This window comes from Helicobacter canis (assembly GCF_008693005.1).
In the GTDB taxonomy this organism is placed as follows: Bacteria; Campylobacterota; Campylobacteria; order Campylobacterales; family Helicobacteraceae; genus Helicobacter_B; species Helicobacter_B canis.
Window position 1 is genome coordinate 230,687 of record NZ_VXKE01000021.1, and the last position, 57,671, is coordinate 288,357.

At 45.2% G+C, this 57,671-nt stretch carries 53 protein-coding genes, 2 tRNA genes and 1 pseudogene (2 of these 56 running past the window's edge); 31 read left to right on the plus strand and 25 right to left on the minus strand.

Translation table 11 applies throughout. The features are described 5' to 3' along the window. Together F4V45_RS08135 and F4V45_RS08140 are read right to left on the minus strand one after the other, a co-directional pair. Window positions 1-115: the start of a hypothetical protein gene (locus tag F4V45_RS08135; protein WP_150337831.1), read on the minus strand. 602 nt of this gene lie to the left of the window's left edge; the window shows 115 of its 717 coding nt (coding positions 1-115); its start codon is at window positions 113-115; the stop codon falls past the left edge of the window. Between the two features lie 58 nt (window positions 116-173). Continuing rightward, window positions 174-1,538 (minus strand): adenosylmethionine--8-amino-7-oxononanoate transaminase, encoded by a 1,365-nt coding sequence (locus F4V45_RS08140; protein ID WP_150337832.1) that lies wholly within the window; start codon window positions 1,536-1,538, stop codon window positions 174-176. 63 nt (window positions 1,539-1,601) lie between these two features. On the opposite strand from F4V45_RS08140, the gene F4V45_RS08145 reads away from it, so the two are divergent. Both F4V45_RS08145 and F4V45_RS08150 read left to right on the plus strand, forming a co-directional pair. Beyond that, window positions 1,602-2,960 carry an aminotransferase class I/II-fold pyridoxal phosphate-dependent enzyme gene (locus F4V45_RS08145; protein WP_150337833.1) on the plus strand — a complete coding sequence of 453 codons (1,359 nt, stop codon included), beginning with the start codon at window positions 1,602-1,604 and terminating at the stop codon, window positions 2,958-2,960. Beyond that, window positions 2,941-4,503: a pimeloyl-ACP methyl esterase BioG family protein gene (locus F4V45_RS08150; protein WP_170235216.1), complete on the plus strand. Its 1,563-nt coding sequence runs from the start codon at window positions 2,941-2,943 to the stop codon at window positions 4,501-4,503. Before F4V45_RS08145 ends, F4V45_RS08150 begins: the two co-directional genes overlap by 20 nt. Here the strand turns inward: F4V45_RS08150 and gltX are convergent. Beyond that, on the minus strand, window positions 4,500-5,912 hold the full coding sequence (gltX, locus tag F4V45_RS08155; RefSeq protein WP_150337835.1) for a glutamate--tRNA ligase: 1,413 nt from the start codon (window positions 5,910-5,912) through the stop codon (window positions 4,500-4,502). The genes F4V45_RS08150 and gltX overlap by 4 nt on opposite strands. 85 nt (window positions 5,913-5,997) lie before the next feature. On the opposite strand from gltX, the gene F4V45_RS08160 reads away from it, so the two are divergent. Together F4V45_RS08160 and F4V45_RS08165 are read left to right on the plus strand one after the other, a co-directional pair. After that, the gene (locus F4V45_RS08160; RefSeq protein WP_023930661.1) at window positions 5,998-6,612 is read left to right on the plus strand and encodes a trimeric intracellular cation channel family protein; all 615 of its coding nucleotides are present in this window, start codon (window positions 5,998-6,000) and stop codon (window positions 6,610-6,612) included. Between the two features lie 25 nt (window positions 6,613-6,637). Beyond that, window positions 6,638-7,477 (plus strand): 3'-5' exonuclease, encoded by an 840-nt coding sequence (locus F4V45_RS08165; protein ID WP_246145304.1) that lies wholly within the window; start codon window positions 6,638-6,640, stop codon window positions 7,475-7,477. On the opposite strand, the gene tilS is transcribed toward F4V45_RS08165, so the two are convergent. The 16 genes and pseudogenes from tilS to F4V45_RS08245 all read right to left on the minus strand — a co-directional run bounded on the left by tilS (window position 7,458) and on the right by F4V45_RS08245 (window position 20,937). Continuing rightward, entirely contained in the window at window positions 7,458-8,558 is a 1,101-nt protein-coding gene (gene tilS / locus F4V45_RS09825; RefSeq protein WP_246145305.1) for a tRNA lysidine(34) synthetase TilS, read from the minus strand. The two genes, F4V45_RS08165 and tilS, sit on opposite strands and share 20 nt — an antisense overlap. A gap of 73 nt (window positions 8,559-8,631) precedes the next feature. Then, window positions 8,632-8,718, minus strand: a tRNA-Leu gene (locus F4V45_RS08175). A 4-nt stretch (window positions 8,719-8,722) separates the two neighbouring features. Continuing rightward, a tRNA-Leu gene (locus tag F4V45_RS08180) sits at window positions 8,723-8,807 on the minus strand. 23 nt (window positions 8,808-8,830) lie between these two features. Next, window positions 8,831-9,196, minus strand: coding sequence for a F0F1 ATP synthase subunit C (locus F4V45_RS08185; RefSeq protein ID WP_023930664.1), 366 nt, complete (start codon window positions 9,194-9,196; stop codon window positions 8,831-8,833). A 109-nt stretch (window positions 9,197-9,305) separates the two neighbouring features. Then, window positions 9,306-11,357 carry a polyribonucleotide nucleotidyltransferase gene (locus tag F4V45_RS08190; RefSeq protein WP_150337836.1) on the minus strand — a complete coding sequence of 684 codons (2,052 nt, stop codon included), beginning with the start codon at window positions 11,355-11,357 and terminating at the stop codon, window positions 9,306-9,308. Beyond that, complete coding sequence (locus F4V45_RS08195; RefSeq protein ID WP_150337837.1) at window positions 11,357-12,052, minus strand: phosphoribosyltransferase; 696 nt, start codon at window positions 12,050-12,052, stop codon at window positions 11,357-11,359. The genes F4V45_RS08190 and F4V45_RS08195 overlap by 1 nt, the downstream gene beginning before the upstream one ends. A gap of 263 nt (window positions 12,053-12,315) precedes the next feature. Further along, window positions 12,316-12,918: pseudogene (locus tag F4V45_RS08200) on the minus strand (1-acylglycerol-3-phosphate O-acyltransferase); the annotation flags it as partial. Further along, window positions 12,908-14,140, minus strand: a complete 1,233-nt coding sequence (locus tag F4V45_RS08205; RefSeq protein WP_150337839.1) for a hypothetical protein — start codon at window positions 14,138-14,140, stop codon at window positions 12,908-12,910. The pseudogene F4V45_RS08200 and the gene F4V45_RS08205, both read right to left, overlap by 11 nt. A gap of 1 nt (window position 14,141) precedes the next feature. Continuing rightward, the gene (gene purQ, locus F4V45_RS08210) at window positions 14,142-14,867 is read right to left on the minus strand and encodes a phosphoribosylformylglycinamidine synthase subunit PurQ (protein ID WP_150337840.1); all 726 of its coding nucleotides are present in this window, start codon (window positions 14,865-14,867) and stop codon (window positions 14,142-14,144) included. Beyond that, window positions 14,864-15,109 carry a phosphoribosylformylglycinamidine synthase subunit PurS gene (purS, locus tag F4V45_RS08215; protein ID WP_150337841.1) on the minus strand — a complete coding sequence of 82 codons (246 nt, stop codon included), beginning with the start codon at window positions 15,107-15,109 and terminating at the stop codon, window positions 14,864-14,866. The genes purQ and purS overlap by 4 nt, the downstream gene beginning before the upstream one ends. Before the next feature lie 10 nt (window positions 15,110-15,119). Continuing rightward, window positions 15,120-15,836, minus strand: coding sequence for a phosphoribosylaminoimidazolesuccinocarboxamide synthase (purC, locus tag F4V45_RS08220; protein WP_023930673.1), 717 nt, complete (start codon window positions 15,834-15,836; stop codon window positions 15,120-15,122). Window positions 15,837-15,867: 31 nt separating this feature from the next. Further along, window positions 15,868-17,220 (minus strand): S41 family peptidase, encoded by a 1,353-nt coding sequence (locus F4V45_RS08225; protein ID WP_150337842.1) that lies wholly within the window; start codon window positions 17,218-17,220, stop codon window positions 15,868-15,870. Window positions 17,221-17,385: 165 nt separating this feature from the next. Beyond that, a complete protein-coding gene (locus F4V45_RS08230) occupies window positions 17,386-17,700 on the minus strand; it encodes a thioredoxin family protein (RefSeq protein WP_150337843.1) in 315 nt (104 codons plus the stop codon). 54 nt (window positions 17,701-17,754) lie between these two features. Beyond that, entirely contained in the window at window positions 17,755-18,819 is a 1,065-nt protein-coding gene (locus F4V45_RS08235; RefSeq protein ID WP_150337844.1) for an ATP-binding protein, read from the minus strand. After that, a complete protein-coding gene (locus F4V45_RS08240; RefSeq protein ID WP_150337845.1) occupies window positions 18,816-19,382 on the minus strand; it encodes a hypothetical protein in 567 nt (188 codons plus the stop codon). Before F4V45_RS08240 ends, F4V45_RS08235 begins: the two co-directional genes overlap by 4 nt. 97 nt (window positions 19,383-19,479) lie before the next feature. Continuing rightward, entirely contained in the window at window positions 19,480-20,937 is a 1,458-nt protein-coding gene (locus F4V45_RS08245) for a COG3014 family protein (protein WP_150337846.1), read from the minus strand. Between the two features lie 164 nt (window positions 20,938-21,101). Between F4V45_RS08245 and typA the strand changes: the two genes are divergently transcribed. From typA to pgp3, 7 genes are read left to right on the plus strand one after another with little or no spacing between them, the layout of a single operon-like run. Next, window positions 21,102-22,907, plus strand: coding sequence for a translational GTPase TypA (gene typA / locus F4V45_RS08250; RefSeq protein ID WP_023930683.1), 1,806 nt, complete (start codon window positions 21,102-21,104; stop codon window positions 22,905-22,907). Between the two features lie 34 nt (window positions 22,908-22,941). Continuing rightward, on the plus strand, window positions 22,942-23,577 hold the full coding sequence (locus F4V45_RS08255; protein ID WP_150337847.1) for an NAD(P)H-dependent oxidoreductase: 636 nt from the start codon (window positions 22,942-22,944) through the stop codon (window positions 23,575-23,577). Between the two features lie 21 nt (window positions 23,578-23,598). Beyond that, window positions 23,599-25,974, plus strand: a complete 2,376-nt coding sequence (locus F4V45_RS08260; protein WP_150337914.1) for a ribonucleoside-diphosphate reductase subunit alpha — start codon at window positions 23,599-23,601, stop codon at window positions 25,972-25,974. Window positions 25,975-25,986: 12 nt separating this feature from the next. Further along, window positions 25,987-26,493 carry a 5-(carboxyamino)imidazole ribonucleotide mutase gene (gene purE / locus F4V45_RS08265; RefSeq protein WP_150337848.1) on the plus strand — a complete coding sequence of 169 codons (507 nt, stop codon included), beginning with the start codon at window positions 25,987-25,989 and terminating at the stop codon, window positions 26,491-26,493. Window positions 26,494-26,495: 2 nt separating this feature from the next. Continuing rightward, window positions 26,496-26,984 carry a DUF3972 domain-containing protein gene (locus F4V45_RS08270; RefSeq protein ID WP_150337849.1) on the plus strand — a complete coding sequence of 163 codons (489 nt, stop codon included), beginning with the start codon at window positions 26,496-26,498 and terminating at the stop codon, window positions 26,982-26,984. Next, complete coding sequence (locus F4V45_RS08275) at window positions 26,984-27,832, plus strand: damage-control phosphatase ARMT1 family protein (RefSeq protein WP_342779765.1); 849 nt, start codon at window positions 26,984-26,986, stop codon at window positions 27,830-27,832. Before F4V45_RS08270 ends, F4V45_RS08275 begins: the two co-directional genes overlap by 1 nt. A gap of 11 nt (window positions 27,833-27,843) precedes the next feature. Further along, window positions 27,844-28,668, plus strand: coding sequence for a peptidoglycan metallopeptidase Pgp3 (gene pgp3, locus F4V45_RS08280; protein WP_150337851.1), 825 nt, complete (start codon window positions 27,844-27,846; stop codon window positions 28,666-28,668). A 71-nt stretch (window positions 28,669-28,739) separates the two neighbouring features. On the opposite strand, the gene F4V45_RS08285 is transcribed toward pgp3, so the two are convergent. Further along, window positions 28,740-29,489, minus strand: a complete 750-nt coding sequence (locus tag F4V45_RS08285; protein WP_150337852.1) for a hypothetical protein — start codon at window positions 29,487-29,489, stop codon at window positions 28,740-28,742. Between the two features lie 124 nt (window positions 29,490-29,613). Between F4V45_RS08285 and hisD the strand changes: the two genes are divergently transcribed. From hisD to hemC, 8 genes are read left to right on the plus strand one after another with little or no spacing between them, the layout of a single operon-like run. Beyond that, window positions 29,614-30,948: a histidinol dehydrogenase gene (gene hisD / locus F4V45_RS08290; protein WP_407925335.1), complete on the plus strand. Its 1,335-nt coding sequence runs from the start codon at window positions 29,614-29,616 to the stop codon at window positions 30,946-30,948. A 40-nt stretch (window positions 30,949-30,988) separates the two neighbouring features. After that, entirely contained in the window at window positions 30,989-31,252 is a 264-nt protein-coding gene (locus F4V45_RS08295) for a DUF2018 family protein (protein ID WP_023930693.1), read from the plus strand. Between the two features lie 2 nt (window positions 31,253-31,254). Continuing rightward, window positions 31,255-31,665, plus strand: a complete 411-nt coding sequence (locus tag F4V45_RS08300) for a hypothetical protein (RefSeq protein ID WP_150337853.1) — start codon at window positions 31,255-31,257, stop codon at window positions 31,663-31,665. 17 nt (window positions 31,666-31,682) lie between these two features. Then, window positions 31,683-32,627: a polyprenyl synthetase family protein gene (locus tag F4V45_RS08305; RefSeq protein ID WP_150337854.1), complete on the plus strand. Its 945-nt coding sequence runs from the start codon at window positions 31,683-31,685 to the stop codon at window positions 32,625-32,627. Continuing rightward, window positions 32,627-34,000, plus strand: coding sequence for a glutamyl-tRNA reductase (gene hemA / locus F4V45_RS08310; protein WP_150337855.1), 1,374 nt, complete (start codon window positions 32,627-32,629; stop codon window positions 33,998-34,000). Before F4V45_RS08305 ends, hemA begins: the two co-directional genes overlap by 1 nt. A 9-nt stretch (window positions 34,001-34,009) precedes the next feature. After that, complete coding sequence (proS, locus tag F4V45_RS08315) at window positions 34,010-35,941, plus strand: proline--tRNA ligase (protein ID WP_150337856.1); 1,932 nt, start codon at window positions 34,010-34,012, stop codon at window positions 35,939-35,941. Then, on the plus strand, window positions 35,941-36,456 hold the full coding sequence (locus F4V45_RS08320) for an FxsA family protein (RefSeq protein ID WP_150337857.1): 516 nt from the start codon (window positions 35,941-35,943) through the stop codon (window positions 36,454-36,456). Before proS ends, F4V45_RS08320 begins: the two co-directional genes overlap by 1 nt. Beyond that, window positions 36,453-37,409, plus strand: a complete 957-nt coding sequence (gene hemC, locus F4V45_RS08325; protein ID WP_150337858.1) for a hydroxymethylbilane synthase — start codon at window positions 36,453-36,455, stop codon at window positions 37,407-37,409. Before F4V45_RS08320 ends, hemC begins: the two co-directional genes overlap by 4 nt. Window positions 37,410-37,412: 3 nt before the next feature. Here hemC and F4V45_RS08330 read toward each other — a convergent pair whose 3' ends face one another. Then, window positions 37,413-38,012: a DedA family protein gene (locus F4V45_RS08330; protein WP_150337859.1), complete on the minus strand. Its 600-nt coding sequence runs from the start codon at window positions 38,010-38,012 to the stop codon at window positions 37,413-37,415. A gap of 138 nt (window positions 38,013-38,150) precedes the next feature. Here F4V45_RS08330 and F4V45_RS08335 point away from each other — a divergent pair, with 138 nt between their 5' ends. The 4 genes from F4V45_RS08335 to F4V45_RS09830 all read left to right on the plus strand — a co-directional run bounded on the left by F4V45_RS08335 (window position 38,151) and on the right by F4V45_RS09830 (window position 41,780). Beyond that, the gene (locus F4V45_RS08335) at window positions 38,151-38,720 is read left to right on the plus strand and encodes a bacteriohemerythrin (RefSeq protein WP_023930705.1); all 570 of its coding nucleotides are present in this window, start codon (window positions 38,151-38,153) and stop codon (window positions 38,718-38,720) included. Window positions 38,721-38,731: 11 nt separating this feature from the next. After that, a complete protein-coding gene (locus F4V45_RS08340) occupies window positions 38,732-39,190 on the plus strand; it encodes a hypothetical protein (protein WP_150337860.1) in 459 nt (152 codons plus the stop codon). Between the two features lie 145 nt (window positions 39,191-39,335). Then, window positions 39,336-39,545, plus strand: coding sequence for a hypothetical protein (locus F4V45_RS08345; RefSeq protein ID WP_150337861.1), 210 nt, complete (start codon window positions 39,336-39,338; stop codon window positions 39,543-39,545). A 9-nt stretch (window positions 39,546-39,554) separates the two neighbouring features. Beyond that, on the plus strand, window positions 39,555-41,780 hold the full coding sequence (locus tag F4V45_RS09830; RefSeq protein WP_246145306.1) for a glycosyltransferase: 2,226 nt from the start codon (window positions 39,555-39,557) through the stop codon (window positions 41,778-41,780). An 83-nt stretch (window positions 41,781-41,863) separates the two neighbouring features. Here the strand turns inward: F4V45_RS09830 and F4V45_RS08355 are convergent, their stop codons facing one another. The 3 genes from F4V45_RS08355 to purD are packed head-to-tail and all read right to left on the minus strand — an operon-like array spanning window position 41,864 to window position 46,118. Further along, on the minus strand, window positions 41,864-44,269 hold the full coding sequence (locus F4V45_RS08355; RefSeq protein WP_150337862.1) for an LPS-assembly protein LptD: 2,406 nt from the start codon (window positions 44,267-44,269) through the stop codon (window positions 41,864-41,866). Window positions 44,270-44,275: 6 nt separating this feature from the next. Next, window positions 44,276-44,827 carry an RDD family protein gene (locus F4V45_RS08360; protein ID WP_150337863.1) on the minus strand — a complete coding sequence of 184 codons (552 nt, stop codon included), beginning with the start codon at window positions 44,825-44,827 and terminating at the stop codon, window positions 44,276-44,278. Window position 44,828: 1 nt separating this feature from the next. Next, window positions 44,829-46,118, minus strand: a complete 1,290-nt coding sequence (purD, locus tag F4V45_RS08365; protein ID WP_150337864.1) for a phosphoribosylamine--glycine ligase — start codon at window positions 46,116-46,118, stop codon at window positions 44,829-44,831. Between the two features lie 329 nt (window positions 46,119-46,447). On the opposite strand from purD, the gene gmd reads away from it, so the two are divergent. The 6 genes from gmd (at window position 46,448) to F4V45_RS08395 (ending at window position 52,526) form a co-directional block, all read left to right on the plus strand. Then, complete coding sequence (gene gmd / locus F4V45_RS08370; protein ID WP_150337865.1) at window positions 46,448-47,557, plus strand: GDP-mannose 4,6-dehydratase; 1,110 nt, start codon at window positions 46,448-46,450, stop codon at window positions 47,555-47,557. 10 nt (window positions 47,558-47,567) lie between these two features. Beyond that, window positions 47,568-48,266, plus strand: a complete 699-nt coding sequence (locus F4V45_RS08375; protein ID WP_150337866.1) for a Fic family protein — start codon at window positions 47,568-47,570, stop codon at window positions 48,264-48,266. 86 nt (window positions 48,267-48,352) lie between these two features. After that, complete coding sequence (locus F4V45_RS08380; RefSeq protein WP_150337867.1) at window positions 48,353-50,278, plus strand: hypothetical protein; 1,926 nt, start codon at window positions 48,353-48,355, stop codon at window positions 50,276-50,278. A gap of 10 nt (window positions 50,279-50,288) precedes the next feature. Then, a complete protein-coding gene (locus F4V45_RS08385; protein WP_150337868.1) occupies window positions 50,289-50,837 on the plus strand; it encodes a hypothetical protein in 549 nt (182 codons plus the stop codon). 83 nt (window positions 50,838-50,920) lie between these two features. Further along, a complete protein-coding gene (locus F4V45_RS08390; RefSeq protein ID WP_150337869.1) occupies window positions 50,921-51,754 on the plus strand; it encodes a flagellar hook-basal body protein in 834 nt (277 codons plus the stop codon). A gap of 58 nt (window positions 51,755-51,812) precedes the next feature. Next, window positions 51,813-52,526, plus strand: a complete 714-nt coding sequence (locus F4V45_RS08395) for an MBL fold metallo-hydrolase (RefSeq protein WP_150337870.1) — start codon at window positions 51,813-51,815, stop codon at window positions 52,524-52,526. 47 nt (window positions 52,527-52,573) lie between these two features. Here the strand turns inward: F4V45_RS08395 and F4V45_RS08400 are convergent, their stop codons facing one another. Beyond that, window positions 52,574-53,815 (minus strand): HP0729 family protein, encoded by a 1,242-nt coding sequence (locus F4V45_RS08400; RefSeq protein WP_246145307.1) that lies wholly within the window; start codon window positions 53,813-53,815, stop codon window positions 52,574-52,576. Window positions 53,816-54,064: 249 nt separating this feature from the next. On the opposite strand from F4V45_RS08400, the gene F4V45_RS08405 reads away from it, so the two are divergent. Together F4V45_RS08405 and F4V45_RS08410 are read left to right on the plus strand one after the other, a co-directional pair. Beyond that, complete coding sequence (locus tag F4V45_RS08405) at window positions 54,065-56,659, plus strand: ATP-dependent Clp protease ATP-binding subunit (protein WP_150337871.1); 2,595 nt, start codon at window positions 54,065-54,067, stop codon at window positions 56,657-56,659. A 134-nt stretch (window positions 56,660-56,793) separates the two neighbouring features. Further along, window positions 56,794-57,671 carry the 5' portion of a 30S ribosomal protein S1 gene (locus F4V45_RS08410; RefSeq protein ID WP_150337872.1) on the plus strand. It continues 778 nt past the right edge of the window, so only the first 878 of its 1,656 coding nucleotides appear in the window; it begins with the start codon at window positions 56,794-56,796; the stop codon falls past the right edge of the window.

Genomic DNA, 57,671 nt, shown 5'->3' on the forward strand with positions numbered 1-57,671 from the left:
CGACAAAAGGCACGACACTAAGAAAATAGCAAATAAGCATAGTAACAAGCGAGCGAAACATCGCGTTTTTAGCGGCTTGAAGCTCTGTGGAATCCTCTAGGCGGATTACTTGCATAGGTTCTCCTTATTGGTGATGTGATGTGTAAGAAATAAGGCGAGATTATAGCACAATCTCACGCAAGCTTATTGGGGTCGTGTAGGATCTCCTTAAGCATTTGAACTACGAAGTGCGCTTGCTCTATGGTGATGATATATGGGGGCATAAAGTAGATCGTATTTCCAAGCGGGCGGAGTAATAAGCCCCTTTGCAGTGCTTGCTTAAACACTGTCAGCCCAGCGCGCGCCCTACTAGAATCTAAATCAAAGGCAAAGACCATTCCGCAATGTCGCAGGTTTTTGACTATTGCTAGCTCTTCAAGCTCCTGCCATTTGGCAAAAATAGCCAGCGATAGGGCGCGGTTTTTCTCAATGATATTTTGTGTGGCAAATATATCTAGCACAGCATTTGCAGCCGCGCACGCTAGGGCGTTACCCGTGTAGCTATGAGAGTGCAAAAACGCCTTGTTGCTTTCATAAGGTGCATAAAATGCCTGATAAATCTCATCACTTGTAATAACAACACTTAAAGGCAGATACCCCCCGCTAATGCCCTTTGATAAACATAAGAAATCTGGCGTAACACCACACTGCTCTAGGGCAAACATACTCCCGCTACGCCCAAAGCCCACGGCAATTTCATCAAAGATTATAAGCACGCCAAAGCTCCTGCATAGCTCGCACGCCTTTTTGATGAAGGCTTTTGGATAGATGTGCATAGTGCCTGCGCATTGGATTATTGGCTCAATGATAAAGGCGCAAATCTCTTCTCCATAGCGTGCTAAGATAGATTCTAGCGCGCGCAGCTCTTGCTCATAGTAGCTCTCATCTTCTAGCTCTGCTGGTGCGTGCAAGCTAGCACCCTTTGCTTTGTCAAAGACATTTGGCACAGGCGTGCTAAGGCAGGAGAGCAAAATCGGCTCATAGATTTGCTTATACAGCCCCAAATCCCCCACGCTTAGCGCGCCAATGGTCTCGCCGTGGTAGGCGTTGCTAAGGGCTAGGAATTTGCTGCGCGGTGGTTTTGCGCTTGAGATGTTGCGATGATAGTGGAAGCTCATTTTTAGAGCGACTTCAATGGCAGAGGAGCCATTATCTGCATAAAAGCATTTGCTAAGTGTGCTTGGAAGCAGGGCGCAAAGCCGCTGTGATAGATCGATGATAGGCTTATGACTAAAGCCAGCTAGCAAAATATGCTCTAGCTCATTGAGCTGACTTGTGATAGCGGCATTTATAGCTGCGTTACAATGTCCAAAGAGATTGACCCACCAGCTGCTAATGCAGTCGATGTAGGCATTATCATCAAAGTCGTATAAATACACTCCCTTGGCGGATTTTATGGGGATTATAGGGAAGTCTTCGTGGTCTTTCATCTGCGTGCAAGGGTGCCAAATATGAGCAAGGTCGCGTGCAAAGAGATTGTCGTTTGATAGCTTGGGCATTAGAATCCTTATGGTGAAGTTGCGTTTCTAGGCTATAATCCACGCTTTTAATGCGGAGATATTATGCCTAGAAATCTTACCAAAAACCCAACCGAGAATCCTGCCCTGCGCGCGCTTATCACCCAAGCAGGACACATTACCCAAACACTTGCTAGAGATGATAATCTGCGATCCCTTGCAGACTATGCGCATTTAGGGGATTCTCTCATTAAAAATGGCGTGCCTTTGCTCAATCTAGCGAGCAATGATTATTTGGGGCTAGCAGGGCTCTCACACGCTATCACTTCGCCACATTTGCCTAGCGATAAACTCGATATGCCCACTTATGCGCCCACACACGAGCAAGAAGCCAAGGATCTTGCGGCTAGATTCTGGGAGTTTGCCAAAGCGCACGCCATAGATATAGGAGACTTCTCGCTTGGCTCTGGCTCTTCGCGCTCGCTTAGTGGGGGCTATCTTGTGTGGGAGCGCTTTGAGGCAGCCTTGCAGCAATGCTTTGCCCCAAAGCACGCGCTACTTTTTAATAGCGGCTATCATTGCAATATCTCTTGTCTTTGTGCGCTTGGGCGGCTTGAGGGGGTTGGGATTTTGATTGATGAGTATGCGCACGCAAGTATGTTTGATGGAATTTTGCAAGCAAAAGCTATGAACAAAAGCTTATGGTGGAAGCGATTTAAGCATAATGATATGGCACATTTACAAGAGTTGCTAGAATCTAACTCCGCGCGTTTTAGGCATATTATCATTGTTAGCGAGGGGGTGTTTAGTATGGATGGGGATTTGTGCGATTTATCTGGCATTATCGCGCTAAAAAATCGCTACAACGCTCTGCTATATCTTGATGAGGCGCATAGTATTGGTGTCGTAGGTGATGATGGGCTAGGGCTTGCCAAGAGTCTTGGGCTTAGTGATGAGGTGGAGTTTTTGGTCTTTACTTTTGGTAAGGCTTTGGGGAGTGTAGGGGCTTGTATGCTTTGTGCTAAGGAGCTAAAGGAGCTATTTACTAACACTGCGCGCGGGCTTATCTACTCTACGGCTTTGCCGCCGCTTAATGTGGCGTTTAGCTTTTTTGCCTTTTGTGAGCTTGGGAATCTAGGTGCGCAAAGAGCGCGCTTACATAGCATAAGCAAGCAAGCAAGGAGCAAGCTAGAATCTATCATCGCACCCCTAGAGTCTAAAAGGCTAGATTCTAGCCCTTATGTTTTGGGAGATTTGCACATTATCTCGCTCATTTTGCGGACAAATAGCAAGGCATTAGAGTGCCAAGACTTCCTAGAGTCTCGCGGTATATTTGCTAGGGCAATCAAGTCTCCCACAATCCCTAGTGGCACAGCTAGAATCCGCTTTAGCCTAAATGCTAGCCACAGCACACTAGAGCCACTATATGAAGCATTGGAGTATTATGCAAATCGCATTTTCTAAGCCATTTGACAAGAGTGCGACGACTTTGCTGCTGTGCTTTAGCGGCTTTGCGACTAAGCCTAGACTTTTGGCGCATTTGGCGTGCGATATACCAGCGTGCAATGTCGCTATTTGCTATGATTATAGGGATTTGCCTAAGATGGATTTGACATTAGCTTCTGCCATATCTTCACAGGTAGAATCTAGCAAGCAAGTCTCAAACACGCAAGTCCCAAGCACGCTCTCATCTACGCTACAAGAGCTGCAAGAATTGATCGATAGCCATAGGCATTGTATTTTGGTGGCATTTTCCTTAGGGGTGAGCGTGGCTTCTAGGCTACTTGCAAGCATTGATCGCTTGGGGGCTTTTGGACTTTGTGTCGCTATCAATGGCACGCCTTTAGGGATTAGCGCAAAGTATGGGATACACCCTAGAATCTATGCGCGCACTTTGGAGTATTTTGATGTGCAGGAGTTTGCGCGCGCATTTTTTGGCATAGATGATAGGGCAGAGATTGGAGAAGCACTAAAGGCGCGTGGGTTTAGCGATGATTGTAGCACTTTGTTTGGCAGTGTGCTAGAGTGTAAAGATGAGCTGCTGGCGTTGCAGCAGTTTTGCTTGAGTGTGCAGCTACCTAAGCAGGCAATACACTTCACGCACGCCATTATAAGTAGTAAAGATTGTATATTTTCCCCTATGGTTGTAGAATCTAGCTTTGTGCAAACAAACACAAAATGCCACCATATCGATGCACCTCATTATGCGTTTGGGCATTTTACTAGCTGGCTAGAGCTGCTTAGAGTATGTGCGCTTCAGGTAGATTCTAGGAGCGGGTTTAGATTCTGGGAAGCAAGGCGAAGCTATACTAAGAATGCGCCTATCCAAGCTGCTATGCGGCGCAAGCTTGTGGAGCTGCTGCTCACGCATACGGGGGGTAAGGCGTTTGCTAGGGTGTTTGAGTTTGGTGCTGGGGTGGGGGACTTTAGCGCACTCTTGCAAGCAAATTTAGACTACACGCAGTTTGTCTGCAATGACATAAACAACCACGCAAGCATATTGCAAGCGCGCTTAAGTGCGCACACACAGGTGATGACCTTTGATATGCACGATATAAAAAATCAGCCTATTTTTGCCCAGCGATTTGATTTGATCGCTTCAAATGCGTGCTTGCAGTGGCTTAGGGCAAGGGAAGTGCTTGCAGATGTGGCAAGTATGCTAGCAGATGATGGGGTGCTTTTGCTAGGGAGCTTTGGAGGGCAAAATTGCTATGAGATTAGAGAGCTATTTGGCATAGGGCTAGAGTATATCAAGCTAGCAGAGCTATGTGGGCTGTGTGAGAGTCTTGGGCTAGAGATTTTGCATAGTAGTAGCGAGATGATTGAGCTTGAGTGCGGGAGTGCGCTTGGGGTGTTTAGGCATTTTCGTGCAAGCGGTGTGGCACTGCACACGCCTAAGAGAGTGCTAAGCAAATCTGCCCTGCTAGCTTATGAGAAGCGATTTGGCGGGAAGATCACTTATGAGCCCATCTATATCCTAGCAAGAAAGCAGCTAGAATCTAGCTAGCCAATGCGTTTGAGCAGTGCTTGTATGCGCTCTATGCTTTGCTCTTCTCCTAGAATCAGCAAGCTTTCACACACGCCTATGCCACCCCCCTTGCCAAGTAGAGCTAGGCGCAGGGCTGGCATAAGCTTGCCTATTTTTATGGATTTAGATTCTGCAAAGTTGTGGAGATAGGATTCTAGGGATTCTGGGCTTGTGAAGTGCTGCTTGAACTTCGCTGTTTCCGTGGCTTCTTCTGCTAGCTCTGCTAGTGCTTGAAGCGCGCCAGAATCTAGCTTTTGTAGCATTTTTTCATCATAAGTTTGCGGGAGGGTTTGGATCTCTTTAAGCTGGGCAGCAAACTCTAGGAGTGTTTTGCTCCTATCTTTTAGCGCGTTAAAAAGTAGAGATTTTATCGGTGCTTGGTAGGCTTCAAGCTTCGCGCCAAACTCGCCTAGCAAGGCTTCTAGCCTAGTATCATCGCAGGCTTTGATATAGTGCTGATTAAGCCATAGGAATTTTTCTTGATTGTAGCGGCTGGCAGAAGAGTTGATGTTTTTTGCTTCAAAGAGTTCGCGCATTTCTTGGAGAGAGAAAATCTCCTTATCTTCATAGCTCCAGCCAAGTCGCACAAGGAAATTTAGCAGTGCTTCTGGCAAATAGCCCATAAGCTTATAGTCCATAACGCCCATCGCGCCATCGCGCTTACTAAGCTTCTTGCCCTCTGGGTTTAAAATCATAGGGATATGATAAAACTTAGGGATTGCAAAGCCTAGTGCTTGGTAGATGAGAATCTGCTTTGGCGTGTTGCTTGTGTGGTCATCGCCGCGGATTACATCTGTTACGCCCATTAGCGCATCATCAATGGCTACGACAAAGTTATAAGTCGGGCTGCCATTAGATCGCAAAATGATAAAGTCATCAAGCTCCTTTGCTTGCACGCAGATTCTGCCTTTGACGCCATCATCAAAGGCGATTTCGCCTTCAAGTGGGGCTTTTATGCGGATTACAGGCTCTACATCGCTTGGGGGCGTGCCGCTAAAGTCGCGGTAGCGATTATCATAGCGCGGTGTTATGCCTTGTGCGCGTTGGGATTCTCGCAGGGCTTCTAGCTCATCTTTGCTCATATAGCAGTAATACGCCTTGCCCTCTTCTACAAGCTTTTTGGCATAGCTGGCATAGAGGGGGAATCGCTCACTTTGGTAGATAATCTCCCCATCACATTCTAGCCCCACCCATTTGAAAGACTCAATGATCGCTTGTGCGGCGTCTTTGGAGTTTCTAGCTAGGTCAGTGTCTTCTATGCGTATGAGAAATTTACCCCCGTGTTTGCGCGCATAGAGATAGTTGAATAATGCTGTGCGCAAGCCTCCAATATGCAAATATCCCGTTGGCGATGGGGCAAAACGCGTAACAACAGCTCGCTTCTCCATTGACTCTCCTTAAGTGTGGGTTTGGTTGTTTGGCGCGGATTTTAGCAAATTTTTGCTATATTTTGCGCTCTCAAGGAGTGTGTAAATGTTTTTGCTTGTGCTATATATCATAGGGATTACTGCAGAGGGTATGAGTGGCGCATTGATCGCTGGGCGGCATAAAATGGACTTAATTGGTGTGCTATTTATCGCCCTAGCCGCTGCTATTGGCGGGGGATCGATCCGTGATATACTCTTTAATCACTATCCGCTTACTTGGGTGGCTCACCCAGAATACATCATCATTGTCTGCACTGCAGCATTGCTTACAACACTAATCCCAAGTGTAATTGCTCGGCTAGAGAAGCTATTTTTAGTGCTTGATGCTTTGGGGCTTGTGGCATTTGCGGTCATTGGCGCAGAGATCGCACGCGCGCAAGGATTAGGAGTCGTGCTTGTGGTAAGCTCTGGGGTGATTACTGCAGTATTTGGCGGGGTGTTGCGCGATATATTTTGCGGGATTGTGCCACTTGTGTTTCGCAAGGAGCTCTATGCGGGAGTGGCGATCCTTACCTCGCTTATCTACTATGGATTAAGTGTGCTTGAGTGGGACTTGCAAGTGGCTAGCATTGTGGCGGTTATTAGCGGGTTTATCGTTAGGATTCTAGCGATTTGGTATAAAATCTCTGTGCCGATTTTTTCCTATGGGGCAAAGGAGTAGGCTTGCAGTTTAAAGGAGTGTGATAATGCTTTGCGTGTTTGATATAGAAACAATCCCTGATATAAGGCAAATTGCTAAGGCGTATGACATAGAAGACAAAAGCCCTTTAGAGATCTGTCAATACGCATTTAACGCACAGCTAGAGAAGAGTGGTAGCACATTTTTGCCACTTTATTGGCATAGGGTGATTGCGATTTCAAGTGTGGTGTGTGATGATTATGGGAAGTTTGCTAAGGTTGGGAGCTTTGGTAAAAGCGCGATAGAGGCTCTTAAATACGATGAAGATAGCATTGATAAGCTTGAGCAATGCTTGATAGAAGAGTTTTTGCAATTCTTAAACACTAAAGAGCCTAGACTTGTAAGCTTCAATGGCAGGGGATTTGATATGCCCGTGCTTTTGCTAAGGGCTATGCGCTATAACTGCAGCGCGTTTAGATTCTTTGAAGCGCATAATCACACTCGCACCAAAAGCAAATGGGAAAACTATCGCGCCAGATATAGCGAGTATTGGCATACAGATTTGCTGGATTCTTTGGGGAGTTTTGGCTCTACGCGCGCACTTACCCTTGATGGTGTGTGTAAAATGCTTGGGATTGTAGGGAAGTATGATGTCAGCGGGGGTGATGTGTATGAGCTATTTTATGGGCAAAATGCCATTGATGTCATCAATAGCTACTGCCAAAGTGATGTGCTAAATACTTATTGGCTGTATTTGAAGTATGCGGTGTTAAAGGGGGAGCTCGGGGTAGGGGACTATGGTGTGGTGCTAGAAGACTTTGCTAGTAAGCTAGAATCTAGCGCACCTTATGCAGAGATATTTAAAGAGCAAATTGCTTGTGAAATCGCTAGGTTGCAGGGCTCATAAAGGCATTGGTAACGCGCTCTTTGCACTGCTCTATCGACAGGGATTCTTGCAGGCTATAGGCGTAAAAGCTTGTGCGCACTCTTTTAGGGATATGGAGCTTGCGAAGCTGGTCTTTTATAGGCTTTGGCAGGGTGATTGCAGCGTGTCTAGCGACTATAAGGGTGATGGGGTGGCTTGTGCTAGGAAAATGCTCTATGCAAAAGCGCGCCTTTGCACCATAAATCTCGCAAGAAAAGTTTGTGCGTATAATTTCTTCTCGCTGTTTGCGTGAGAGCACATAGCCTTGCATTTTTAGCGCGGTAGCGATATGGTGGATAGCCTGATATGGAGAAAATGCATAGATACACATAAGGGTCGTGTTGTGATGTGTGGGAAGTGCTATGCCGCCTTGATAGAGCATATTTTTTTCTTTGTTGAGAATCTTTAGGCTCTGTCGCAAGCCTTTGCCATAGTGCTGGACTAGCTCGGTGGCAAAATGTGTGCGGATAAAATTGCGCTCATAGGCTGGATTGATATTTGTGCTATCTGTGAAATACTTCACCCCCTTGCTTGCGCAGTAGTCTATAATCTCTTGCTTATAGCACCAAAGCAATGGGCGGATAATGGGGTAGGGCATAGGATTTGGCAGGGCTTGCGTGGACTGTGGGTAGTGCCAAGAAATCTCATCAAACCCAAGTAGCCCGGCGATCCCACTACCTTTGCCAAGTCGCAGCAGTAGCCACTCAATACGATCGTTGAAATTATGCGCTAGTAGGAGTCCGCAGTAATTGTGTGTGGCAATTAGTGTGCTAAAAAACTCATAGCGAAACTCCCTAGCCCTAGCTTCAAAATTGCTTGAGAAAATGGGGGCTTTGGTATGGAAGCATTGTTTGCTGTGGATTTGGGCGAGTGATTTGGCATAGGCTACTTCTTCTACACTTTGCGCTCGCACTCCATAATCTACAATAGCAATATCAAAGGCGATCTCTTTCTCAAGTAAGTAGAAAAATAGCGCGACAGAATCTGCTCCACCAGAAAATCCAAGCAGAAACTTACCATTGTGTAATGTCGCGTGTAATATCGGGCTACATAAAGGCTGCATAAGGGCTGTTACAATCTTGTAAAGAAGTGAGAAAAATCATTGAGAAGTATCATAGTCTAAGATAGGTCTAAAATGGTGCCGAAGGTCGGACTCGAACCGACACAAGGTCGCCCTTACTAGATTTTGAGTCTAGCGCGTCTGCCAGTTTCACCACTTCGGCATAATGGTGCGCTGAGCGAGACTTGAACTCGCACGGGTCGCCCCGCCACCCCCTCAAGATGGTGTGTCTACCAATTCCACCACCAGCGCATCCCCGCTAAATGCGGGAATAATTAGCCCAAAAGAGCCTGAAATGCTTCAACAATCATTTTAGATTCTGGTAGGAATGGATTCCCATAGATTGCGATGATTGCGAAAACAAGCGTATAGATAACTTGTGCTTCAATAAGTGCTAGAGCGATAAACATCGTTCCAAGAAGTTTTCCACCGATACCCGGGTTTCTCGCTGTCCCAGCGATTGTGGCAGCAGCAGCATTTCCCATACCAATAGCTCCACCAAGCGCAGCAATACCAAGACCGATAACACCGCCAGCCACAGAAAGTGCAAGTAGAAGTGATAGATCACTACCGCTAAATACGCTTTCACCAGCGAATGCAAACGCCACAAAACCAAAACATAAAACAAGTAATGCTTTCATTGTTTCTCCTTAGAACGATTTAGATTTGCCACCTTTCGGATCTGTCCCCTACTCGCGCGGTCAAATAGGAGCCGATTATGGCAAAAACTAGCTAAAAAAAAGCTAAAAACTAGCGTAGCACGAGCTCAATCTTGCCCTTTGGATTCCCAGAAATGGCGCAGGATACCTTTTGCCCCTCGTGGAAAAACTGCACCAAAGGCTGCATAGTTTGCGGGATTTTACTAATGTGCAGCAACCCATCATTTCCTTTAGGTAAGGAGATAAACACACCAAAATCCATAATTCGTTTGACAACACCATCTACTTCTTCACCTAGCTCATATTGCGCGCTAGGAGCGATGAGCTGTAAAATAAACTCTTTAGCATTGTGGAGATTTTGTGCAGAATCTGCGTGGATATAGATTCTCTCCTTTTCTCGCTCAACATCAATGCTTACTTTAAATCGCTCGATGATGTCTTTGATCACCCTGCCGCCTTGCCCGATAATATCTGGGATTTTATGGCTAGGGACAGGGAGATACTCTCCCTTTGGGAGTAGATGCGTGTGGAGCACAATGGACATTGCGGCTTGCTCCATTTGCTCTAAAATGTGGATTCTAGCGCGCTTTGCTTGGTGGAGTGCTTCACAGAGTATCGCTTGGCTAATGCCCCCTAGCTTAATATCCATCTGCATTGCAGTGATGGCTTCTCTTGTGCCTGCGATTTTAAAGTCCATATCGCCATCGTGATCTTCTAGCCCCATAATATCTGTAAGCACGGCGTATTGGTCGCCATTGATCACAAGCCCCATTGCCACGCCTGCTACAAGGGGGGCTTCTAAGCCGCACGCACGCAGGGCAAGTGAGCCACCACACACGCTTGCCATAGAGCTTGAGCCATTAGATTCTAGGATTTCAGAGACTAGGCGGATTGTGTGCTTAGTGGGTGGGATGCTAGATTCTAGTGCTTTTTTGGCAAGGTTGCCGTGCCCTAGCTCTCTGCGCCCAACGCCCCCTATCATACTTGCTTCTCCCACACTAAAACCGGGGAAATTATAGTGAAACATAAAGCGATCTTTGCTTCCGCCGCTAAAGTCTTCTTGCACTTGCGCATCGCTCTCGCTCCCCAGCGTGCAAACCACAAGGGCTTGCGTCTGCCCTCTGGTAAAAAGCGCGCTAGCGTGTGCGCAAGGCAGGATATTTGTCTCTATACTAATTGGGCGCACATCTTCTAGCCCCCTGCCATCAGCGCGCTTGTGCTCTTGTAAAATCATCGCGCGCACTTGGTGCTTTTTATACAGCCCTAGCATATCGCAAATAGATTCTAGCTCCCAAGCTGGGTTGCGTGAGTGGATTAGCATACCAAGGGCTTGTAGCTCGCTATTGCGCTCGCTTTTGCTCATTTGTGTAATGGCTTGAAGCACATCGTCTTTATAGTGTGTGGCAATATGCTCATAGATATGTGGGTGGGAGTTTGTCTGGGCTAAGGGCAGAGGCTTTATAGGTGCTTTATGGGGGATAAGCTTTGCTTCATATTGCGCGCAGTCTGCTTGGATTGTCTGCTTTGCAAGCGATATGGCAGCCATTAGCTCATCTTCTGTCAGGCTCTCATCGCTTCCCTTCATCTCTATCATCAAAATATCTCCCCTGCTGCCAGATACATAGAGATCAAGGCTAGATTCTAGCATTGCTTGCTTGCTTGGGTTGATGACAAAGCTTCCTTGGATTCTCCCTATGCGCGCGCTGCTGACAGGTGGGATAAAATCTAGCGAGCTAAGGAGTAGGGCATTTGCTGCGGCGTGCAAGGCACATAGTTGTAAATCACTTATGCCATCATAGCTTAGCACAAGAATGGTGATCTGTGTGGGGTAGCGATAGCCTGCTGGAAAAAGTGGGCGCAAGGTGCGGTCGATAATGCGTGAAGTTAGGGTCTCAAACTCGCTAGGCTTGCCCTCTCTTTTGATAAATCCACCCGGAATCTTGCGCACAGCATAGGACTTGTGGATATACTGCACAACAAGCGGCAGAAAGTCATCATCTGTTGGATTCTCATCTACTGCGACACTAGCGAGCAAGACATTATCACCAGAGCGATACCACACACTTCCGCACGCTTGCCTAGCGACATAATCAAGCTTATATTGCTCTGTAAGGTTGGTTAGTGTTAGGCTAATTTGGTGCATTATGATCCTTTTTGTATGAGATTTGGCTTGGTGATATATTTGCCCATAATGTTTAAGATCTCTTCTTCACTCACAGGCGGCAGAGTTTTATAATAATGCTTGGTAGATACGAAGTATTTAGGCTTATAGACTGCTACTAAGGCGTCGCTAGATTTTGCTAGAATCTTAGCAATGTCATAGGAGATGATAGGGCTTAGGACATAGATGCTTCTTGCCTTTTTTTGGATACAGGTTTTAATGGCAAGATCCATAGTGATGCCCGTTTCTACTCCTTGGTCGATTAAAAAGACACTTTTAGATTCTAGTAGGCTAAGAGTAGCACCCTTGCGGTATTTGTAGATTCTAGGCAGTATGGTTTCTTCATAGACTCTTTTGGCTTCTCCATAGACATAATCAAGTGAAATATCAAATGAGTCAATCAAGGGCTCATTGATGATTAGCTCCATATTTTCGCTCACAGTTGCGATCTCGCATTCACTATTGGCAGGAGCGATAATCGGCGCGCAAAAGAGCATATCTAAGCTAGAATCTAGCTTGGCTGCCAGCCTATCAGCTAGAAATAATCCTGCAAAACTTGTGGATAGCACGATACTATTGTCGTTTGTTAGATGATGATTGACAAGCTCATCATAGAGCTTGACGAAAGCTTCTTCTCTATCTTCAAAGCGCACGAGATTTTTTTGATCATTTTCCATAGTGCGCCCTATGCTTGCTCTAGTATGCGGTAGTGATGGGTATAGACTTCTTGCATACACTGCTGCAATTCTTCATACCACGATTCTAGTGGCTCTGCGGAGTTTGCGCTCTGTGTGGATTCTGTGGGAGCGATAAAGTAGCTAGAGCTTGGGTCATAGATTGGCTGCAAGCCTTTGATCTTTTTTGCACCAGCTTTAGCTTTGGTAAGAGAGCTTTCATCGCGGTAGAATACCTGTGCGCTTGGGTGCTCATCGACATAAAATGGCTTAAGCAGCACCATTCTAGCGACATTGCTTGTGGCTTCAATGGGAGAAGAGTTGTAGATCCTACGCGTGTTGATAAGCACGATGGGCTGGATTTTTAGTCGAAATTTTTCAGCGATGATTTTTGCTCCGGGCTTAAAGGGTAGAAACCGCTCTTTGCCCTTGCTACGCGTGCCTTCTGGGAAGATTACAATGGGGCGATTTTGGGAGAGCTTTTGCTTAGTGGCTTTAAGTAGTGAAGCAAGCCCGCGTTTATCATCTCTATCTATAAGGATCATTTCTGGTCCTGTGAGAGCATAGCCATAGAATGGGATCTCGCCTAATTGCTTTTTGGCAATCCAGCAGATATTGCGCGGGTGGTAGGCTTCAAGGCATAAAATATCAGCGACACTTTGATGGTTCATAATGATCAAATCTGCTTCTTCATCAAAGTCGCCAAGCTTTTCAAGAGTAATGCCCCCATAAGTGAAAAACCGATAGCAAGCCATTCGCGTGGATCGGGCATTGTTTTTATTGCGATAGAAATAGATAAAGCAAATAATAATCGCAAGCCCAATCCCAACTAAAATAACTTCATAGATACCTTTTAGTTTAGCTCGCATCTTCTTTCCTTATCCAGCCTATGGCTTCTTTGGGTGTGATGATTTTGTAGTATTGTCCGTGCTCGCCTATGATTTTGATTTTCATAGAGTCACTAGTGGTCTCAAGCAGTGTGGAGTTTTGCGTAGGGAGAATCCAAATTTGCGTTTGTGCGCTGATTGTGGCTGTTTTGGTGTAGAAAAGATAGTAGAGCAAATAGAGCACCATAGCAACACCAAGGACAAAAAACACCTTGCGCAAAGACTTGGAGAAAAATGCCAAAACAAAGCAGCTAATGGCAACCCCGCCAATAAATAATGCCCAATACATTAGATAAGTATTTTTAGGCTTTAGATTCTCCTGTGTTGTTACACCATCAACCACTGGCACGATGGGGACGCGGATTTGCTCGAAGCGATTTGTCTGTGTGGAGAAGTATTCAAACAAGAGATTTTGCATATTTTTTGGCACAACTGCATAGAAGATCGCTTTAGATTCTAGGGGGCTAAAGCTTGATCGCTCAATGCCTTGCTTCTCAATATCAGGGAGCTTGAAATCCTCTAAATTTGCTTTCTTTGCGATTAACTCAAAGGCGATGAGATTGCTCTGCTCATCATAAGGCTTGGCTTTGTAGATTCCAAGCTGCACATCTTCCCCGACAACGCCCGCATAGCTTTTGTTTTGGTATAAATCGGTGGCATTGAGTGTGATTGGATCGCTTGTAACGACATCGATAAATGAGCCATCACTTGCGATTGCAGAGACTTCAAAAGCTGGTATTTTGACACTTTGGGCTTTGATTTTAAACAAATAGGTGATCTCATAAACCTTTTGGGGCTTTTGTGCTGCGCTAGATTCTAGCTCTACTTCCTGCCACGCTTGGTTTGGGTTTTCTAGTGTGATGGCGTTGGTTGTTGTTTTTTCTTTAAAAGAGCTTTGGTTAAGTGAGGCATTGTTAAAAAACATCACACGATAAGTGATAGGGACTCTTTGCCCCACATAAATGGTAGATGTAAGAGTGGATTCTGGTGTGGTGTTTTGTAGGTGGAGAATCTGCTCTGCGCTTTGATCTGGGCGGATAAAGGCTTCCCCACTAGGCTCGCTAAATGACTCAAGTAGATCAGTGGGGTTTGGCGCATTGGATTGTGGATTCTGGGTGGGCTCTGCAAGAGAAGCGGTAAATGCGCCCAAAACAAGCACTATAAGCAAAGAGAGTGTAAAAGGTGGCAAAACAAAAATGCGCATTTTATGCCTTGTAGATGGATTCTAGCATTGCTAGACCTTGTGTGCTTGCTGCTGGTTTTGTGGCAGCCTGTGTCGCATAGGTGTGGTGGATAGCTGCATACCTAGCGCGTTTATGCAAGATAGGCTCGCAGGCTCTCTCGGGGTGAGGCATAAGCCCGAAGATATTTTTGTCTTTATTGCAAATGCCAGCGATAGAATCTATGGAGCCATTGATATTATCTATATAGCGTAGCAGAATCTGCCCAGACTCTTGCATCGCTTCTAGGCTCTTCTCATCGATATGGTATCGCCCATCGGCGTGGGCTATGGGCAGAGAGATAATCTCATCTTGTGTGTGTGGGCGTAGGAATACATTATCCCTGCAAGCTACGCGTAATGGAGTAGCTTTAGAGATGAAGTGGAGATTGTGGTTGCGCATAAGTGCGCCGGGCAGAAGTCTAGCTTCGGTTAAGATTTGAAAGCCATTGCAAATGCCTAGAATCCGCCCACCACTATCACCAAAAGCTTTGATAGCTTTCATAATCGGCGCAAAGCGCGCGATCGCCCCGCTGCGCAAGTAGTCTCCATAGCTAAAGCCCCCAGCTAGCACGACAAGCTTTGTTTCTCTTGGTAAGGACTTTTCCTTATGCCAGATGATGGCAGTGGGGATTTGCAAGAGCTTTTGATAGACATATTGCATATCAAATTCACAATTTGTCCCAGCAAAACGCACAACGCTGACCATTATTCTGCCTTTATTTGCACTTCGTAGTTCTCTATTACCGGATTGGCAAGTAAGTCGTGTGCGATTTGCTCAGCTATGGCTTCACAAGATTCTAGCTCCCCTTTAGCAAACTCTAAGACGATTTGCTTTTTTACCACCACTTGCGCCACTTGCGGGAATCCAAGTGATTCTATGGCGTGATGGATAGCTTTTGCCTGTGGGTCTAGGACACCATCTTTTAGGCTTATGGTAACTTCTGCTTGCATTGTTTTCCTTTTAGTGAGTTTGTATGCGTCTTAAGACTTCTTCATACGCGCTTTTTAAATCCCCTAGATCTTGTCTAAACCGATCTTTATCGAGCTTTTGGTTTGTCTGCTTGTCCCACAATCTACAACTATCTGGCGAAATCTCATCAGCTAGGATAATCTCACCTTGCGCATTTTTGCCAAACTCAAGCTTGAAATCCACAAGCTTGAGCCCCTTTTGATCAAAGAAATCGCGTAAAATGGCATTGATTTTGCGCGCTTGATCACGCAGGAAATCCAAATCTCGCTCATCATCAATAATACCTAGAATCTTACAATGCTCATCGTTGATAATGGGATCATTGAGCGCATCATCTTTGTAGTAAAACTCCACAAGCGTAAAGGGTAGCACTAGCCCATCTTCTATTCCAAGTCGCTTGCTTAGCGAGCCTGTGGCGATGTTGCGCACGACAACTTCAATGGGGATTATCTGCACCTTTTGGCAAAGCATTGTTGTGGAGCTAAGAGATTTGATGAAGTGGCTTTTTATGCCTTGTTGTGCAAGTAGCTCAAAGAGTAGGCTGCTGATTAGGCAGTTAAGCGCGCCTTTGCCATCTTCGCTACTGCGTTTTTGCGCGTTGAATGCGGTAAGGTCATCTTTAAACTCGGCGATGACTTCATTTGGATTCTGCGTGGCAAAGAGCTTTTTGCCCTTGCCTTCATAAAGCAGTGTTTGTTGTGTTGGCATAGATTCTCCTTAGATGATGTTAGTTGTGTGGCTATTGCTTGGGCTTATCTTGCGCCTTTGCAGAATCTAAAATCCCCCAAGCCTTGAGTGAGTCAATGGCGGACTTTAGCTGAATATCATTGGTAATATCTGCTTGTGTAATGCGCTTTTGCTCTTCAGGAGATGGTTGCTTCTCATCAGCCTTTGACTCGGTTTTATCAAGCTTTTGTAGCTCATTTTGCAGGTGGTTGCGCAAGTCTGCTTCTTTAATTTCAAATCCGCCTTCATTTTGTGGCACACTACCCGGATAGACAACAATATCAGGCTTAACCCCCACAGCCTGTATGGTGCGCCCACTTGGGAGATAGTATTTAGCCGTAGTGAGCTTGATAGCTTCTGTGGCGTTGATTGGGATCACGACTTGCACGCTCCCTTTGCCAAAAGTCTCTTCTCCTATGATGATGGCGCGGCGGTGGTCTTGCAATGCGCCAGATACAATTTCGCTTGCACTTGCTGTCCCGCCATTGACAAGCACTGCGATGGGGAGTTTGCTATAAGGAGCTTTGCCATTTGCGTTGTAAATAATGTTCTCTTCTTTTATCTTGCCCTTTTGAGAGACGATAACACCGCTTTTGATAAAGAGATTAGAGAGATCGACTGCTTGGTCTAGCAGTCCTCCGGGGTTGTTGCGCAAGTCAAGCACAATGCCTTTAATGCCACTATGTTCTTTTAGGGCTTGTTTAACACTTTGGGCGACATTTTTATCAAAGGAATTAACTCGCACATAGAGATAGGGCGTGTCATCGATCGTTTTGGCATAGACAGATTTGACTTTGATGATGTCGCGCGTTAGCGTAAATACAAGCGGTTTGCCCTCGCCTTTGCGCACGATAGTGATGGTGATTGGAGTTTTGGGCTTGCCTCGCATAAGATTCACAGCATCATCAATCCCCATACCAATAGTGCTTTGATCTTCGATTTTTAAGATCACATCACCGCTCTTTAGCCCAGCCTTTTGTGCCGGAGTCCCCTCTAATGGAGCGATGATTGTAAGCGCGCCATCTTTTAGCCCAACTGTTATCCCAAGCCCGCCAAATTCTCCCTCTGTTTGGGTTTTTAACTCTTTGTATTTTTTCTCACTAAGATATTCGCTATGGGCGTCAAGGTTAGCGATAAGCCCCTCGATGGCTTTGTTGATTAGGCTATCGATAGGCACATCATCGACATAGTAAGATTCTATGGTAGCTATTGCTTGAGCGAGTCTATCATAGGCTTTAGCGCGCTGCTTTTTTGCGTCTGTTTGTTGTGCTGGTTGGCTATTTGGCGTGAGTGCAGTAAGACTCCCAAAAGCAAGGAGCGCACCTAAAAGCGCGATCCCTATGCCTAAAAAAAAGTTTCTACTCATATATAGACCTTAAAATATAGCACCAAGCAGCCACACTAAGCCAAAGCATAGGCACAGATGAGACAATACCGGTAGCCAATATGAAGTGATTGTGGCGGCATTTTACCTAAAAAAAGCCCAAAAACCTATGACATTACTTGAAATTACCCAAACATTAAGCACCACTTATGTGTCAAGCAGTGCTTGTATCATCTGCTCTATGGTAGGCATAGAATCTGGCTCAACAAGCCGCTCTAAGACTTCTTGCCCATCTTTGTAGAAGATTAGCGTTGGGATTCTGCGTATGGCAAGCTCATCTTTTAAGGCTTCATTTGTGTCAAAATCAAGCAAGATAAAGCGCACTTGCGGGTATTTGGATTCTAGTGCTTGCATCATAGGCTCAATTTTGCGGCAGTCTGGGCACCACGGCGCACTCATCTCCACAACACATAGTCCAGATTGTATAAGGCTTGAGAAGTCTTGCTTTGTCGTTGTTTTCATCTTTGCTCCTTTATTAAAGGAGCTTACAATACAACAAAGAAGTAAATTGTGTAGCTATATTTTGTGAGCGTGGAGATAATCTAGCGCAAAGTCAATAAAGCTCATAGCGCGGTAAGTGCCTAGATGTGAATTTGTCTTTGGGATAGTGGTATCAACACTGACAAATATGTATTCTCTATATGCTTTTGTGCTTTTGGATATTTTAGATTCTATTAGAGCTTGGCTGGGGAATGGCGCGGCAAAGATCGCTATATCTTGCACGATGAAATCACACATATCATCATAATCTACCACTAGCGATCTATGCAATAGCTCACAAGCAATCATATTTTCAAAAATCGCTTGGAAATTTGGCGTGGGTGAGATAGCATAGGGCAGGGCGAAGTTATAAAAGTAGAGCTTGGATTCTTTGCCATTTTTGTGTGTGAGTGTGAAAATCACCTGCTCATCTCTCAAGGATTGTATGAAAGCATACATTTTGTCTTTAGAGATCTTTTGCTGCTGTTTGAGTAGGCAAAATGCGTTATGGGTATTGAATGGCTTTGCTTGATAGTGGAGCAAAAATGCCAGAATGCTTGTATCCTGTTTGGCATAGAGCAAAATGATTTCTTGCATTCTTTGGATACGCTTATGCTCTGGCATTAGGGCGATTTCTGGGAGATTGCCCTCTTTGAGGAAGCTGGCAAATATGGATTCTAGGCGGTTGCTTTTGCTAAAGGATACATATTCTTCAAAGCTCAAAGCTCGCACGCAATGGGCGTGGAAGCTTGTGCGGATAGATTCTGGCAAATGTGTGATTTTTGTAGTGATTAGGATAAGGTTTGGGTGGCTTGGGATAGTGATTTCTGGGAGATAGTTATCAATAATTAGCACATCAAACTTTTTCTCTAAAAATAGCTTTAGCAAGGAGGTTTGCATACTTGCTTTATGTAGCCGCAAATCCGCGCAATCTACTAGAATCTGCTGCTTGTAATCACGCGTCAAGTCAAGGGCTAGCGCGCTCTTGCCGCATTTGGGCGCACCATAGAGAAGCAGCCTGCTATGCTTGGGAGAATTTGAGCGTGGGAAGATGACAAAGCCCTTGCTTCTCTCTTCGTATGCTTTGGCAAAATCTATCATTGGCAGTTGTTTGTGGGCTTTTTGTTGCGCTTTTGGATTAGTGTCCTAATTGCTTCAAATCGCTCGTGTAAATATGGATCTGTGGCGTGGTTGATAAAAGTGCCACTTGCTGGCTCATCAAAGTGAATTGTTATAGGCTTTTTTAGAGTGGGGGGCTGTAGAATATGTTTGGGCACATAGCCGGATATTTGGACACTTTGGATAAAGGCTTGCATTGATTGTGCTCCAATGCTTGCTAAAAAGGCGTCAAATTTCTTGGGGTAGGTTTTTAAACAATACATAATGTCCTTTTTTTTATAATGATTGAAGTTGTAAGCGTGGCTTGGGTGATTGAAGCAAAATAGCAGCGTAGGCGCACGATAAGAAATAGACAAAAGCCCATTTTGCATATCAGCTGGCAGAATGTATTTGAGTGTTTCTAGATTCTGGCGTGAGCGCAGACGACTAGTTAGCGTGCTAAACTCACTATTTATAAGCAGAGAGGTAAAGACTTGATGAATGGTTTTCATATGTTGATTGTAGCATATTTGCTTGCAGTGTTTTTGCAAGGGTGTGGATTCCAAGGGGATCCTTACTATGGTGATCCTAGCACAGCCAAGAGCTTTAATGACCTATCTGTCTTAGAAAACAAAATCGAATAGCTAGTGCGCTTTAAGGCACTTACCCATAGATTGTTTGCATATATGCTTTAGCTGGGGTGTCGCGCACATAGATGATAGTGCTATGCTCTAAGCATATTTGGGTGATGGGGTGGCGTGTTTTTGGGCTAGGCTTTGGCTGCTCTTGGGGGCGTGCACTGCACTGCTGTAATTGCACTGCTGCAATAGGTGCGCTATGCTGATCTGCTAGGATATGGATAGTTTGCTGCTGTGTATGGGGGATTCTAGCTAGTAGAATCCTTTTAGGGAGCACGCTTGTTATGCGTAGGTCTGCGCTTGTTGTTGCCATAGAGTAGATAGAGCCTAGCATAGATCCAAGTAGCCCCAGCATTGGATCGACTTGATCTAATGTGCTAGATACGCCTACTTGCATAGCGAGCTTAATGCTGCTTGATACTAATGCGCGTGTGCTAATGGCTTTGAGCTGCTTTTCAAACTCGGTGGCAATGATGGGGTCTATTTCTGCTAGCACTTCAAATTTTGCTAGAGAATCTAGCGTGTAGCTCTGCCTAGGGCTTGGTATGGATTCTAGCTGTGGTAGTGCCAGACCAAAATGATAGAGCCCTTGTGTCGTATAAAATGGCAGCGATATGTGCAGCTCTGTTTTTCTAGCTTGCCTGCCTTCTTCAAGGATAATCCAAGTATAAGCCTGCTTGCTATGAGAGAGGAAGTGCTTCATATCGCTTGCGATAGTCGGTAAGCGCGTGATACCATAGGCTTCTTTAAGATAGTCCAAGCCTTTGGAATCTCCATAGAGTGAGAATACCAAGCCAGCTATGTATGATACGCTTGGATTGATGAAGTTTTCAAATGCGCTGAAATGCTTAAGATTTCCATAGTGCTTGGAGAGAATATCATCGATCTCTCCGGTGGATCGCGCTTGATCTATAATGCTATTTGCGTTGCTTTTGTTGTATCTATCTTGCTCTTGCTCTAAAGCTTTGGCGATTTGCTTAGCATAGTAGTCTTTGGCTCTTCTTTGGCGATCATTGGCGCGATTAAGCTCTACTTGGGCACTTGCTAGATCGTTATTAGCGAGATAGGCTAGGGCTTTGTAGTAATTGACAAATATGCTTTCATAGATATTGCCACGATAGTCTCTAACATTGTCATTGACGAGTGTTGCTCCCACTTGTGTGAGTGCAGAAGTAAGCAATCCTTCTTGCTCAAATTTTTGTAGCTTGTCTTCACTTTGATCAAGTAGGGGCAGGGTGCTTGCGCTCTGTGTATGAAAGCCGCTAATCCCAGCTTGTATAAGCCATAGTAGATCGCCGCTTTTTGCCTTTTTGCTTGCAAATTTATGGGCTTTGTCTATGGAGTGGTTGTAGTAGATTCTACTAAAGTGCTCAAGCGTAGCTACATCAGTGGCACAGCCTGAAAAAAAGCCGATAGCAATACACAATAATGCTAGGTTACTAAGATATAACTGCTTTACACAAGAAGGCTTCCATAGGTGCATTTATATCCTTTGTCTAGTGCGTGAAATGTGTTGGATTAACTTGCATTTGGGTATTATAGCGGATTCTTACCATATCTTGCACTATATTGTTATGGTAAAAGCTTAAGGATAATGTGTTACAATCCCGCTTCCGAATCCCAAATTCCTAATGAGAAAGTTTTTCAATGCAGAATATACGAAATATCGCAGTAATTGCCCATGTCGATCATGGCAAAACAACTTTGGTTGATGGACTATTGAGCCAGTCTGGCACATTTGGAGAGCGCGAGAAGGTAGATGAGCGCGTGATGGATTCTAATGATTTAGAAAAAGAGCGCGGGATCACTATACTCTCCAAAAATACGGCAATTACCTACAGAGATACCAAGATCAATATTATAGATACTCCCGGGCACGCGGACTTTGGCGGAGAGGTAGAGCGGGTGCTAAAGATGGTAGATGGCGTGCTGCTGCTTGTAGATGCGCAAGAGGGCGTTATGCCTCAAACTAAATTTGTCGTCAAAAAAGCTTTAAGCTTTGGGATCCGCCCCATTGTCGTGGTTAATAAAATCGACAAGCCAGCTGCTGAGCCAGATAGGGTGGTTGATGAAGTATTTGATCTGTTTGTCGCTATGGGTGCTAGTGATGAGCAGCTAGACTTTCCAGTCGTGTATGCTGCAGCGCGCGATGGCTATGCGATCAAAGATCTAAACGATCCTAAGGAGAATTTGGAGCCCTTATTTGAAACGATTTTAGATTTTGTCCCAGCTCCTAGCGGTAGCGTGGATAATGCCTTACAAATGCAAATCTTCACACTCGATTACGATAACTATGTGGGCAAAATTGGGATCGCACGCGTTTTTAATGGGCGTGTGAAAAAGAATGAGAGCGTAATGCTTGCTAAGAGCGATGGCGAGAAAGAAACAGGGCGTATTACAAAGCTTATTGGTTTTATGGGCTTGGCGCGCACGGAGATAGATTCTGCTGAAGCAGGCGATATTGTGGCGATCGCTGGGTTTAATGCCATTGATGTTGGTGATTCTATTGTCGATCCAAATAACCCTATGCCTTTAGATCCTATGCATTTAGAAGAGCCCACAATGAGTGTATATTTCGCAGTAAATGATAGTCCTCTAGCTGGGCTAGAAGGCAAGCATGTAACAGCAAATAAGCTAAAAGATAGACTGCTTAAAGAAATGCAAACCAATATCGCTATGCGCTGTGAAGAAATGGGTGAAGGGAAGTTTCGCGTAAGTGGTAGGGGTGAGCTGCAAATCACAATTTTGGCAGAGAATCTGCGGCGCGAGGGCTTTGAGTTTAGTATTTCTCGTCCAGAAGTGATTATTAAAGAGATCGATGGGGCTAAATGTGAGCCGTTTGAGCATTTAGTCATCGATACGCCACAGGATTTTAGTGGTGCGATTATTGAGCGACTTGGTAAGCGCAAGGCTGAAATGAAGGCGATGAATCCTATGGGTGATGGCTACACAAGATTGGAGTTTGAGATTCCAGCGCGTGGGCTTATTGGCTATCGAAGTGAGTTTTTGACAGATACAAAGGGTGAGGGGATTATGAATCATAGCTTTTTGGAGTTTCGCCCATTTAGTGGCAATGTAGAATCTCGCAAAAATGGTGCTTTGATTTCTATGGAAAATGGCGAGGCGACAGGATTTTCGCTCTTTAATATCCAAGAACGCGGTGTGCTCTTTATCGCGCCGCAAACCAAGGTGTATGTGGGTATGATCATTGGAGAGCATAGCCGAGATAATGACTTAGATGTCAATCCTATTAAGGCTAAGCATCTCACAAATATGCGTGCAAGTGGGAGTGATGATGCCATTAAGCTTGTGCCTCCAAGAGATCTTACCTTGGAGCGCGCGCTAGAGTGGATAGAAGAAGATGAGATTTTAGAGGTTACCCCAAGTAATATACGCATTAGGAAAAAGATCCTTGAGCCAAATTTGCGTAAGCGAGCTGCCAGCAAGAAATAGCGCGCATTATTGACACCATTGCAAAGGAGTGAGAATGGATAATGGCTTTATTCAAGCGATGCGATTCCGCTACGCTTGCAAGAAGTTTGATACAACAAGATCAATACCACCTGAAGTATTTGAGTCAATCTTAGAGTCTGGCAGACTCTCGCCAAGCTCCTTTGGTATGGAGCCTACAAGGTTGCTTGTAGTGCGAGATAAAGAGAAAAAAGAGCAGCTAAAAGCACTTTGCTGGAATCAGGATCAAATCACCCAAGCTAGTGAGCTTGTGGTATATCTCTCCAAAATTGCTGATATGCGAAGTGATACTAACTATGCGATGTGGAGTTTTATGCGCAAGGGTATCAATGCAGATCGTATTAAGGCGTATAAAGATGAGCGATATAAAGGGTTCTTGCAGGCTAATGGCTATGTGGATAGCCAAAGCATTTTTCAATGGAGTGCGCGCCAAGCGTATATTGTGGCAAGCTCGATGATGGACTGCGCAGCGTATTTAGGTGTAGATTCTTGTGCGATTGAGGGGTTTGAGAAAGATGGTGTTGAGCGGTTTTTGGGCTTGGATACCTTTGCATATCAAGTGGCTTTGATTATGACTTTTGGCTATCGTCTAGAAGAGCCTAAGCGGGCTTCGCCTCGTATTGATATGAATGATTTTGTGCAATATATTTAAAGGAAAGGGCAGACAATGGCAATGATAGGAATAAAAGTAGTAAAAAGAAGTGGGCGTATCGAAACGCTTGATATACGCAAGATACAAAAATACACTGCAAGTGCCATAGCTGGACTAAGTGGCGTGAGTCAAAGTGATTTAGAATTAGATGCGAAGCTACATTTTAAAGATGGTATTACAACCAAAGAAATTCAGCAAGCACTCATTAAGGCAGCTGTTGATAAGATCGACATTGATGCGCCTAATTGGACTTTTGTCGCAGCCCGCTTGTTTCTCTATGATTTGTATCATCGAGTGAGTAGATTTACAGGCTATAAGACATTGCAAGAGTATTTTGATAAAGCCGAGCAAGCTGGTAGAATTGTCTTGGGCTTGAGAGAAAAATTTGACCTAGACTTATTAAATTCCCATATTAAGCCTGAAAGAGATTTGCAGTTTAACTATTTGGGGATTAAAACTCTATATGATCGGTATTTGATCAAAGATGCAAATGGAGAGCCTATAGAACTACCTCAGCATATGTTTATGGCTATTGCAATGTTTTTGGCACAAAATGAGCAAAATCCCAATGAATGGGCAGTCAAATTCTATGATCTAATCTCAAAGTTTGAAGTTGTATGCGCGACTCCAACTTTGGCAAATGCGCGCACTCCAAGACACCAGTTAAGCTCGTGTTTTATAGGAAGCACTCCTGATAATATCGAAGGTATTTTTGACGCATACAAGGAGATGGCACTGCTTAGTAAATATGGTGGTGGTATCGGCTGGGACTACTCCAAGGTAAGGGGGCTTGGAAGCTTTATTGATGGGCATAAGCGCGCTGCTGGAGGGGTCGTGCCATTTTTGAAGATCACCAATGATGTAGCCATTGCTGTAGATCAGCTGGGCACACGCAAGGGGGCTATCGCCACATATTTGGAGGTGTGGCATTTTGATGTAACTGATTTTATTGATTTGCGTAAAAATTCTGGTGAAGAGCGTAGGCGCACGCACGATTTATTCCCGGCATTATGGATTCCAGATTTGTTTATGAAGCGTGTGGCAGAAGATAGGCTTTGGACTCTTTTTGACCCTTATCAGTGCCCAGAGCTTACAGAGCTGTATGGAGAGGAGTTTGAAAAACGCTATATCGAGCTAGAAAATGACTCAAACATCATCAAAGAAGAAATTCGAGCCAAAGACTTATGGAAAAAGATTCTTACAAATTACTTTGAGACAGGACTGCCGTTTTTGTGCTTTAAAGACAATGCCAATAGGGCTAACCCTAACGGGCACGCCGGCATTATCCGCAGCTCAAACCTCTGCACAGAAATCTTCCAAAATACCGCGCCAAGTCACTATAAGGTGGAGATAGAATATGAAGATGGTAGTAAGGAGATCTTTGAAGAAGGGGATATAGTAACTACTGATGTTGGACTTAGCAAAAAAGCCAACAAGCTGACAAGTTTAGATTCTGTTGGCGGGAAGAAGATTTTCATCACACAAAGAATCCAAGAAGGCGGACTTACAGCAGTTTGCAATCTTGCAAGTATTAACCTTAGTAGAATCCATACTAAAGAGGACATTGAGCGAGTAGTGCCTGTGGCTATTAGAATGCTTGATAATGTGATTGATCTTAACTTCTACCCTAATCGTAAGGTAAAGGCTACAAATCTTCTCAACCGAGCCATAGGGCTTGGTGTAATGGGCGAAGCAGAGCTGCTCGCTACAGAAAAGATCCACTGGGGCTCGCCAGAACATTTATGCAAGATTGATGAGCTTATGGAGATGATAAGCTACAACGCTATCCTAGCTAGCTCTAATCTTGCTAAAGAGCGCGGCAGCTATCCGCAGTTTGAAGGATCAAATTGGAGTAAAGGGATTTTCCCTATTGATTTGGCAAACAAGGAGGCTCTAAGACTTGTTGATAGAGGGGGGCTTTTTAGCTTGAGTTGTGATTGGCAGAATTTGCGCAAAATTGTGCGTGAAAATGGTATGCGCAATGGCTATCTTATGGCGATCGCCCCTACTAGCTCCATTAGTATCCTTGTGGGGACAACACAAACTATCGAGCCGATTTATCGTAAAAAATGGTCGGAAGAGAATCTAAGCGGGCTTATCCCGGTGGTTGCCCCTAAGCTCACGCTGGATACTTGGGAGTATTACAAGAGTGCTTATGATATTGATCAGCGCGATATTATCAAGGCTGCTGCGGTGCGACAAAAATGGATCGATCAAGGACAAAGCACAAATATTTTCATTAAGCTCAATCAAGTGAATGTAAGCGGTAAGATGCTCCACGAAATCTACACGCTTGCTTGGAAACTTGGGCTAAAATCCACCTACTATCTTCGCTCCCAGAGTCCAGAGGCAGAAGAAGTGCTGGATAGAAGTATAGAGTGCGTGAATTGTCAATAGCAAGGAGAAACTATGGGCTTTGTTAGTGTGATTATGGGGAGCAAAAGTGATTATGAGATTATGCGCCAGTGCTTGGCAGTGTTAGAATCTTTCTCTGTCTCTTATGAGGTAGTAATTAGCTCTGCACACAGGAGTCCTGATAGGACGAAGCTCTATGTCAAAGAAGCAGAATCTAAAGGCGCGCAAGTGTTTATCTGTGCTGCTGGTATGGCAGCTCATCTTGCTGGAGCGGTATGTGCGCAAACGACAAAGCCTGTCATAGGGGTGCCATTATCTGGTGGGGTGCTTGATGGGCTTGATGCCTTGCTCTCTACTGCGCAAATGCCCGGTGGTATGCCTGTGGCTTGTATGGCGGTAGGCAAAGCTGGTGCGGTAAATGCGGCATATTTAGCAATGCAGATTCTGGCATTAGCCAACACAGATCTAGCAGAAAGGCTACTTGCGGATAGGGCAGTGAAGATAGAGCAGATAGAAAAAGATTCTAAAAGCATTGAAGTAAGACTACCAAGTAGGGGTTAAATATGGAAGCGAAAAATACCGCGTGGTTGGAGTTGAGCGAGTTTATCAAGCTTTCTGGTCTTGAAGAGCAAAAAGTAAGAGAGATGATAGAGGGCGGCACTATTGCAAGTAAGGAAGAAAACGGGCAGCTGCTTATTGAAGCACAAAGCAGCACAAATGCACTTATCAATCGCGTCCAAACGGGATTGACTTCAGCAGAAGCTAATGGTGTGGCGTATGACCCAGTGTTTGTAGAGCGCACAATCCACACAATTATGGGGCTACACGAGAAGGTAATTGGCGCAAAAGATGAGACAATAAGTGCATTTAAGAGTGAAAATAGTTTTTTAAAAGAAGCATTGATTTCTATGCAAGAAGTCTATGATGATGACAAAAAGACCATCGATGTAATGCGCGAAGAGTTAAAGTCCGCTAGGGAAGAGCTGGAGTTTATGAAGCGTAAGTATCGGCTTATGTGGGGAAAAGTTTCTGACCTTAGTGGTAACAAATAGTGCGCACCACGCTAGAGTGTCTTGAGTGTTTGCGCACTCAAGCTAAGCGCACTTTGTCCTACCATACAGCTACGCAAGCTTCTTTTGCTTTACCGATTTTGGATTCTCTGCCGCTATGTCCGCCCCCAAAGCTTGCTGTGCCTGTTTATGAGAGCATTAGTGCTTTTGTGGGTAAGAGCGATTTATACAAAGAGCAAAAGACTAGAAGCATACAAAAAGCGCGCCAAGTTTTACAACAGATTCAAGCTAGCATTACCGCGCCACATTCTTTAGAGTTTGGCATAAGGCTCGCTGCTCTTGGTAATATTATCGACTATGGGAGTGCGAGTGGGTTTGATGTAGAGTCGTGTTTGTTTGATATGGATTCTATGGAGTTTGCTATTTATGATATAGAGCATTTAGGGCAGAAGCTTGCTAGCGCGCAAGAGCTTGTCTATATTGGTGATAATGCTGGAGAAGATGTGTTTGATAGTGCGTTTATCAACATACTGCTAGCCCTTTACCCTAAGCTTAAGGTATATTATTTCACACGCGGCGCACCTATCATCAATGACATTACTTTGCAAGATTTGCACGATAATAATTCTCCTATTTTAGAGGTGTGTGAAGTGGTGGATTCTGGTGTGCGATCGCCCGGGTTTTTGTATGAGTATGCTTCATCGCAGGCTAGAGAGTTATACGATAGGGCAGATGTGGTTTTGGCAAAGGGTATGGGGAATTTTGAGTGTTTAGAAGATCGCGTAGATTCTCGAGTGTTTTTGTTGTTTAAAATCAAGTGCGCGGTGGTGGCTAGGTTCTTACAGCAGCCACAGGGGAGCTTTGTGCTAAAAAATCTTCGTGCTAGCTAGGGTAGGCAATTATGAAAAAGTTATCTTGGATTGTGCTACTTGCCTTTGTATGCCTTGTGGCAAAAGAGCCAGCAAGCAGCACTTACACCGCATATAATGGCAAGCTTTTTATCGCCCATAGCTCTAAGCCAAATCCTGTGCCATTAGAGCTAGATGGGCGCAAGATTGCTTGGCTCAATCGCCCAAAGCTTTTGGGGCAAAAGATAGCACTAGTGCCAGTTAGCTACCACACTAAGCTATCAGCTCTTAAACTCTCCAAAGATATAACACTTGTCATCAAGCAAGCACAATATAAGAAAGAATCCATCGTAGTTACAGATCGTAGCAAGCTCTACCCAAACAAGCAGGTTCAAAAGCGTATCGATAAAGAGCGCGATGAAGCACGCGCGATCTATCAAAAAACCAGCGAGAAGCGATATTGGAGACAGCCTTTCGCCCACCCTGTCAAGCGCGTATTTATCACAAGTCCCTTTGGCACTGCTAGGGTGTTTAATGGAGCAGTGCAGAGCTATCACGGGGGCGTGGATTTCCGCGCGCCGCAGGGGACACCTATTTATGCTACAAATGATGGTGTGGTGGTTTTAGCCAAGGATCGCTTTTTGTCTGGAAAATCAGTCATTATCGACCACGGGCAAGGGGTATATACAACATATTTTCATAATAGCAGGTTGCTGGTGCGTGCTGGAAAGTTTGTGCGCAAGGGTGAGAAAATCGCCCTAAGCGGCGCGACAGGCAGGGTAAGTGGCGCGCATTTGCACTTTGGTGTGGTGTGTAGTGGTGTGCAGGTTGATCCGCTGGATTTTATTAAGCAAATCAATGCGCTTTTTGCCAGCTAAGCGGGGCAGCTAGATTCTAGCTAGAATCTAAAAAGCTAGGACTCTAGCCCTTGTCGTTTAAGCCATTGCTCCTAGAATCCAAGCCCAACTTCTAGCGCAGCATTGAAGCTATTTCTTGCGCTGACCATATATTGTGTGGTTTCGTAGCTTATGGTAGGGGAAGCGGGGAAGCTTTGGTATCTGGCATAGAGCTTCACATAAGAGTGCAGGCGCGGTGTGAGATCAAAGCTCATACCAATGCTAGCTAGTATTGTTTGATTAGCAGCATTGGTGCGTGTGCTTAGTGCGAGATTGCTTGCAGGATTAAAGGTAAAAGAAGTGTTGGGGTCATACACATAGCCCGCGGAGTATTCTAGTGCGGCACTTGAGCCTAGCGGGATCTTACCCTCTAGCTCACCACCTATGCCAAACACAGACCACCCAAAGTTTAAATTATGTGAAGCAAATCGTTGCATATTTCCATACAAGATAAAATTGACATAAAGTGGGAAAGAGCTTGTTAAGACATTAAAGCCAAATCGCGGGATCATCTCAAGATCCATTACCATAGATCTTCTATCATCATAGCTTCCGCCTGTGAGTGCAAATCTCACATAAGCAGAGACCTGCCACCGCTTATACATCGCTCCACCGCCGCCAGAGACTTGCCCGCCAAAGCTCTGCGCACTCTTATCTCCTATGCTATCGACCCGATATATACCAGCTATGCCGATGCGACCAATGGAGGTTTCACCCTCAGTAGAGTAGCCTGTGATAGAATTTGCAAAAGCTTGCCCAATAAGCGCGCAAGAGAGCAGCACGCACCCAAGTGGTAATCTCATCGATAGCTCCTTATAGACAAAGTGTGAAGAGTAAAGCAGAATCCATTATAATCAAAAAAAAAAACACCGCAAGTTGTTTGTGGAGTCTATCAAACTTGCGGCATTCTTGTGGCAATGGTGTATAATGCGCTATTTTTTTAGGGGTTTGGTGATGGTTACTATACTACACACTAGTCAAAGTGGTTTTACGCAGGAGTTTGGTGCTATTGTCCAAAGGGGGCAAGATGATTTGCATAGTGCTGAGCAAATTGTCTTGCCATTGTTAGAAGAGATCCGCATACAAGGGTTAGAAGCTCTGCTATCGCAAGTGGCGCGATTCGATGGCTTTGCTCCAAAGGATCTAGCTGATCTTGTGATTACACAAGAAGAGTGCGCTAAAGCCTACCAGAATCTAGATTCTACAACAAAAGATGCCTTGCATATCGCCTATGACAGAATCACGGCATTCCACACAAAGCAGAAGCAAAAATCGTGGTTTGATAGCGATGAGCACGGATCTATACTTGGGCAAATTTACACACCCATACAACGCGCAGGGCTTTATATCCCCGGTGGTAAAGCTGCCTACCCAAGCTCAGTGCTTATGAATGCTATCCCAGCTCTTGTAGCTGGGGTGCGCGAGATCATCGTCTGCACACCTACGCCACAAGGGCAGGCAAACCCGCTACTACTAGCAGCATTGCATATTTGCGGGATCAAAGAAATGTATCGCGTGGGTGGAGCTAGCGCGATAGGGGTATTTGCCTATGGGCTAGAATCTAGCGGGAAAACACTTATTCCAAAGGTTGATGTGATAAGCGGACCGGGGAATGTCTTTGTCGCCACGGCAAAAAAGCTTGTCTTTGGCAAGGTGGGGATTGATATGATCGCAGGACCAAGTGAGATTGCCATCATCGCGGATTCTAGTGCTAATCCTGCGTATATCGCTAGGGATTTGCTCTCGCAAGCAGAGCACGATGAAATGGCTTGCTCCTTACTTTTTACCACAAGTCAAAAGCTCGCTGAAGAAGTGGCAAGCAGGATAGAAGAGCTTCTCCCAAGCCTGCCAAAATCTGCTATCGCCAACGCTTCTATACAAAATCGTGGCGGTATTGTTGTGTGCAAAGATATTGATGAGGCTATAACGCTCTGCAATGAGCTAGCTCCAGAGCATTTAGAGCTGATGTTTGATGATGCCTTTGCTCATTTGCCGGCTATCAAAAATGCTGGGGCGATTTTCGTTGGGGAAAACACCCCAGAAGCCATAGGAGACTATCTCGCAGGACCAAATCACACGCTCCCCACGGGTGGAAGCGCGAAATTTTTCTCCCCGCTTGGTGTGGATACTTTTATGAAAAAAAGCTCCCTTATTGCCTTTAGTCAGCAGGGCATTGATAAGCTTGCCGAGCCTTGTGCGCATTTAGCGGAGCTTGAGGGGCTTTATGCACATAAGCTCTCTGCCTTAGTGCGCAAGTCTTAAGTAGTGGAAGTTTAAAGTAGATTCTAGTGAAGGAGTAATTATGTGGGAAGAATGGAATGATTTAGAAGTGCTAGCAGGCGACCCTACGCAAAAGTGGAGCGAGATTATCCTGCACGCTTCACCGACACTTGCAAAAAAGGAGCTCGATAGGCTTTTAGAGCTTTTGGCGATATATGAGGTGGCATTTGAAGAGAGCGGGGCGGATTTGCGGAAGTTTATCCACACACACAAAGAAGCCATAGAAGCACAAAAGCGCAATATCGCCATAGAATCTAGTGCGAAAATTTTAAGTGAGAATGAATAGCTGTGCCATTGTCTATGAAATCGTGCATTATTGCTTGGTTTATTTGGCTAGCTTGTATGCAGAGTCTCTATGGAGCTAAGCCAATTTGGGATATACAAGAGCAGCTATCTTTGCGTAAAGATGAGATTTATACACAGGATTTCGTGCTCTCAGGTGTGCCAAAGACGCTTAAGTTTTATTGGACTTTGTATAAAAACTATGGGCTTGTGGTGCATTTGCAGTATGACAAATTCCCTTACCAATTTGTGCTTTATACAGATTATAAGCGAAAAAGTTTTACACTTCCGCTCTCACAAGGTCAAGATATTGATAAGACAGCTTACTTACTTCTAAGCTTTAGGGATTTTGATGAGCAAGAGAAAGTGGCAAACCTTGGATTGTTTATTATGCTTCCTAAAAAGTCGATAAACTAGCTATATCAAGGACTACAATGGACAAAGCAAGCAACAAAGCAAGCGAGCAAGCAGCCCTAGAGGCAATACAGCAGCAATGTGAAATCTGGGTGCAGGAGCAAGACTCTGCGCTTATTAGCTCTATGTATGCGGCGATTAACCACGGCAAAATGCTGCGCTCAAGGCTGATTCTAGCTATCACAGCAGGGCAGGCTTCCGCACATCAAGAATCTATCATCAATCTTTGCGCAGTTATTGAGCTTATCCAGTGCGCTTCTTTACTGCACGATGATGTGATAGACTCTGCCACTTCTAGGCGCAATCGCCCAAGTATCAATGCACAATTTGGCGATAAAAATGCGATTATGCTAGGCGATGTGCTTTATGCTAATGCCTTTGTTAAGCTTTGCGACTTTTCTCCTGCTATTGCCCGCTGTGTTGCTGGCTCTGTGGCTATGCTTGCAAAAGGTGAAATTGAAGATGTCGCATATAGCAAGGAGTTTCAGCCTAGCTTGGAGGTGTATTACCAAATCTTGCGCAACAAAACCGCCTCGCTTATTTCTGCAAGTGCGCAGGCAGCAGCACTGCTTGTGGGGCTAGATTCTAGCGCGTATCAAGCTTATGGGTATAATCTGGGTATGGCATTTCAAATTATTGATGATTTATTAGATATTACGCAAGATGAGCAGACTTTAGGCAAGCCTGCTATGAATGACATTAGAGAGGGCAAAAGCACTCTGCCTTATATCTTGCTCTATCATAAGCTAGATTCTAGGGAGCAGCAGGAATTCTTACACACTTTCGCTCGTGCTAGTGATGAAGATATAGCTTCTATCAAGCAGCTTTTGTTTGCGCATTCTATCATTGATGAAGCCAAGCGCATTGCCTATGAGTTTGCCCAAAATGCGCTGCGCTCTATCGCTAGTGAGCAAAATAGCGCACTAGAATCTATCGCTAATGCATTGATTGAAAGGACACACTAATGCAAGCCCACTATCTCACTCTAAGTTTTTCACACAAAAACACCCCAATAACCCTGCGTGAAAAGCTCGCACTTCCACAAGATAGGCTAGTGCCATTTATCAAATCCCTGCGCGCAATCCCAAGTCTAAGAGAGGTGTTGCTGCTTAGCACCTGCAATCGTGTGGAGTTCTATCTCTATACGCACGCGCCACAAGAGTGCATAGTCGCGGTGCTAGATGCGTTTGCTCGCGAGATCGCACTGCCTTTGCATATCTTAGAGTCTCACTGCCATAGTGCGCTCGATCAAGAAGCAGTGCATCATATCTTTAGTGTAGTGAGCGGGCTAGATAGTATCGTGCTAGGGGAGACGCAAATTGTAGGACAGATGAAAGAGGCATATAAGCTATGCTTTGAGCTAGAATCTTGTGGGCAGGAGATGACTAGGCTTATGCACTTTGCATTCCGCACAGCAGCCAAAGTCCGCACGCAAACCACCATTGTTAAAACCCCCCTTTCTATCGCCTCTGTTGCTGTGAAAAAAGCCCTAGAATCTAGCCCCAAATCTGCGCTTGTGCTGGGAGCTGGGGAGATGGCGCAGCTTGCAGCAAGGCATTTGCTAGATTCTGGGGTGGCAGTGTGTATGAGTAATCGCAGTAAAAATCGCGCCATTAGCTTTGCCACTACCTTACTCCAAGAGAAGAAAATCAAGCAAATCACCCACATCACCCAAGAGAGCCACGCTGGTGTGCCTAAAGATTTTGGGCTAGATTCTAGCGTGCTATGCCTGCTAGATTGGCAGGATATGCCACGATTGTTTAATGACTTTGGCATTATCATTAGTGCCACAAGTGCGCAGGAGCTAATTATACGCAGGCAAATGTGTGAGCCTAGGGATATGAAGCGCGTTTGGTTTGACCTAGCAGTCCCTAGAGATATAGAATCCACTTGCGCAGAGTGTGGCATAGAAGTGCTATGTGTCGATGATTTGCAGCAAGTCATAGAAGAAAATCGCTCACACAAAAAGCACCAAGCCCACCAAGCTCACGCGCTTGTTGGCACGGCGGTTGTGGAGTATTTCCACTGGATACAAAGCCTAGATGTGCTGCCGCTGATTAAGTCTATGCGAGAGCAGGCAAAGCAAGCTTCTATGCAAGAAGTAGCACGCGCGATTAAGAAAGGCTACTTGCAAGCAGAGCACGAAGAAGAAGTGCTTAGGATTTTGCACAATGCTTTTAATGTGTTTTTGCACAATCCTACGCTTAATCTCAAAGAGCTATCTCATCACAAAGAGGGTGATACCATTATCCAAGCACTGCAAAAAGTCTTTACGCAAAATGACAAGCCCAAGCTCCTAGATCGCTATAAGTGCGAGTATGATGATATATCTTTATAAGGAGTTTTTATGCTGCAATCTCGCCTACTAATCCCCACAAGCAAAGAAACCCCAAAAGATGCCGTGCTAAAGAGCCATAAGCTGCTTGTGCAAGCAGGCTATATCTATCAAAGCGGTAGTGGGGTTTATAGCTTGCTTCCACTTGGCAAAATTGTCTTAGATAAAGTCGCTAATGTCGTGCGCAAATATATGAACGAAGCCGGCGCGCAAGAAGTGCTACTAAGCTTTGTAACGCCAGCAGAGCTGTGGCGAGAATCTGGGAGATATGAGCTCTATGGCAAGGAGCTTTTGCGCTTTAAAGATCGCAAGGATAATGAGTTTATCCTAGCACCAACGCACGAAGAGAGCATTACCCAGCTTGTCAAATCCTATGTCAAGTCCTACAAAGCTCTCCCGCTTAATCTCTATCAAATCCAGCTTAAATTCCGCGATGAGTTGCGCCCGAGATTTGGGCTTTTGCGCACGCGCGAGTTTCTTATGAAAGATGCATATAGCTTCCATAGCTCTAAGGAATGCTTGCTTAAAGAGTTTGAGAATATGCACAAAGCTTATGGCAAGATTTTTAGCGAGCTGGGGCTGGAGTTTCGCGCTGTGGAGGCGGACTCTGGGGCGATTGGCGGAAGTGGGAGTAAGGAGTTTATGGTGCTAGCAGATTCTGGTGAAGATACGCTTGTAGTCTGCACGCAGTGTGAGTATGCGGCAAATATAGAAGCTGCAAAGCGTGCTAAAAGAGCAGAGCCAGAATCCGCGCCTAGAGCGCAGTTTGCCCGCTTCCCTACGCCAAATGTCAAAACAATCGATGATGTGTGTAAGTTTTTTCATATTAGTCCGTATTACGCGCTAAAGGCAGTGGTGAAGGCTTATACACTCGCTAAGGATTCAGCCTTGGGTGAGCGCGTTGGCTTTTTGGCTAAAAATGGCGATTTCGGCGGCGAGCCTGCGGTCATTACCACTTTAGGTAACTCCCTTGACTCACCTTGCAAAGCACCATTTTTAGCTCAAAAATCCTGCCGCGAGCAGACTGACCTAGAATCCAATTTTTCAAAAGTGGATTCTAGTGTGGTGAAAAAATTTGCCGTGTTTTTCTTGCGTGGTGATGATGTGCTAGAAGAGACCAAAGCCCTTAACGCCCTGCGCGCTAATGGCTATGATGCTTTAGAGCTGCTAGATGCAAGCGCACAAGAGCTAGAATCTTTAGGGCTCATTGCGGGGAGCATTGGCGCAGTGGGGATTCGCGCGATTATGGGAGACTCTCCTATACTATTTGATGAAGATTTACGCGATGGGAGGGATATTATCTGCGGTGGTAATGAGAGAGATACGCATATTGTGGGGGTGGATTTTACAGAGTTTGCTGATATGGTGTATGCGCCACTAGCTGCGGTGCGAGATGGCGATATATGTGTGTGCTGTAAAGGGGTTTTAACGCACAAAAAAGGCATAGAAGTGGGGCATATTTTCCAGCTAGGAGATAAATATTCAAGTGCGCTTAAAGCAGAGTATCTAGCGCAAGATTCTAGCTCTAAGCCCTTTATAATGGGCTGCTATGGGATAGGGATCTCGCGCTTGCTGCCAGCGATACTAGAGCAAAAGGCTGATGAGAAAGGCTGTGTATGGAGCAAGGCTAGCGCGCCTTATGCTGTGCAAATTATCATTGCAAATACCAAAAACGAGCAGCAATCACACTATGCCCTAGAGCTATATCAAGCTTTGTTGGCAAGGGGTGTGGCGGTGCTGTGTGATGATAGGGACTTGCGCTTTGGAGCGAAAATGACGGACTTTGAGCTAGTGGGGGCGGCACTATATGGGATAGTTGTGGGTAAAGGGCTAGAATCTGGTGTGATAGAGTGCATTAGGCGCGATGGGCTAGAGAAGCAAGAGCTAAGTGCTACTGAAGTGCAAGTAGTGTGTGAGGCGATTATGGAGCGATTGGAGCGATAATGCGTGGGATTGTTATGTGGCTTATGGTGGGCTATGTCGCATTAGAGCTGCTGGGATTTAGTATATTTATCAATCATTTTGGTGTGCTGCTTGCTGTGGTTGAAGTGTTTGTATCAGGCGCGCTTGGCTTGTGGCTGCTTAGAAGAGAGCTAGCCCAGCTAAGCTTGATCCAGCTTTTTGTGCGATTTGGGCAGGGGGATATGTTTGCCCTGCTGCGCAATAGTATGCTTAGTGGCTTTGGGGCAGTGTTTTTGCTAATACCCGGGATTTTCACTGATATTATAGGGGTGGTTATGGTGCTTTGCGCGCTAGCTTTCTACCCTAAATCTAAGCTAGATTCTAGCCCAGAATCTAGCGGGTATAAAAGCTTTGATGATTACTTCACAAGCTCTATGCGCTACACTTACCAAGCAAAGCCTAAAGATGATGACATTATCGATGTGGAAGTGCTAGAGCCTACAAGCTCACAAAAGCCAAGCGAGCAGCTATCGCAGCAATCAAGGAGTGCAGAATGAGAAAGCTAGTCATTGGCACAAGGGGGAGCGCGCTAGCTTTGTGGCAGGCGCACTATATCCAAGATCGCCTATTGCAAGAGTGTGGGGTAGAATCTAGCTTAGAAATCATCAAAACCAAGGGCGATAAAATCCTTGATGTCCCGCTTGCAAAAATCGGCGGCAAGGGACTTTTCACCAAAGAGCTAGAAGAAAAGCTCCTTACAAAGGAGATCGATTTGGCGGTGCATTCTCTCAAAGATGTCCCGGTGGATTTGCCAGAGTCTTTGGCACTTGCGTGCATTACAGAGCGAGAAGATGTGAGAGACTGCTTTGTAAGCTATAAATACCCAGATTTTAATGCACTTGCGCAAAACGCGCGAGTTGGCACGACTTCTTTGCGCCGTAGTATGCAGCTTAAGGCTAGGCGTGCGGATATTGCTTGCCTGTCGCTGCGCGGAAATATCCAAACGCGCCTAAACAAGCTAGAATCTGGCGAGTTTGATGCCATTATCCTAGCCTATGCTGGGCTAAAGCGGCTTGGCATTGCACATATCCCACATATCGTGCCACTAAGCACCACAGAAATGATCCCTGCTATGGGGCAAGCAGCACTAGGGATAGAGTGCAGGGAAGATGATGAAGACTTGCGCGCAGTGCTAGAGACACTTGCGTGCCAGAGAACTGCTCTTTGCACGCAGGCAGAAAGGGAGTTTATCAAGGTGCTAGATGGCGGGTGTCAAGTGCCAATTGGCGTGCATTGCAAGCTTTTAGGGGAGATTGAGAAGGGAATGGTGCAAATTAAAGCCATTGTTGGTATGCCTGATGGGAGCAAAGTCCTGCAAGAATCCATAAGCGCAAGTGCGCAGGAAGCAAACATAGCTGCAAAAGAGCTAGCACATATACTAATCAAGCAAGGTGCTAGAGAAGTGCTAGAGCAAGCACAGAGATTTTTCCTTCAAGCTTGGGGGAGCTAGAATCTACTTATGTGTAGATTCTAGGGAGTCTTTTGTCTTTGCCCACGCTTTTTTGCTAAACCACAACGCCCCAAGCACCAAAGCTAGGAGCACCCCAACTGCCACATAAGAGTATCGCCCATAGGATTCTACAAGCTCAATCACTGCCTTTGAGAAGTAGAATGCCAGCAGCCCCAAGCTAGCAGCCCAGATCACGCTAGCAAGCAGATTGAGCACAAGGAATTTTCTAAGATTATAGCGACTCGCGCCAATGGCTATAGGCACGAGAAACTTTACTCCGTAGATGTATTTGTTAAGCAGGATTAGGATCGCGCCATACTTTTTGAGCCATATATGCATAAGTGCGATTTTTCTGCGATGTGGCGCAAGGAATCGCTCGAAGTCCTTTTTTTGATAGCGCGTTAGGACTACAAGCAGGGAGCTGCCTGCGAAATTCCCAGTAGTAGCGATGATAATGCTTGTAGCAAGGCTAATATGTCCAAGAGTCGCCAGCGCACCAGCAGCTAAGATCCCCACATATCCACTCCCCATACAATAAAAAAACAACGCCACATAGCCCCAAGTCTCAAAAGAGTCTTTAAATGAAGCGATAAAGCTTTCCATTTTTCGCCTTTCTAAGTTTCATTATCATTTTTGTAATTATACATACTACAAGTGTAATTTGTAATTTTTAAGGGAAAAAAAACTTTCAAAGTTATATAATCGTGGCTTTTAGGAGTGAATACATTCAAGGAAGGTAATATGGCGATACCTGAATGGGACGATAAGTTTAGTATCCACAATGATGTCATTGATGTCCAGCATAAGAAGCTTTTTGATATTGCTCATAGGGCGGGGCTACTTATCAGCAAGCAAGTCGATGGAAATGAGATTAAGAAAATCCTTGTCGAGCTTTTTGAGTATATGAAAGTGCATTTTCACGATGAGGAAGCTTATATGGCAAGTATCGGCTACCCCGGGCTTGAGAGGCAATCTGCTATGCATCAGCAAATTATCCGTGATATGACAGATCTTATCCAAAATATCCGCTACGACTTCAAGCAAAAGCTCGCCATCATCACTGAAGAGTGGCTTATCAACCATATCCTAAAAGAAGATATGCAGATAGAGATTTACCGCAAAGCCCACGAAGAAGAGATCAAGGCTATGCAGGCGAAGCAAAATGGTGAAAAAGAAATCACTCATATTTATAAATGTGCTTGCAAGCCAGCATTTAAGGTGCTAAACACGGTGCATGAGAAAATCCAAAGCGGGCAAGCATTCCACTGTAAAAAATGCGGCGAGGGTATTGTATTTGTGCGTGATGAGTAAGGCGGGGCTTCGTGGCTTCTCGCCTAATTGTTGCGCTGCTGCTCTGCTCTGTAGTGTCTGCTAGCGAGCCAGCACTTAGCGCGCAAGACTTTTTGCGCTACTATGAGCATAATCTCAAAGCCGCTCATCAAGCCATTTTACAAGGCTCTGTAAGTAGGGAGTTTGTGCGGTTTCGCGGGTATAGCTTGATTGACTACACGATTTATAAGCAAATGAGCAAGCAAGAGATAAAGGCTATCAAAAAGCCTTTGATATTTTTTAGCGGGGTGCTTAGTGGGAAGCCTTTGTATAGCGAGTTTGGCGGTGTGAGTATCGATGCTTATGCGGATAATGAAATGCGCGCGCATTTAAACTTTCAGGGGCGGTATTTTAGCGATCTAATCGCCATTGGGCAGGATAGATTCTACGCGCTATGCGCACTTAGCGCGATCAATCGCTGCTTGCTGTTAGGCGTTGGTGAGCGGTGGTAGCCCCTATTGTCATTGCAAAAGCTTTGGCGCAAGACAAAGCGCGGCAATCCACAAGCTAGAATCTAGTGCAAACGAGGATTCTATGGATTACTAAAGAAGCTGCGGCTGTGCCTTGCTTTGCCACGCGGTGGAAGCACCGCTGGTAATGACAGAAAAAAGGGCGGAGAGTCAAAAAGTGGATTCTAAGGAAACGCAAGAAATTATGTTTATGATACCAACTCGCAGGATTTTAGGATTTTTGATGAGAAATTGTAGCTTTCAAGGCGCGGGCGAAGAGATTTACCTAGTCGGTAATGAGCAAGCCCGCGCCACAGAATCTACAATGTATCGCAAAAAGACAAAATCCAAAAACTAAGGAGACCCAATGAAAACCCTTGCCATAATTATCCCTGTCTATAATGTAGCGCAGTATTTGCTAGAGTGCTTGGAGTCCTTAAGTGCGCAGAGCTATGGGGATTTTGTAGTGATATGCGTTGATGATGGCAGCACAGATTCTAGTGCGCAGATTATCGCTGAGTATGCCAAGCGCGACTCACGCTTTATCCTCCTAGCCCAAGCAAATCAAGGCATAGGTGCTGCTAGAAACACAGGGCTTGGGTATGTCTATACGCACCTGCCCCAAGTGGGTTACATCGGCTTTATGGATCCAGATGATGCAGCAGGGGTGGATTACTACGCTAACCTTATCTACACGCTAGAATCTAGACGCGCGCAGATGGCGACCACGCGCGATGTGTGTCGGTTTTTAGATTCTAGCTATGATAGCGCGATGTTCGCACTTAGGCAGCCTAAGACTAAAGGCATTATCCGCAAGGTTACAAGCAAAAACATCGCGCATAAAATCGAAGCCCCACGCAGTGTATTTACGCGTGCATTGCTGCAAGATCTGCGCTTCCCTATAAACCGCTTTGCTGAAGATGTGGGCTTTAGCGTGTGCGCGCACGCTTTAGCTGGCAGAGTGGCATTAAGCAAAAACGCGCGTTATTTTTATCGCGTGCGTAGCGGCTCACTCACTAGCAAAACCCACCCGCCACAAGAGTTTTTCCAAGTGTTTGGCTTTGTGTATGAGTTTTTTACAAAGCACGGCTATTTAGAGTCCTATCTCTTGCCCACAGATTTGCTCCGCCCCAATCGCTTCGCACAGCTAGATTCTGGCTATCTTGCGCAGCTGCAAGAGTTTTTGCGCTCTTTAGAGCTTAGTCCAAGCGTGCTGGAGAGAAACAAGCCCCTAAAACTTGCGCTACAAGCAAAAAGCTTAGAAGAGTTTATGGCTAGGACTAGGAGCTTTAGAGAGTGGAGGGCGGATAAATTTTGCCTGCATTTGACCAAAAATCGCAAGAAGATCATACTCTTTGGCAAAAGGCTTTTAGACACTTCTATGGCTCTAACACCGCCAAGCCCCAAAAGCTCGCCAAGTCATCAAGCAAGCCCGCGCATAGCTATCATCGCTAAAGACATCACAGAAGCAGGTGGGGGCGAGCGCGTGGGGGTCAATCTGGCAAACGCCTTTGTGGAATGCGGCTTTAGCGTGCAAGTCATAAGCCTTTTTAGTAGCAACAATGCGCCAATCTATCGGCTAGATTCTAGGGCGAAGCTACTCTCTCTCTCTCTCTCTCTCTCTCGTAAGCCGCGCGCACAACACCCAGCAAATAGCATAAGCCCAAATACCCACAATCCTAAAGCCAATCCCCCAAGACGCCTAAGCAAGCTTGCAAAGCTTTGGCAAAAGCTCTTGCGCCCCTTGCTTGCCTACAAGGTAGAGAGAGTTCTGCGCACCTATAAGCCTAGTATCGTGCTAAGTAATGATGGCTGGTATATCCCAAGGCACAAGCTAGATTCTAGTGCGTATCTGCGGCTTTGGCACTTAAACGCGCCCAAGCACCTAAGCGCACGCAAAGCTCGCAATCTAGCCAAGTTTGACACTTTAGTCGTGCTTTCACAAAAAGAGCTAGCCACTTGGCAGAGCTACCATAAAAGCGTGTGTGTAATCCCAAACTTCCTCCCACATCTCCCCACCACCTTTAGCGATCCTAGCACCAAAGTCGTGCTATCTGTGGGGCGGCTAAGTGGGGAGAAGGGCTTTGATAGGCTGCTTGATATTTGGGAGATGGTGCAAGATCGCGCCAAAGATTCTAGCGCATTAGCGCAGTGGCAGCTCCATATCGTAGGCAGCGGAGATTTGCAAAGCGAGCTAGAATCTAAAATCGCGCAAAAGGGCTTAGAGACGAGCGTGCGCTTAGTTGGCTTTAGGCAGGATATGGAGAGCGTGTATCTAGGGGCTAGTGTGTATGCGATGTGTAGCTACTTTGAGGGCTTTGGTATGGCACTAGCAGAGGCGTGTAGCTACGGGCTAGCTGGCATTGCCTTTGACATTGCTGCTGGTCCTAGTGATATTATCGCACAAGGCAAAAGTGGGTATTTGATAGAAGATGGCGATATACAGGGCTTTGCCACTAGGCTGTGTGATCTAATGAGCGATGAGACAAAGCGCGCGGAGTTTGGCGCAAATGCTAGGGAGCTTATGGCGCGAAACTTTAGCAAGCAAGCGGTAGTGCCACAATGGCAGGAGCTTTTTAGCAGTTATAGCTAGATTCTGCTAGATTTAGCTAGCTGCCTATGGATTGCCACGATTGCTTGCGCAAGCTTGCAATGACATGCAAGGTTAGATTCTAGCTAGAATCTCGTTGTAAGCCCAGCACTTGTGAGCGGAGCGAAGTTAAAGATAAGCCGCACGAAGTAGTCTTGCTGGACATAGAAAGGATTGTTGATGTCGTTTGTCAAAATCGGGCGGCGGCGATTGACAAACTTGAGCCCTATGCCAAAGCAGCGGATATTTTTATACAGCCCTATGTCCCAATCTAGCAGAGTGTTTTTCTCAATATCATAGCCCGCAGAAGCCGAGAAAGCAAACACGCGAAAATCGTGTGCAATATTTGCGCGTAAATACTGCGCCCCTGTTTGTGTAAGGATAGTGTTAGACAAGAAGTCATAAGCTTCTTTATCTTTGAAAAAGTAGCTTGCAGAAGCAGAAAATGCCCCACGGCTAAAGCTTGTAGCTAGGGCTAGCTCGGACATTTTCTTCGCATAAAATGAGTAGAAAAAGCTTGCAGAAAAGTTCAGCCCAACTATGGGGGAGAAGCTAAACTTGTTTTCCAAAGGTCGCTTGGCAATCACGCTAGAATCTACACTTCCACTGCTAGTGTTTAGCGCGTGGCGTAGCTCATCGAAGTTTAGCCGCTGAAACACTTTCCAATCAACAATATTGCGCCCAGTGTTGGTGAGAAAATACTGCGAGAGTTTGAGGTCAAGCGTTTGATTGACAATCGTGTAAGCACTAATGCCTGAAGGGTCCCAAATATCATCATAGAAATACACGCTGCCGCTAGGGGAGATAATGGGGAATTTATTAAGATAGTCCGCTGCTGCGCCAAACTGCTCTCTTAGGGCGATGGATTCTTGGCGGATTTGCGCGGCTTGATCGCCGGTGGCTTGGCTTAAGAGTCCATTGTGGTAGAAGAGATAGGGACCACTAAGAAGGGCTTCAAGCTGGATTGTATGGAAGAATTTATTGTAGCTTTTAGAGAGATCGGAGTTGAGCGAGACGGAGTAGTTGGCTGAAAAGATATTGCCATTTTTATTGGTGTCATTATTGCTTGGGATATAGCTGTTTTGTGTTTTGGTTAGAAAAAGATTTTCCGCATAAAATTCATTCCACACACCAAGGGATAGATATTTTTTAAAGAGCGAAAACTGCAGCCCCACAGGGATACGCAAGCCGTTTTCTATATAGCCATAGCCTGTTTGGCGCGCAGTGTTTTTAAACTGATAGTCGATAGCATACATAAGCTGGCGGAAAAATAGCGAGTCCATATATTTGTGGTATTGAAAGTTTGGCACAGACTGGAAGGTGCTAGAGTTATCTAGCTTTGAGAGATTGAGAAAATACTTGAAATTTAGCCCGACATAGTGCTTTTGCGTTTGGACAAAGGCGTTTGCCTTAGAAGTGTAGGACATATCATAGACGCGCTTGTTGATCTGGCGCAAGCGGTAGTAGTCTAGGTCATTCATATGCGCGAAGTTGATATAGATTCCATTGTCAAGCTCGCTTTTGAGCTTGAAGTATTTTTGCAAGGGGCGGTTGCCAAGGTGGTAGAGCCTAAGCCCATAGACATAGTGGTTTTTAAGGTTAAATCGCTCCATATACTCATCAAAGTTGTATAAATACCCAAGCTCTGCATAAGTGCGATCTAGCCCAGAATCTAGCGCGCGGAACTCTATCAGCCCGCCCACACCGCGCTCAGAGCGCACCTGTGGGGTTAGAGTAATGTCCCAATTTGTCTTTGGCGCGATGTAGTAGGGCAGGAAAAAGGCGAAGCCCTCTGTGCTTGAAGTAACAAAAGATGGCATAAGCAGCCCGCTTGTGCGCGACATATTAGTAGAGACGCTAAAGTAAGGGAAGTAAAAAATTGGCACATCGCCGATATACACGCGTGGATTCCATAGGGTAACGCTCTTTTTGCTATCGGAGTATGAGCCTGAAGATGCCTCCATACGCCAGATTGGGTTTGGCACTGCGCAGCCAGAGAGAGTGGCTTTTTTAAAAGTGTAGAAAGTGTCTTGCGTGGTGGCAAGGCTAGAGCTCACCCATAGCCCGCTCTCTGTATCTTGGAGATAAAGCGGCTCGATAATGCCATATTTGTCATCTAGGGAGAAGTGCGTTTGATGGGTGCGCACAAGTAGATTCCCATCTCTATAGATTCTCACTTCGCCACTTGCTTGCACTTCGCGCTTTTGCATATCGTAGCGGATTGCATCAGCGAGCACATAAAGCTCTTGGTTTATAAGGATCGCATCGCCTGTGGCGTGGATCGTGCCCTCCGCACTATACACAGAATCTGCCAAAAGCTCAAAGACCTTTTGGTTGTCTTTGTTGTATTGGGTTACGCCCTTTTTCTGCTCGGTTTTGGCTAGGCTAGAATCTGCGCTGGTAGATTCTGGCTCTAAGGGCTTGGCATTAAGACATAGGGCTATGCACCCTAGCAAAAGCCCTGCACGCAGTCTGCCACACCCTTTGTCCACTGGATTCTAGCTCTTTTGCATAATTACGATTGTGCGCGCGGCGCGGTCATAGAGCGTGCGCTTGAAAGTATCGCTAAAGGCGAAAATAAAGGGTATGTAATACACCGCTTGAGAGAGTGTCCTTAGGGCTGCGCGCAAAAAGCTAGCCAAAAAACTTGGAGAATCTAGCAAGTCAATGCTCACTACTTGGATTTTGCAGACAATCTTCCCTAGGCTTGCTCCGTACCAGAAAGTAAAAAGCCCTTGGTAAATAATCTCTAGTAAGAAAATCTGCATAATGAGCGAAGAGATTTGCTCCTGTATCTTTTGCTCTATGCTTTGCCCTAGTGGCGGGGCTTTGGCACTATCTTTTAGCATAATGGCACTTGAGCTGCTATTGTGCATTTCTTGTAGTGCTTGTGGCTCGCTTAGGGCGAGAAAGGTGCTGAAGTTGATTATCACCATAAGTGCGCTAAGTAGCAGCGCGTCAATCAAAAAGGCGTAGATTCTCCTATCAAGAGGGGCTGGGGTTAGGCTTTCTCTATCAAGGGTGTCTTGTAGGGCTTCATCTCTTGCCATATTATGCCTTTAGGGCTTTGTTAGCAATGTCTGTGCGCAGCAGCTTGCCCTCAAAGCTTATAGCATTAGCGATTGTGTAGGCATTGTCTCTAGCTTGTGCGAGTGTGCTAGCTACCCCTATGGCAAGAGCCACGCGCCCACCACTTGCTAGCATAGGGCTTGTAGCACTCTCTTGGCTGACACCTGCATAGCAGATATGTCCTAGCGCGCTATCAAATGGGGCGATTGTGATAGGGTAGGGTGTAGAGCTGCCAAAGGGATAATTATGGCTTGCAAGCACAACTCCTACGCAGTAGCCATCGCGGAATCTTATGGGAAGCCTAGCGATCTGCTTAGATTCTATGGCTTGGCAAATATCAAGCAAAGGCGTTTGCAAAAGTGGCAGTAGCACTTCGCACTCTGGATCGCCAAAGCGGACATTAAACTCGAGCAAATACGGCTCACTATCCACCACCATAATCCCAGCAAAAAGCACGCCATTAAAGGGCGTGCCACGCGCTTTCATACCAGCAAGTGTGGGGGCAAATATCTTTGTGGCAATTTTATCAAGCAGGGCTTGATCACACAGGGGGCTTGGAGTGTAAGCTCCCATACCACCGGTATTTGGACCTTTGTCATCATTATAGAGCTGCTTGTGATCTTGGCAGGGGGGTAGCAGCGAGAAATGCTCGCCATCACAAATCCCAAAGACAGACAGCTCATAGCCTGATAAAAACTCCTCCACCACTACGCACTCTCCAGCTTGCCCAAACTCCTTGCGCATAGAATCAATAGTGGATTCTGCTTGCTCGTAGCTTTGTGCGATGATGACACCCTTGCCAGCGCATAGACCGCTTGCTTTGATGACGATAGGCAGCGGCAGTGATCGCGCGAAGTCTTTGGCAGCTTTAATATCGCTTGTTTGGATATAGCGTGCGGTGGGGATACCACAAGAAGCGACAAAGTCTTTCATAAACGCCTTTGAGCCTTCAAGCTCCGCAGCTGCTCGACTTGGACCAAATGTGCTAATCCCATTGGCGCGTAGATCATCGCTAAGCCCACCTACAAGCGCGCTCTCGCCGCCGATGATCACCCACGAGACCCCCTCTTTTTGGCAAAACTCTACAATGTCTTGATTGTGTGGAAGTGTGAGATTGACTCCTAGCAGTGCTGTGCCAGCATTCCCGGGCGTGAAAAATATCTGCTCTATCCTAGAATCCTGCTTTAGATGCAAGCCTAGAGCGTATTCTCTCCCGCCATTCCCTACAATTAAAACCTTGTGAAAATTCTCTTGTGAATCGTGCGTATCCATACAAACCCTTAAACTACTTAAGCTACCCAAATAACCGCTACTTGTGTTGTGTAGCCCAAAATGCCAGCTACAAATAAGGCAGGAGAGCTCTCTTAGGCGGCGGATTCTAACCCTTGCAGGCTCAAGCAAAAACACCGACACACAAAAACCACTACCAAGCCTACAATACTTACAATTTAACGGACTCACCAAAAAAGAAACACGAGTTATTCAGGCGGCGTTATTATAGGCACTCTAGGTTTAAAATTGGGTTAGACAATGCGAAGTTTGCTATAATGCGCCCTTATCACGCGCACTTTTAGCGTGCTACTCTACTTGTAAGGAAGTTTATGAAAAAGGCTCTTATCACAGGCATTACCGGGCAAGATGGCGCGTATCTCGCAGAATTTCTCCTAAATCGCGGCTATGAGGTGCATGGCATTAAGCGCAGAAGCTCGCTGTTTAATACTGATAGGATCGATCATCTCTATCAAGACCCCCACATCGATAATCGCAACTTTTTCTTGCATTATGGGGATTTGACAGACTCGACAAATCTTATCCGCATTATCCAAGAAGTGCGCCCAGATGAGATCTATAATCTCGCAGCGATGAGCCATGTGCAAGTAAGCTTTGAGACGCCAGAATACACCGCAAACGCCGATGGCATAGGCACACTTAGAATCCTAGAAGCCGTGCGTCTGCTTGATCTAATCAAGCACACCAAAATCTATCAAGCCTCCACAAGCGAGCTATATGGGCTAGTCCAAGCTGTGCCGCAGAGCGAGAGCACGCCATTTTATCCGCGCTCGCCCTATGCTTGCGCCAAGCTCTATGCCTACTGGATTACGATCAACTACCGAGAGGCATATAATATGTTTGCTTGTAATGGGATTTTGTTTAACCACGAGAGTCCAATCCGCGGCGAAACTTTTGTAACGCGCAAAATCACGCGCGCTGTGAGCAAAATCGCCCTAGGTTTGCAGGATAAGCTCTATCTAGGCAATCTCTCTGCCAAGCGCGATTGGGGACACGCCAAGGACTATGTAGAGGCGATGTATCTTATCTTGCAGCAGCCAAAGGCAGAGGACTTTGTCATCGCCACGGGCGTTACGACACAGGTGCGCGACTTTGTGGCATTAGCATTTGGGGAGCTTGGCATTGAAGTAGAGTTTTTTGGGGAGGGAGTCAATGAAGTGGGCGTAGTCAAAGCGTGCAGGGGTGAGTATCAGCTGCCACAGGGGCAAGAAGTGGTCGCGGTGGATTCTCGCTACTTCCGCCCCACAGAAGTAGATCTGCTTCTAGGCGATCCCAGCAAGGCGCAAAAGCTGCTAGGCTGGAAGCCTAAATACGATCTAGCAATGCTTGTCAAAGATATGATGCAAAGTGATATAAAGCTTATGCAAAAGGAAAAATTCTTGCAAGATAATGGCTACAACATCTTGCGCTATTTTGAGTAGCAGGATACAAATGCCGGTATTGCACGATGTTTTAAATAATAGTGATTATATGCTTGATTTATGCGTGCGTATGGCGCATCATAGCACAGCCATCGAGGGCAACACACTTACTCTTGCACAAAGTAAATCCGTGATTGTGGATAATTATATCCCCATAGCGGTTAAGGAGCGTGAGTTTTATGAAGTGCGTAATTATCGATATTTGACGCCACTTTTGATGGAAGCACTACAAGCCAATGAGATAATAAACAACGAATTGATTAAGAAATTTCATAGCGTGGTGATGAGAGATCTGCATAAAGAAGCAGGTATGTTTAAAATGGTAGAAAATATGATAATTGGCGCAGATTTTGAGCCGACAAAGCCGTATTTGGTAGCTAGCGAGCTAAAAAATTGGTGCGATAATCTACAATACAAGCTAGAGAGCACTAATAGCCTAGAAGATAAGCTAGCTGCGATTTTTGAATCACATATTCAGTTTGAGAAAATCCACCCCTTTAGCGATGGCAATGGTCGCGTAGGGCGGCTACTGATTGTGTATTCTTGCTTGGAGCAGAGTATCGCACCGCTTGTGATCCCACAGGATAAAAGAGAGTTTTATATCGCCTGTCTTAGTGAAAATAGAGTTGATGACTTAGTGGAGTTTGGCACACAATTGGTGCTAGTAGAAAAAGAGCGAATGAGAGCGTTTGGGATAAGAGAGAGCTAGAATCTAGATTCTAGGTGTGTATCCTAAATGTGGCTAGGATAGGTGCTTTAGGCGAGATTCGCCAAAATGCAAAGAAAGGATTATAAATGGCAAGGACAAAACAACCACAAGATGAGATAGACTACAAAGTCAAATTTAGCCAAGAGTATTTTAACCCCAAGCTTTGCAAATATGATAATGAGCGAATAGACATTATCCTGTTTGATAAAAAGGGTAATCCACTTTTATACATTGAAGCAAAAGTTACCCTAAACCCACAAGAAAGAGCAAAAGCCCTAGCTCAAGTCGTGCTAACCAATAAAAAGCAAAAGCATATCCTAAACCACCTAGCCCTAATCTATAAAGAAAATGGCAATGATGTTTTAGAATTTATTGAGCTTTTAGATGATTCTGTGATGTTTAATAACGACTTCCATTGGGAGAGTGAGACCCCAAGCACCCCAACACGCGATGCGATAGATAGAATCAACGATAGATTAAAACAAAGTGCGAAAATCATAAAATATGTAAATAATGAGATTAAAGAATTTTATGCCAACCTACTCAAAAGAGAAGATTTAGAAATCTCTATCACGCTTAAAAATATGATAACCATTTTTCACGCGTGGAAAGAAGTCATAAAATTTAAAAATGAGATAAAAAACGAACAAACCTTAATCAATCTCTTTTTGGTAGATATGCTAAATAACACCAAATATAAAGACAGCCTTATAATCGTAGGCACAGACTTAGGCTCACAAAAGCCCCTAATACGAGAAGGCACAGACCTAAACGCCTTTAGCATAGAAATAAACGAAAACAAACAAGAAGTAAAATTTATAGATGATAAAAATGAAAAATTCTACACTATCCCAAATCTACAAGCCTACACAGCCTTTTGGCAGAAATACAAACGCCCACCAGCAAAAGATGAGTTTTTAAAGATTTTAGAAGAGTCGCATTTGCTCTACACTGATAAATACCGCAAAGACACAGGCGGAGAATACACACCCTTTTTCTTTGTGAGTGAGCAAAACAAGATTTTAGAGCAGTATTGCCAAGATTCTAAAACAGACTTAAAAGACTATATCATTTATGACCCTTGCTGTGGCGTGGGGAATTTAGAGAATCAATTCTCAAAAGAGATAAAAAAGCAATGCTACTTAAGCACACTAGATTCTAAAGATGTGGATATTTGTAAGATTAAGGATTTTGAAAATGTGGTGCAATTTGATTATTTAGAAAATTCTAATGAGCCAAAATTTGCACACGGCGGAACAGAACTCACTATAAATGAAATCGTTAAAAGAGAAAACAAAAAGCTAATGGTAATTATGAATCCACCTTATCAAAGGCAAAAGGGCAGGAAAGAAAACAAGGCAATAAGCTTTTTTAACAAAGTCTTAAAGCTAGAGCCTGAAGTCATTGTGTTTTACTATATGACAGAATCCTTTTTGCGTGATGAGCTTCAATATTACATAAATTCTAAGCTAAAAATGTATAGCCATATTTTTAGCACAGCTAAAACCTTTAATCTAAGTGATTGGAGCATCTCTCAAATGATTTTTAGCAAACACTTAGGCGATAAAATGAGCGATAAATCCTTTACCGCCAAGCGTTATGAAAAGGGCAACAAAGGCTTTAAATTTATCAAATCCTACACCTATGATTTAGAAAGACCAAGTTTAGTTAAAGAGATAGATACAGCGATAAAACAGAATCAAAAGGGAATGATTTTAGGGAATTATAGTTATTTAAAGGGAAGCATCAATTTAACAAATAAGCCCAGCAGCAATCAAACGCCAATCACCACTGAAAATTTACAATATTGCTTACTTTCTAAAGGTTTAATATTTAATACGCACAACCATTATTTTGAGCGTAATCAATATGTGTTAAAGGGTGAAATTAGCGAAATTCCACAAGAATTATTTGGAGATTCTGTTGCTTTTTCACAATTTTATGTCAATTGCTCTTTCACAAATAAAGTCGTTACTAACGGGGGGGGGGGGGGACAAATTAGTCGCTCTTAAAAACTACATTATGCCCTTTTCTGCCGAAGACTTAGGCGGAGCGTGTAGGCATAATGACTTAAATGTGCTTTACCCAGAAAATGCCGAGCTTATAGGCTATGATATAAGCGTTTTAGACACACCTGAAGTGCAAAAGAAAAAGCGAAATTTAGAACTCCCACCCTTTGACTTTAGAGAGTTTTTAAAGCAATTTAGCTTTAGCAAAGAAGCCAAAAGCCTTTTTAACGCCGCTTTAGAAATCTTTAAATACTATCACGCAAATCCTTACTATCAAAACAAAGATTATAACGATAGCTTTTATGATATAACAAATGCTATAATGGGAAAAGATACAAATGCTTTCAAAGACTTAGAGGGTAAAGATAGCAGAATCACACGCGCCAAAACTACCAAAGGCACAAAAGGCTTTGCCAAAAACAACCTTAAAGGCGTGATACCAAGCAAGGATTTAGAGCTTTTCTACCACTTTTTTGAAGTGCGAAATAATCTAGCGATAAAAATCAATGAAGAGCTTTTAGATTCTAAACTTTTACTATGGGAACGGGAAAATATCTTTTAAATAAAATATGCAAATTTAGATTCTAGTTGGAATGTAAGTTGCTTGAAAGGGGTATAAGTTACTTCAAGCCCTAAGGATAGGATATGATAAATGGCTACTACTCCGCCACAGGCGGAATGATCACGCAGTTCAACCGCTTAGATGTCGTCTCAAATAACCTTGCCAATCTCAACACCAACGGCTTTAAGCGCGATGATGTGGTAATAGGCGATTTCTTGCGGCTTTACAAGCAGACGCAAGATACCTTGCCGCTCAAAGACCACACCCGCGCCGCTGCGCAATACCAAAACCGCAACCTAAACCGCGTCCCAATCATCAGTGAGGAATACACAGAGTTCTCAAGTGGCGCGATCGCGCAGACGGAGAACCCACTAGACTTCGCCCTGCAAAAGCCCAATGCCTACTTCGCTATACAAACCCCAGATGGCGTGCGCTATACGCGTGATGGAAGCTTCACCATTGATAATGAAGGCTATCTTAGCACTAAGCAGGGCTTCCGCGTGCTATCTCGCGCTGGGCTTAATGGAGAAGGTGGGATCATCATAGGGCAGGGTATGCAAGTAGAAGCGGACAAAAATGGTAATCTCTTCTTCCGCTCTAGTGCTAATGAAGAGCAAAATGCCCCAGCAGAGGGTGGTGCGCTAGCGATTGTAAGCTTTGATAATCCCAAATACCTGCAAAAAGTGGGCAACAATCTTTACAGCTACCCACAAGAGCGCATAGAAGACCGCGTGATCTCTATCAATGACGGCTCGCTCGCGCAAGGATTTATCGAAAAGAGCAATGTCAATGCAGTCAAAGAAATGACCGCACTCATTGAGACAAATCGCTTAGTAGATATGTATTCTAAAGCTATGCGCACCTTTGTCGATGACTTCGCGCCTGAAGCCATTGGTAAGCTTGCTGTGAGAGCATAGACGATAAGCGCAAGAGTGTGTAGCGATAATCGCCACAAAGTTGTAAAAGGGTAGGGCTATGAGTGTGCAAGAAAAAAAGGTGCTCAAAAGATTCCAGCATTTATGCAGGGCATTTGGTGAGTATGAGACAAACTGCTATATCGTGCAAACTCCGCAAGGGGAGTTTATCATCGATCCGGGTATGGGAAGTGCGCAGTGGGTGCTAGAATCTAGCCCAAATCCTTTGGCGATTTTGCTTACACACGGGCATTTTGACCATATCTTTGATGTGGCAAAGATCAAGCAAGCGCGCCCAGAGATCCCGCTGTATTGCCCTAGAGATGATGGCTTTATGCTAGAGAGCGATTGCTTTGGCACGGGGCTTATGCCCTATCAATTTGGCGCAAATGATGTGCTTGTGAGCTGTGATAAGGGGAGAAGTGAGTTTGTGCTAGGTGGGGTGGAGGTGCTCTACCTACACTTCCCGGGGCATACGCCGGGCTGCTCTGTGGTATGCCTAAGTCAAAGAGATAGCGCGAGAGATGGGATAGGTAGAATCTCTAGTATGTATAGTGGGGATTTTGTCTTTAAGCGTAGTATTGGGCGATATGACTTCCCATACTCTAGCGCGGCAGATATGCGCGACTCTCTGCAGCGATTTGGCACGCTTGGGGCGCAGGAGCTTGGCGGGCTTGATGATGATGGCGATGTAGAGATTTTCCCCGGGCACGGGGAGAGCACTTATCTAAGCTATGAGCAGAGCAATGTCGCCTTATGGCTACCTAGAATCTAGCTTTAATGCTTGGGTGGCAGGGTTTGTCATCTAGGGGGGGGTAGAATCTAGGAGATTCTAGGAGCTTGCAGCGCGCTAAGGGCTAGGAGTAGGGTTATAAGCACGCTTTCTTGCCCTATACCTAGAATCCGCTCGCGCAGTGTAGAAGCCTGCGCTAGGCTCGGGCTTCTTGCGTGTGCGGCTGGATTGCGGATCGCTTGAAGGGTGTTGATAAATGAGCCGAGCTTTATGCCAGCGAAGTAGCTAATGTCGTGTTTATTCAAGCTAGAATCTAGCTTATAGGCTTTGTCATACTTCCACTGCTCTAGCACTTGTTGGGCGCATTTGCGTAGGTGCTTTGTCGTGCCAAGGGCTGGAGTGCTTTTCGCCTTGCCTTCAAGCCACTCTTGCACGCTAGATTCTATCTCATGCACGCTGTAAGTGATCGCAGCTAGGGGGGACTCTACCTCTGTGAGCGTGCTCTCAAACTCAACGAGCGTAGCAAAAAGCGCGCGGTAGAATCGCATAATTTCTTGCTCCATTGATTTAGCATAGAGCAGGACAATGCCTGTGCAGTCATAGAGCGGGTTCTCTCTGTTGGCAAGGTATTCTATCTCGGCGTTGATGAGGCTCTCCATAGAATCTGGCAGGAGCGCGTTGGCAAGCTTTGTGCCAAAGATATAGTCGATTAAGTGCTGGCGGATTTGGATTTGCTCATTTGTTTTAAACATATTGTGGTAGTGGGACTCATCTTGGGTGAAGTAGCTTTGATTGGACTTTAGCGTGATGAAAAGTGGGTAGGTGTAGTCGTTGCCATAGATGGCAAAGGTGCGGTTATTGTGCAAGGTGATAAAATTTGCCAAGAAGTTATCGCGCACAGATGTGAAGTCATCTCGCACCAGCTCACGCATATCTGTGATTAGAAACCACAGCTCCACATCAAGCCCCTTTTGCTCATAGTAGGCGGGGGAATCAGCTGGCTGCTCTTTGGCTATGGAAGTAACCTTGCAGACATAAAGATTGGCATAATCGCTCAAAAATAGCTGCAAGGGACTATCGCTAGAAGTGCTAGCCATAAGCTGCGCCCACGACTCATTGGCAAAGGTGGTGCTAGGTGGCTCGAGAATCTGGGCAGGCTTGCTAGGCTCTGCTTGGGCGTGTGGCTTTGGCGCGCGCATTTTGGATTTCACCTTGCCAAAGGCGACACTGCCTTGTGTTTTAAGGATTGCAAGGTGGGATTCTATGACATTGTTTTCATAGTAGGGGTTGTAGAGTATGAGCAGTGCGGTGGGGTTTGTGGGGTGGGTCATTATACGCCTTTAGGGTGGATATTGGGTATTATAGCTTAAGGCGGTGGTTTTGTGTAGTGCTGGCGATAGTAGAATCTACTTTGAAATTTGCTAGATTCTATTAGAGTCTATGTGCTTACCTATAAATAAACTTGATAGTAAATGACTAAATTTATATAATGCCAAGTATATAAAACTTAGCAGTGATAGCCATTTAGTGCCTAATCATTGCTTTGGGTTATATGACTATGTAGCTATAAGGAGTAAGAGATGTTTGAGAAGCTAACTAACCAAAGCAAAGAAGCCCTAGACTCTGCGGCTTCTTTGGCACTGCACGCCAATAATCAAGAAATCACTTCTGCCCACTTGCTTTGGGCTATGCTTACTGATACACAAAGTATCCTAAACCAAGCTCTAAATGCGATGAACGCCGATAAAGCCGCTATCACGCTAGAGGCAAAAAGCGCGGTAGAAAATCTCCCTAAATCTTCTCAAGTAAGCAAAGAGAGCTTGCGGCTCTCCCAAGAGCTTGCCAATGCCCTGCATAATGCGCAAGGATATGCCACGCAAAATGGCGATAGCTATATCGCGCTAGATAGCATTATCATCGCAAATGCTAAGAGTGAAGTGTTTGCCAAGATTTTGGGAAAGTATGTCGATATGCACGAGCTGGCAAAGAGCCTAGAATCTATGCGTAAAGGCGCGAAAATCAGCAGCCAAAATGACGATAGCACGCTGCAGTCTTTGGCGAAGTTTGGGATTGATCTAACGGCAAAAGCACTGGAAAACAGCCTTGATCCAGTGATTGGCAGAGATGAAGAGATTATGCGAATGATGCAAATCCTTATCCGCAAGAGTAAAAATAATCCCATTCTACTAGGCGAGCCGGGCGTGGGGAAAACGGCTGTGGTAGAGGGGCTAGCGCAAAGGATCGTGCGAAAAGAAGTGCCCCTAAGCTTGCAGCATAAGCGAGTCATCGCGCTTGATATGAGCGCGCTTGTGGCTGGGGCGAAGTATCGCGGGGAGTTTGAAGAGCGATTAAAAGCGGTTGTCGATGAAGTCAAAAAGGCTGGGAATGTGATTTTGTTTATCGATGAGATACATACGATTGTGGGGGCTGGGGCAGCAGAGGGCAGTATGGATGCGGCAAATATCTTAAAGCCAGCACTAGCGCGCGGCGAGCTGCATACCATTGGCGCGACCACACTCAAAGAGTATCGCAAATATTTTGAAAAAGATGCCGCACTTACGCGTAGATTCCAGCCTATCGCGCTTAATGAGCCAAGTGTGAGCCAATCGCTGCAGATTTTGCGCGGGATTAAAGAGCGGCTTGAAGCCCACCATAAAGTGAGCATTACAGATTCTGCGCTTGTGGCAGCGGCAAAGCTCTCAGCACGCTATATTACAGATAGATTCTTGCCTGATAAGGCGATTGATCTAATCGATGAGGCAGCAGCGGAGCTAAAAATGCAGATAGAGTCCCAGCCAAATGCGCTTGCTTCTATCAAGCGAGAGATTGAGAATCTAACCATCGAGCAAGAAGCCATTAAAATGGAGACAAGCAATACTTCTAAAAAGGGTGCAAGCACCGATAGGCTTGCCGAGATTGAAAAAGAGCTAGGCGATGCTAAAGAGGAGCAAAGGCGACTTGAAGCGCAGTTTGAGAGCGAAAAGCAAGTCTTCCAAGAAATCGCACAAAGCAAGGATAAGATAGACTCCTTGCGGAGTGAATGTGAGCTTGCTAAGCGCGATGGGAACTTGCAAAGAGCCGCAGAGATTGAATATGGACTTTTGCCAGCGGAGAAAGAAGCCCTGCAGGCATTAGAGCAAAAGTGGGAGAGTATGCAAGAGGGTGGCACGCTACTAAAGAACTCTGTAACACAAGAGAGTATTGCAGAGATTGTAAGCCGCTGGACACAAATCCCTGTGCGTAAAATGCTCCAAAGTGAGAAAGATAGGATTCTAGGCATAGAGCAAGAGCTAGCCCAAAGCGTAGTAGGGCAAGATGAAGCGTTGAGAGCCATAGCGCGCGCGATAAAGCGCAATAAAGCGGGCTTAAGTGATGGTAATCGCCCTATTGGCAGCTTTTTGTTCCTAGGACCAACGGGCGTGGGCAAGACAGAATCTGCAAAGGCGTTAGCGCGCTTTTTGTTTGATAGTGAGAAAAACCTTATCCGCTTTGATATGAGCGAATATATGCAAAAGCACGAAGTGAGCCGCCTAGTGGGTGCTGCTCCGGGCTATGTGGGCTATGAAGAAGGCGGGCAGCTTACAGAAGCTCTGCGCAGGAAGCCTTATAGTGTGGTGCTGTTTGATGAGATTGAAAAGGCACATCCAGATGTGTTTAATCTACTTTTGCAAGTGCTTGATGATGGACGGATAACCGATAACAAAGGCGTAACGATAGATTGTAAAAACACGATTATTATCCTAACAAGCAATATCGGTAGCCAAAAGATTATGGATATTGCTGATAAAAATGCGCGGGAAGCAGCGGTGCGCGATGAGCTAAAATCCTACTTCAAGCCAGAGTTTATCAATCGGCTTGATGATATTGTGATATTTAATCCGCTCTCACTTGAGAATATCACAAAGATCGTTGAGAATCTACTTGCCAGTATTGCTACAAAGCTAAGTGATAGGGGCATTGGCATTGAGCTTACACAAAGTGCGAAAGCCTTTATCGCAGAAGTTGGGTTTGACCCAGTGTTTGGCGCGCGCCCGCTAAAAAGGGCGATGTATGAAGAGATTGAAGATAAGCTTGCAGAGCTGATTTTAGAAGCAAAGGTGCAAGAGGGCGATAAGGTGGTGTTTGATATGAAAGATTCTGCTTTGAGCGTGGAGATCATACACCAAGATACTTAGGCAATGGCGGTGGCATAGAGTCTGCACTAGGCTCTAGGCAGCTTGCTAGAATCTATATTTTACTAAGTGAAAATAAAGCTTACTAAAAGCAAAACTTAGCTAGAATCGCCGTATTTTTCATAAAGGCAAATACGATGTTGAAAGTTTTGGACGATACAGAGGATAATGGCGAGTTCGCAAGAATGCTCGCAGAAAGAGAGAAGCAAGAAGAGCTAGGGCAGGTGAAAACGGGCAAGGTGATTGCCATTCACGATAATGGCTTGCTTGTTGATGTGGGTGAGAAGATAGAGGGGTTTTTAGGGCTAGCAGAAGTCGCTGATGAGAATGGGAAGATCCCTTTTAATGTGGGTGATGAAATAGTAGTGTTTGTATCCTCTGGGAAAGGTGAGCGACCTAGTGTATCGCACAAAAAGGCGATCAAGCTCGCTAATGTCGAGCGGAAAATCAAAGAGCTGGGCAGTGATTTTAAAGACAAGATTGTTGAGGGCAAGATCATTCGCAAGAATAAGGGTGGCTATGTGCTAGAATCTGATGGGGTGGATTACTTTATGCCTCGTGCTGCTGCTGCACTCAAGGATTCTGCTAAGAATATTGGGCAAAGGGTGAAAGCTTGTATTATCGATGTGCGCCCAGATGAACGCTCTATCATTGTATCTCGTAAGAGATTTTTTGAAATTGATGATGCAAAGCAGGCAGAAGGTGTGAAGAAGCTCCTAGAAGAAGAGGGCAAGGTCTTTGAAGGGGTTGTTAAAAGTATCACAAGCTTTGGAATGTTTGTGGAAGTTGATGGAGTCAAGGGGCTTGTGCATTATACAGAGATTAGCCACAAAGGTCCTGTGAATACAGCCAAGCTCTATAAAGAAGACGACCGCGTATCTGTCAAGGTCGTGGGCTATGATGAGGAGAAAAAGCGATTGTCTTTCTCCATTAAGGCTGTTACGCAAGATCCTTGGCAAGAAGTGCAAAAAGAGCTAAAAAAGGGCTATACGATTAAGGTTGTCGTTAGCAATAT

Bases quoted from the DNA above. Each gene is read 5' to 3' on its own strand.
- F4V45_RS08140 (WP_150337832.1), bottom strand. From the start codon at position 1,538: ATGCCCAAGCTATCAAACGACAATCTCTTTGCACGCGACCTTGCTCAT.
- F4V45_RS08145 (WP_150337833.1), top strand. From the start codon at position 1,602: ATGCCTAGAAATCTTACCAAAAACCCAACCGAGAATCCTGCCCTGCGC.
- F4V45_RS08150 (WP_170235216.1), top strand. From the start codon at position 2,941: ATGCAAATCGCATTTTCTAAGCCATTTGACAAGAGTGCGACGACTTTG.
- gltX (WP_150337835.1), bottom strand. From the start codon at position 5,912: ATGGAGAAGCGAGCTGTTGTTACGCGTTTTGCCCCATCGCCAACGGGA.
- F4V45_RS08160 (WP_023930661.1), top strand. From the start codon at position 5,998: ATGTTTTTGCTTGTGCTATATATCATAGGGATTACTGCAGAGGGTATG.
- F4V45_RS08165 (WP_246145304.1), top strand. From the start codon at position 6,638: ATGCTTTGCGTGTTTGATATAGAAACAATCCCTGATATAAGGCAAATT.
- tilS (WP_246145305.1), bottom strand. From the start codon at position 8,558: ATGCAGCCTTTATGTAGCCCGATATTACACGCGACATTACACAATGGT.
- F4V45_RS08185 (WP_023930664.1), bottom strand. From the start codon at position 9,196: ATGAAAGCATTACTTGTTTTATGTTTTGGTTTTGTGGCGTTTGCATTC.
- F4V45_RS08190 (WP_150337836.1), bottom strand. From the start codon at position 11,357: ATGCACCAAATTAGCCTAACACTAACCAACCTTACAGAGCAATATAAG.
- F4V45_RS08195 (WP_150337837.1), bottom strand. From the start codon at position 12,052: ATGGAAAATGATCAAAAAAATCTCGTGCGCTTTGAAGATAGAGAAGAA.
- F4V45_RS08205 (WP_150337839.1), bottom strand. From the start codon at position 14,140: ATGCGCATTTTTGTTTTGCCACCTTTTACACTCTCTTTGCTTATAGTG.
- purS (WP_150337841.1), bottom strand. From the start codon at position 15,109: ATGCAAGCAGAAGTTACCATAAGCCTAAAAGATGGTGTCCTAGACCCA.
- purC (WP_023930673.1), bottom strand. From the start codon at position 15,836: ATGCCAACACAACAAACACTGCTTTATGAAGGCAAGGGCAAAAAGCTC.
- F4V45_RS08225 (WP_150337842.1), bottom strand. From the start codon at position 17,220: ATGAGTAGAAACTTTTTTTTAGGCATAGGGATCGCGCTTTTAGGTGCG.
- F4V45_RS08230 (WP_150337843.1), bottom strand. From the start codon at position 17,700: ATGAAAACAACGACAAAGCAAGACTTCTCAAGCCTTATACAATCTGGA.
- F4V45_RS08235 (WP_150337844.1), bottom strand. From the start codon at position 18,819: ATGATAGATTTTGCCAAAGCATACGAAGAGAGAAGCAAGGGCTTTGTC.
- F4V45_RS08245 (WP_150337846.1), bottom strand. From the start codon at position 20,937: ATGCACCTATGGAAGCCTTCTTGTGTAAAGCAGTTATATCTTAGTAAC.
- typA (WP_023930683.1), top strand. From the start codon at position 21,102: ATGCAGAATATACGAAATATCGCAGTAATTGCCCATGTCGATCATGGC.
- F4V45_RS08255 (WP_150337847.1), top strand. From the start codon at position 22,942: ATGGATAATGGCTTTATTCAAGCGATGCGATTCCGCTACGCTTGCAAG.
- F4V45_RS08260 (WP_150337914.1), top strand. From the start codon at position 23,599: ATGATAGGAATAAAAGTAGTAAAAAGAAGTGGGCGTATCGAAACGCTT.
- purE (WP_150337848.1), top strand. From the start codon at position 25,987: ATGGGCTTTGTTAGTGTGATTATGGGGAGCAAAAGTGATTATGAGATT.
- F4V45_RS08270 (WP_150337849.1), top strand. From the start codon at position 26,496: ATGGAAGCGAAAAATACCGCGTGGTTGGAGTTGAGCGAGTTTATCAAG.
- pgp3 (WP_150337851.1), top strand. From the start codon at position 27,844: ATGAAAAAGTTATCTTGGATTGTGCTACTTGCCTTTGTATGCCTTGTG.
- F4V45_RS08285 (WP_150337852.1), bottom strand. From the start codon at position 29,489: ATGAGATTACCACTTGGGTGCGTGCTGCTCTCTTGCGCGCTTATTGGG.
- hisD (WP_407925335.1), top strand. From the start codon at position 29,614: ATGCGCTATTTTTTTAGGGGTTTGGTGATGGTTACTATACTACACACT.
- F4V45_RS08295 (WP_023930693.1), top strand. From the start codon at position 30,989: ATGTGGGAAGAATGGAATGATTTAGAAGTGCTAGCAGGCGACCCTACG.
- F4V45_RS08305 (WP_150337854.1), top strand. From the start codon at position 31,683: ATGGACAAAGCAAGCAACAAAGCAAGCGAGCAAGCAGCCCTAGAGGCA.
- hemA (WP_150337855.1), top strand. From the start codon at position 32,627: ATGCAAGCCCACTATCTCACTCTAAGTTTTTCACACAAAAACACCCCA.
- proS (WP_150337856.1), top strand. From the start codon at position 34,010: ATGCTGCAATCTCGCCTACTAATCCCCACAAGCAAAGAAACCCCAAAA.
- F4V45_RS08320 (WP_150337857.1), top strand. From the start codon at position 35,941: ATGCGTGGGATTGTTATGTGGCTTATGGTGGGCTATGTCGCATTAGAG.
- hemC (WP_150337858.1), top strand. From the start codon at position 36,453: ATGAGAAAGCTAGTCATTGGCACAAGGGGGAGCGCGCTAGCTTTGTGG.
- F4V45_RS08330 (WP_150337859.1), bottom strand. From the start codon at position 38,012: ATGGAAAGCTTTATCGCTTCATTTAAAGACTCTTTTGAGACTTGGGGC.
- F4V45_RS08335 (WP_023930705.1), top strand. From the start codon at position 38,151: ATGGCGATACCTGAATGGGACGATAAGTTTAGTATCCACAATGATGTC.
- F4V45_RS08345 (WP_150337861.1), top strand. From the start codon at position 39,336: ATGACAGAAAAAAGGGCGGAGAGTCAAAAAGTGGATTCTAAGGAAACG.
- F4V45_RS09830 (WP_246145306.1), top strand. From the start codon at position 39,555: ATGAAAACCCTTGCCATAATTATCCCTGTCTATAATGTAGCGCAGTAT.
- F4V45_RS08360 (WP_150337863.1), bottom strand. From the start codon at position 44,827: ATGGCAAGAGATGAAGCCCTACAAGACACCCTTGATAGAGAAAGCCTA.
- purD (WP_150337864.1), bottom strand. From the start codon at position 46,118: ATGGATACGCACGATTCACAAGAGAATTTTCACAAGGTTTTAATTGTA.
- gmd (WP_150337865.1), top strand. From the start codon at position 46,448: ATGAAAAAGGCTCTTATCACAGGCATTACCGGGCAAGATGGCGCGTAT.
- F4V45_RS08375 (WP_150337866.1), top strand. From the start codon at position 47,568: ATGCCGGTATTGCACGATGTTTTAAATAATAGTGATTATATGCTTGAT.
- F4V45_RS08380 (WP_150337867.1), top strand. From the start codon at position 48,353: ATGGCAAGGACAAAACAACCACAAGATGAGATAGACTACAAAGTCAAA.
- F4V45_RS08385 (WP_150337868.1), top strand. From the start codon at position 50,289: ATGCCCTTTTCTGCCGAAGACTTAGGCGGAGCGTGTAGGCATAATGAC.
- F4V45_RS08390 (WP_150337869.1), top strand. From the start codon at position 50,921: ATGATAAATGGCTACTACTCCGCCACAGGCGGAATGATCACGCAGTTC.
- F4V45_RS08395 (WP_150337870.1), top strand. From the start codon at position 51,813: ATGAGTGTGCAAGAAAAAAAGGTGCTCAAAAGATTCCAGCATTTATGC.
- F4V45_RS08400 (WP_246145307.1), bottom strand. From the start codon at position 53,815: ATGACCCACCCCACAAACCCCACCGCACTGCTCATACTCTACAACCCC.
- F4V45_RS08405 (WP_150337871.1), top strand. From the start codon at position 54,065: ATGTTTGAGAAGCTAACTAACCAAAGCAAAGAAGCCCTAGACTCTGCG.